Raw genomic sequence first — 57,039 nt, 5'->3', positions numbered from 1 at the left:
AGGCGCTGCGGGGCGCCGAGGTCTGCATGACCCAGATGGCGCCGGTGACCTCGAAGGTCATCGAGGCAAACCCCGGCCTGCGCCTGGTTTCGGTGTGCCGGGGCGGGCCCGTCAACGTCGACCTGGAAGCGGCCACCCGCGCCGGTGTCGCCGTGACCTACGCACCCGGCCGCAACGCGACCGCCGCCGCCGAGTACGCGATCGCCATGATCCTCGCTGCCCTGCGCCGGGTGCCGGGTGCCGACTCCGAACTGCACCAGGGGCGCTGGCGCGGCGACTTCTACGCCTACGACCAGGCAGGTGTCGAACTGCGCGGCACCACGGTGGGGCTGGTCGGCTACGGCGCCATCGGCCGGATCGTGGCCCGCATCCTGCGCGCCTTCGAAGCCGAGGTGCTGGTCAGCGACCCCTTCACCGATCCTGGGACCGCCGCCGAGGACGGGGTGCGCCTCGTCGAGCTGGATGAGCTGCTGACCTCCAGCTCGGTGGTCAGCCTGCACGCGCGGCTGACCCCGCAGACCCGCAACCTCATCGACGGCGACAAGCTCGCGCTGCTGCCGCGCGGCGCGGTACTGGTCAACACCGCCCGCGGCGGCCTGCTCGACCACGCCCCACTGCCCGAGGCGCTGCGCAGCGGGCAGCTGGGCGCGCTCGCGCTGGACGTCTACGACGTCGAGCCGCCGCCCGCCGACTGGCCGCTGCGCGGGCTGCCCAATGTGGTGGCCACCCCGCACCTGGCCGGGGCCACCCGGCAGACGGCCGAACGCGCAGCGCATATCGTCGCAGCAGAGGTAGGGCGCTACCTGCGCGGCGAAGAGCCGCGCCACCTGGCCAACCCAGAGGTGCGGGAGGTGCGCGCATGATCATCGGCGTCGACGTCGGCACGACCATGACCAAGGCCGCCGTGTTCGATCGCGACGGCCGGGCGGTGGCCGAGGCCGACGAGCCGACAACGCTGCACCGGCCGGGCGGCGCCCGGGTCGAGCAGGACCTGGACGAGGTGCTGGCCACCGTCTCCTCGGTGGTGCGCAAGGTCGCCGCGACCCAGGCGGAACCGGTCACCGCCGTCGCCCTGACCGGCCAGGGCGACGGCCTGTGGCTGCGCGACGCCGACGGCCGGCCTACCCGGCCCGCCATCTCCTGGCTCGACGGGCGCGCCGGGCCGCTGGTGCGGCAGTGGTACGAGGACGGCACCATGGACCGGGTGCACCAGCTGACCGGCCAGGGCATGTTCCCCGGCGCGCACGGCCCGCTGCTGGCGGCGCTGGACGCCGAGGAACCCGAGACACTGCAGCGTTCGGCGGTGGCCGGCTACTGCGTCGACGCGATGGTGCAGCACCTCACTGGCGAGATCACGGTCGACGCCTCCGACGCCTCCCTGCCCTTCCTGGACGTGCGCAGCCGCGACTACAGCTCCGCCGCGCTCGCCGAGTGCGGGGTTTCGCAGTGGCGGGACCTGCTGGCCGCGCCGGCCGCCCCCGACCGGCTGTACTCGCTGGACCGGCGCGGGGCCGAACTGCTGGACCTGCCCGCGGGGACCCCGGTCTCCGGCGGCCCGTTCGACCTGCCCGCCTGCCTGCTGGGCAGCGGCCTAAGCGAGGTCGGCGACGGGCTACTGACCGTGGGCACCACCCTGGCCTGCCAGGTCGTCGCCGACCATGTGAGTGTGCAGACGCCCAGCGAACCCGCGGGGATGTGGCTGTGCACCGACCGCGCCGACCGGTTCTCCCGCGCCATGCCGGCCATGGTCGGCACGGCCAGCCTGGACTGGCTGATGGACCTGCTGGGCATCGGGATAGGCGAGGTGGAGCCGCTGCTGGAGGCCAGCCCGCCCGGCGCCCGCGGCGTTTCGGCGCTGCCGTTTTTGGCCGAGTCGGGTGAGCGGGCGCCGTTCGTGGACCCGCGGGCCCGCGGCCAGCTCACCGGTGTCAATCTCGGCACCGAGCGCGCCGACATTGTCCGCGCGGTGTGCGAAAGCATCGCCTATGCGGCCCGCCACTGCCTGGAGGCGGCCGGGCTGACCGGCAGGCTCGCGGTCTGCGGCGGCGGCAGCCGGTCGCGCGCCTGGATGCAGGTGTTCGCCGACGTGCTGGGCCGGCCGGTGATCCTGCCGTCCGACGACGCCATCGGGGTGCGCGGCGCCACGGCTTCGGCGTGGCGGCGGCTGGGCGAGCCGGCCGACGGCAGCCGCTGGCTGGCCCAGGGTGCCCGGGTCGAACCGCGCGAGCACCTGCGCGCCCAGTACGAGGAGGGCTACGCCCGCTACCGCGCCCACCTCGACAGCGCCCGCGCACTGTGGCGGTCGGACGCACCCGCGTAGGGTGCTGTGAGGCCCCCGCGGGGTGGAGCAGGCGGAACAGAGCAGGACAGCGCGGAACAAGCGCAACGACAGGACGGAAACGGAAAAGCACGCGCCCCGGCGAGTCTCCCCTCTCGCCGGGGCGCCGCCATGTCCGCAAGGACCGGCCGGTGTGCTCCTGCCGCCATAGGGTGTGTGGCACAACGGGCGCAGCCGCTACCGCTGCGCCGCCCGGATACCGACTCGGCCCCGGACCCGGCCCCGACAGAACAGGGGCGCCATGACGCCGCCGCACCAGTCCGCCGACCGCTTCCCCGACTCCCCAGACCGCACCGTCCTGGTCTCCGGCGCGTCCTCGGGTATCGGCCGCGAGTGCGCCCGGTTGTTCGCCCGGCGCGGCTTCCGTGTCTTCGGCACCAGCCGCAGCCCGCGCCCGGACGCCGACGGCGTTGAGATGCTGCGGCTCGATGTGGCGAGCGAGGAGTCGGTCGCCGCGTGCGTGGCCGCAGCCGCCGAGCGCAGCGGCGGCATCGGCGTCCTGGTCAACAACGCCGCCGACGTCCACCACGGCATCGCCGAGGAAACCCCGCCCGCTGACGCCGCGGCGGTGTTCGAGACCAACCTCTTCGGTGCCGCACGGTTGGCCAACGCGGTCCTGCCGCAGATGCGCGCCCGCGGGCGCGGGCGCATCGTCAACGTCGGCTCGCTGGCCGCCTGGGTGGGCGAGCCCGGCGAAGGGTACTACGCCGCGTCCAAGGCGGCCCTTGCCCGCTACACCGAGGCGCTGCACCACGAGGTCAAGCACTGCGGTGTCGACGTCTGCCTGGTGGAGCCGGGCGCGTTCGCCACAGGCACGGTCGCGGCCGCCACCCGCTCGCCGGCGCGCATCTCCGACTACGACGGCGTGCGCGAACGCGCCCAGCAGACCATGGATGAGGCGATGCGCAAAGGCGGCGACCCGGGAGCCGCCGCCGCGCGCATCGTGGCGGCTGCCACCGACCGCTCGCCCCGCCTGCGCTACGGCGCCGGGGCCGAGGCCCGGTGGCTCCCGCTGCTGCAGGTGCTGCTGCCCCAGCGCCTGTCCGAACGCCTGCTGCGCCGCGGCTTCCGGCTTCCGGGCTGAGCGGTTCCGTGTGCCGGCCGGCACACGGAACCGCCCCTGTGCCAGGTCAGGCGGTGGAGGAGGCCCCCGCCTCCTCCACCCGCTTGTGCGGGCTCTGCCAGATCCGCAGCACCTTGGCCAGCACCCACAGCAGAGCGGCTGCGGCGCAGGCGCCGAGCCCCAGCGCCCAGGGGCCGTAGTTGACCGCGATCACCGGCAGCAGGGCCGTGATCAGGCCGCCGCCCAGCAGCGGGCTGAAGAACGGCGACCGCAGCGCGTAGGCGCGGGCGGCGCCGGTTTTCAGTTCGGGGTCGGCGGTGCGCAGCAGCATCAGGCCCACCGAGGAGACCGCCGTCAGCGTGCCGAAGTTGACGATGGCGTGCTCGAACCAGGACTCGCGGAACATCCGCGGGCCCGCCCAGTAGAAGAAGCCGACCGAAACCGCGGCGGCCACCAGCATGAGCAGGGTCAGCGGCACGATGTTGGCCAGCACCACCGGAACCGAAACCGAGGCCACGGCCGAAACCACCAGCAGGTCCAGTGCGGCGCCCTGGATCGCGCGCAGGCTGCCGGTGTCGACCGCCTCGGCCAGGCGCGTGCGCCCGATGACCGCCTGCACGACCGCGCCGCCGATCATCGCCAGCGGGAACAGCGGCATGCCGGGCACCACCAGCTCCAGCGCCGACTGCAGCAGCCAGCCGATGAACACCGCCACGGCGATCAGGGCGCCGTGGAACGCCAGCCCGTCGACCAGGTCCTTGTTCAGCGTGATCCGGCCCAGTCCGGGGCGGTCGCCGCTGTCGAGCAGGTCGGGAGTGTTGCGGGCGTCGGCGGCGTGGGGAACGTCGCCGCGGCGCGCGCCGATGTTGATCAGCACCATGCCCATGACGATCCCGAAGATGAGCCCGGCCGTGGCGGCGGCCAGCGCGAGTGCGCCGCCGTCGGCCCACCCCAGATCGGCGAAGACCGGCGCCATGCCTCCGGCGGTGCCGTGGCCGCCCGGCCAGCTGATCTCGACGAGGGTGCCGAACATGGCGTCCACGTTCCAGACGGGCATCAGCAGCGCCGCGCCCACCAGCACGGGCACGCCCATCATCAGCAGGTCGCCGATGTAGCCGAACAGCAGTTGCGGCGCGATGAGGTGGTAGCTCTGCCGCACGTTGGGCATGCGCACGCCGATGAGCATCGGCGCGAACACCACGGTGATGAGGATTCCGGGCAGGGCCGACCACGTTGCGGTCATGCCTTCGGGGAACAGGCCCGCGCCGTAGGGGCCCAGCGCTGCGCCGAGCACGCCGCCGATCAGCGCCGCGGGGATGAAGAGCTTGCGCAGCGGGTTGACCAGCAGCCGCAGCAGGACTCCCGCCAGGATCAGCAGACCCAGCACGGTGAGGGCGAACAGCAGCGTGGTGACCGTGTCGCCGGCGACTTCCTCTGTGGGGAACATGGTGCTCCTAGGGTGACCGTGGGGGGCGGCCGCCGGTTGCTAGAACCGCGCGGCCGAGAACGGGGCCAGGCTTTCCGGGCGCGCCCCCGTGCGCACCCAGAAGGCGAGGGCTTCGGCCACCGCGGGCGCGATGGCGAAGCCGTGGCCGGTCCAGCCGGTGCCCACCAGGGCGTTGGCCGTTCCGGGGATGCGGTCGATGACCGGGATTTCGTCGGCGCTGCACGATTCGGGCCGGGCCGCGTCGGCGAGGTCGAGTTGGGCGTCGGACAGGTCGGCGTAGACTTCGGCGGCGGTTTGCAGGTTGCCGCGCACGTTGGCCTCGACGGTTTCGCCGCGTCCGAGCCCGGCGTTCCACACCCCGCGCCAGCCGCCGCTGACCATGACGCCGCCGTCGGGCAGCGGTTTGAGCGACAGCGAGCGGTGGTCGTGGCCGATGAGGTGGCGCATGGGCGGTCGGGCCGGGGGCACAACGCGCAGCGCCTGCGGGAGGATGCGCCAGATGGGCAGGTTCACGCCGAAGTGGTCGCGCAGCAGGTCGGGGGCTCCGGCGTTGTTGAGGACGAGCAGCGCCTGGCCGACCTCGTAGCGGCGCTCGCCGGCGGTGGTGACGGCGGTGGCGCGCCCGTCGGAGAACTCGACGCCGGTGACAGGGCTGTGCTCCTCGATGGTGGCGCCGCGTGCGCGGGCCGCCGCGGCAAAGGCCGCGGTGGTGGCGCCGTGGTCGGCCGTGCCATCGAAGGGGCAGTACAGGGCCGCGCGCACCGAATCGCCGAGGTCGGGTTCCAGGTCGAGCAGGCGGTCGCGGTCGAGCACCTCGGTGGGTACGCCGTTGCGGTTCTGCACGTCGGCGTGTGCCCGGGCGGCGACCAGGCCGCCTTTGGTGCCCGTGGTCTCCTGCTCGATCAGGTTGAGTCCGCCGATTTGCTCGTAGCCGGTGTCGGCGCCGAGCCGGTCGGAAAGTGTGGGCCAGAGGCGGTAGGCGGACCGCATCAGTGGCAGTTCGCGCAGGTCGCGGCGGTTTCCCCGCACGCCGCGCCGACCGAAGCCGCCCGATGCCCCCGCGGCGATCCCGGCGGCTTCGAGGAGGAGCACGTCCTCCCCGGCGTCGGCGAGCATCCATGCGGCGGCGCACCCGTGGATGCCGCCCCCGATAATCACGAACTGGTGTTGCATCAGTACCGAGTCCTTGCCAAGAGATCTGCTTCACACGGATCGTAGTGTTCACTTCATGTTTGGATCAAGAGTGACATGAAAACTTCATCAACTGAAGACGGCGGGTTCCGCGCCCGCGTCACCGCCCGGCTGGACTCGCTGTCCCCGCGGGAGCGCGCGGTGACCGACTTCGTGCTCAACCGGCCGTCCGAGGCCGTTACCGCCTCCGCGCAGCAGCTCGCCGCGCTCACCGGAACCAGCGACGCGACGGTGGTGCGCACCGCGCGCTCGCTCGGTTTCAGCGGGTTGCGCGAGCTCAAACGTTCGGTGCTGGACATGCTCACGGCGCGGCGCGACCCCGCCATGGTGCTCGACCAGCGGTTGGAAGGGCTCGGCGGCGCCCCGGTACTGGACCGGGTGATCGCCGACAGCGCCGACCTGCTGCGCCGGCTGCCCGAGGTGCTCGACGCCCGGGCTTTCGCCGCGGCCGTCGACCTGCTCGGCGGCGCGGCGCGGACCGTCTGCTACGGCATCGGACCGGCGTCGGCGACGGCCCGCTACCTCGCCATCGAGGTCGGCCGACTGGGACGTCGCAGCCTGGCCGTGGACACCTCGGGGTTCCGCCTGGCCGACGACCTGCTGGGAATCGAACGGGGCGACGCGGTCGTCGTCGTGGCCCCGCTGCGCCTCTTCCGCGAGATCGAGGCGCTGCTGGACCACTGCGAGGAGGTGGAAGCGCCGGTGGTGGTGATCACCGAGGCACTCGGCGCCGAACTGGGCGGGCGCGTGCACGCCGTACTGGCCACTCCCCCGTCCACCGCCGGTGCCGCCGACGAGAACTTCGCCGGCTGGCTGGTGGCCCACGCCCTGGTCATGGACCTCGCCGCCCGCGACCGCTCCGGCTCGGTAGCGGCCCGCCAACGCCTGAACCGGCTGCGCGAGGCGATCGCGGGCACTCCGATAGACACCGACGTCGCCCCACCGGGGGCGGTGGGAGCGGCGGGGCCGCCGAACCCGGCGGGCACCGACGGCCCGCCGCCGGGTCCCGGTTCGGCGGATTCGGCCACCTGACGCCGCTGGGATCCGGTGGCCGGCTCCCCCACCCTCACTCCTCCGGTTCGATCACCACGGTTCCGGTGCTGCCGTCGATGGTGATCAGGTCGCCGGTGGCGATCCGGTCCGTGGCGCCGCGCAGGCAGATGACGGCGGGGATGCCGTACTCGCGGGCCACGGTGGGGCCGTGGGCCACCACCGACCCCGTCTCGGTGACCAACCCACCGGCCGTCATGAACAGCGGGGTCCAGCCCGGGTCGGTGGTGGGGGCGACCAGGATCTCGCCCGGCTCGATCCGGGCGCCGTCAGGGTGGATGACGACGCGCGCGCGGCCGGTCGCCCGGCCGGCCGCGGCGGGGGCGCCGGCGAGCTCGCCCTCGGCAGCGGGCAGCGGCGGGGCGAGGGACTCGGCGTCGGTGCCGTCGGACAGCAGCGCCACCGGCACGTGCCTGCGGCGCAGTTCCCGCGCGTAGCCCGCCTTGCGTTCGGCGACGAGTGCACGCTGGTCGCCGCCGTGGTCGGCGGCGGCGGATGCCTCGTCAAGGCTCAGGAACATGATGTCCTCGGCTGCGTCAAGTAGACCGCGTTCGGCCAACTCGCCGCCCGCGAGCAGGAGCTGCCGGCGCATTTCGGCATAAGGGATCAGCCAGGCGAACTTCGCCACCTCCCGCATACCGGTCAGCTCGCGCGCCCGGTGCATCAGGAAGGACGCGATGCGCCCGCGCACCGGCCGCGCGCGGCGGGCCCGGCGGCGCAGGTCGGCGGCAGTGGCCTCGGCCTTGCCCGCCGCCTTCGCGAAGCGGCGCGGCGGCGCCTGCTCGGGGTCGTCCATGCGCAGGTAGTTCGCGATCGTCGCGAACAGCGGGGCGGGGTCCTCGGACCAGCGGGGCAGGCCGATGTCGATCTCGGCGGTGGCGCGGTGCCCGTAATGGCGCAGGAATTCAGCCAGTCCGATATCGGGCAGTGTGCCCGCCTGGTACTTGGCGGCCAGCTCGTCGGGATCGGTGCCGGTCAGCAGGTCGCGGTGCTCGGCGGCGCCGGAGGCCAGCCGCCACAGGTGCAGATCCATCTCGGTGGTGACGTTGTGCGGCATCCCGCCCAGCAGCGCGGCCGTCTCCTCTTCGGTGGCGATGCCCTTGAGCAGCGCCGGAACCAGGTACGGCAGGGCGACACCCGCCATCGTCGGCATCAGCACCTTGGCCATCGGCGCGCCGAACACCGGGCCGAACCCTTCGGAGACGACGCGGCGCAGCCGCTCCGCAGCCGGCGCCGAGGGCCCGGGACCCTGGTAGCGGCGCAGCTCCGCGATCCCCTCCCACACCTTGGCACGCGCCTGTGCCGGGCGGGCCAGGACGTCTGCCATGCCGGCGAGGGCACCGGGGCCGTACCGCACCGCCCCCAGAGCCAGCCGCACCAGCGGAGCGGCCGAAGCGGGCGGCTGCGTGCCGGCCGCGAAGCGCGGATCGTCCAGGACGACCCGCACCGCCGCCTGCACGCGGGGACCGTACACCTCCAGCTTCTCGGCCAGGTTGCCGCGCATCCGCCGGCTGCGCAGCAGGCCGGTGACGTCGGTGTAGAGCCGCCCGCCGACGTTGACCATGTCGAAGTACTCCCGGGTCGGCTCCCCGAACCCCCACTCGGTCAGCATGCGGTCCCAGGCCGATTCCATGACGGAGATGCCCATGGGGGTGAACGGCCGCAGCATGCCCTGGATGTTGCCGATCTCCAGGTAGAAGCGGGGTTCGGTGCGGCCGGTAACCGGGGCCAGTGGGAACAGCGCGGTGATCGCGCGCGACTGCAGCAGCCACAGCACACCGTCGCCGTCGTAGGCCCACTCGATGTCCTGCGGCGCCCCGAAGAGCCGCTGCAGCCGCTCGCCGGCGGCCCGCAGCTCCGCTAACTGCGGGCGGGACAGGCAGCCGTCACCGGGCCCCTGCGCAGGGCCGCCGGGCTCCAGGACGTAGTGGTCGGGCTCGGTGCTGCCGTCGACAACGGCGGTGCCCAGGCCGGGGGCGGCGTCGACGACCATCCGGGAGCGGCTGCCGCTCATCGGGTCGGCGGTGAACAGTACCCCCGCCGCGCGGGCGTCGACCATGCGCTGCACGACCACGGCCATGCGCGCGTCGGCGCCGGCGGGCAGGTTCGCCTCGCGGTAGGCCACCGCGCGGTCGGTGTTCAGCGAATCCCAGCAGCGGCGCACCGCCTCGACCAGCTCGCGCTCGCCCTCGACGTTCAGGTAGGTCTCCTGCTGCCCGGCGAAGCTGGCCTCGGGCAGGTCCTCGGCGGTCGCACTGGAGCGCACCGCAACGCGCCCGCCGCCGAGGCGGCGGTAGGCGGCCAGGAGGTCGTCCTCGGGCACCTCGCCCGCCTCGTAGGCGCCGGTGGTCAGGCAGAACCCGGGCGGCACCCGCTCCCCGGCCGCCGCCAGAGCACCGAGCCCTGCGGCCTTGCCGCCGACAGCACCGAGCACGCCGTCCATGCCCGCCGCGATCCCGTCCAGGGTGACCACGTTCATCGCGCCTCCTCCTCCAGGCGCTGAAGAGCGCGTGAGGACACGGCTCAGACCGTCAGCGCCCCTGCGGCAATGGTCCCTCTACCCTGCCCGCTGTTCCAGAGCCGCACGGGCGCGCGCCCGTCAGAGTGCCGTTAATAGTGCCGTTAAAGCCGCCGCAAAGGTGTTCCGGCGGTGCCGCGCAGCCGGCGGCGCCGGTGGTGGCCTGGACGGCAGCGGCCCGGACGGCGGTGACGATCGGCGGCAACCCGATCCGCAGCCGAATGGCGGCCAGGTCTGATCCAAGGTCGTTGGGTGGGAGCGACGATCCAGGTCACGGCATCATGGCGATCGCGGCGATCGGCCGAAATACAACAACAGAACTCCTGTAGAAACGCGGGGACATCGCTCTCCGGCTCCACGGGAACTCCGTTGCTGCCACATCAGTCTGCCACGCCCCTCCGTCCGCGATCTCGCCCACCGGCTCGCCGCCGTGGACGATCCGCGCGACGAACGCGGAATGCGCCATGAGATCGGCACCGTTCCAGCCATCGGCGGCAAGACCCTGCGCGGCTCGGCCACCACCGATCAGGCGGCCGCCAACATCCTGGCGGACCTCCGTGGCCGACAAGACCAGCGAAACCGCCGCCGTTGAGGACCTTAGGAACTATCGCAATAAACGCGGCGTTCCAAGCTCTGGGTATAGGAGCAGGCACTGGGCGCGAGGTACTGCAAGAACTACGAAGACGGCTGCCCCTCCGGCGGCGAACTGTGAAGAGCCGACGCTTCTCGGCGAAGTCCTTCGTGAAGCCGTACCGGCGAGTGCCCGCTACGCGTCGCCTCATGTTCAGCCCTATCCATCATCGACCACACGTGCTGCTCACTCCACCCAGGCGGGAGTACGACGAACCAGCGGTATCCGGAGGGTTGGTGTGGGACCCCGGCTTCCGCCAGGAACCGGTCGATGTGCAGGTCGACCTCCGCTTGGTCCGTCCGCGTGCGTTCGGAATAGAACTCCTGGACCGAACCATCCGAACTCCTGATCCTCGTACGGACGGGCGGCACGTCCGAGCGGTCGCGCCAGCGCACCACGTAATCGGGCCCGACAGCCCAAGCGAGCAGCGCCATTCCGTCTGTCTCTGGGAGCTCAAACCAGTTCCAGCCGTCTGGAAAGGCTGGAGCCACGGACTCATCGTCGACGGGTGATCCCTCGACTGTCATGAAGTCGGACCAGTTCTGCTCGGTCAAATCGGGCCTCCTTGTGTTCCCCCGAGCCAGCGGGTCATGCCGGTCGTTGGCTCGGGGGACGCGATCCAGGGACGCGGTCACCCCATCCCCGACATCCTAGCTACGGGAAGAAGCACCGACGCCCGTCGGAAGGGCAGCTCCAGCGCTCTGTCTCGAGCGTTGGCATACCCAGCGGTGCGGCATTATTTTCCGGTATAACAAGGGCATTTGCCGCAGCATAGTAGAGGCCGTTGTCTTGTAGCGGTTCAACGTGAAGCAATGGACCTTGGAACCTGAAATTGTCCTTGCTTACCACGAAAGATCCGTCGTTGCCGTCAGCGGGCCACGTACCGCAGCTCGAGTCAGGGAGTAAGGTGATTTCTTTATAGCACTGAACAACAGCGACTTGGAAGTTGAGAGCAGGACCCAGATCCCATACATAAGATGCTTGCAGGCGCGGAGAGCGACCGTTGAGATTAGTTCTCACTACGACATAAAAAGCACCAATGGCGCCGGATTCGTCGCCGTATGCCGCATTTCCCTTTGTTTCATGGATGTAGAGATTCATAGCCCGGTGGCAGATGGATGCATTCTCGCACCACGTGTCGTAGTCGTCCGAAACTCGCAGGCTCGTGGACCCACTCGGAGGCGGCCCCGGCCACGCGGGCCTCGGGCAGCTCCGTCCGGGGCGAGCGTCCCTCCCGCCGGGGCAACAAACAACTCAAGCGCGCGCTGTTTCTAGCCGCGTTCGCCTCGCTGGCCCATCCGCCCTCGCAGGCCTACTACGACCGCAAGATCGCCCAAGGCAAGCACCACAACCAAGCCCTGCTCTGCCTGGCGCGGCGGCGCTGCGACGTGCTGTTCGCCATGCTGCGCGACGGCATGTCCTACCAACCGCCGCACGCTCAAGCGGCTTGACAAACCCATAGAAGCCCCCCGCATGCCCGCCGTCACCCACCCGTGTGCCGCTTGCCACAGCGGCGGGTGATGCCTACCATGCCCTCTACGGTGAATCGATTCGACGCACTCGTGCGCTGATCTATCGAATCGATTCGATTGCGGTGAGGAGACACGGATCCCATGGTCACGATCAAGGACGTCGCCCAGGCGGCGGGGGTGGCGCCGAGCACGGTTTCCTATGTCCTCAGCGGGTCCCGGAAGATATCCGACCGCACCCGCGAAGCCGTGCAGGCCGCCGTTGACGAGCTCGGGTACCAGCCCAACGCCGGGGCGCGGTCGCTGCGCAGTACCCGCACCAACGTGCTCGCGCTGGCGCTGCCGCTGCCGACCCGCGACTACCTGCCGGTGGGCGGGCGGTTCATGTACGGGCTCAGCGAGGCCGCGGGCAAGCTCGGTTACCTGGTGTTGCTGGTGACACCGCCCGGCGCCCAAGACGACGGCGCGAGCCTGGACCGTACCGCCCGCAGCCGGTTCGCCGACGCCGTCGTGCTCATGGGCGTCGAGCTGGAGGACCCCCGCATCGCCGCCATGCGGGCGCTGGACTTTCCCGCCGCCGTCATCGGGCACCCGGCCGACGAGTCGGCCGCGCCCTGGACCGACCTGGACTGGGAGGAGGCGGCGCTGGAGTCGGTGCGCGCCTTGCGTGAAGCCGGGCACGAACACATCTGCTACCTCACCACGGTCGAGGAGGATGTCCGCACCCGCCGCAGCTACTCGGTGCGCGGAATCCGCGGCGCCGAACGCGCAGCCGCCGAGCTGGGCGTCCCGGTCGACATCTGCCACTCCACCAGCGACCCCGCTGAGCTGTACCGCCGGCTGGACGCGCGCCTGGACTCCGAGCACCCGCCCACCGCTCTGGCCGTCCAGCATCCGGCGGCGATCCCCGGCATGCTGCGCCACCTGTCGGCGCGGGGCATCCAGGTGCCCCGCGACTTCTCGATGGTCGCCGTCGGCAACTTCCCCGAGGACCTCGGCGGCCTCGATGTCACCCGCATCGAGCTTCCCGTCGCCGAGATGTCGGCCGCCGTGACCCGGCTGGCCGTGGCGGCGATCGAGGCGGCCGGCGACCCCGGTCCGCCCGCGGACGGCCGCGCGCCGCACACGCTGATCGCTCCGCAGATGACCCGCGGCGCCACGTTGGCGCCCCCGCCGTGACCGGCAGGCGTGCCGCGGGCGCGCCGCCGATCCCCCATCCCCCGCCCCTCCTACCCGCACCACCCCCACCGCTGGACCGGGCGGGACACCCCATTGTCCCGCTCCTGATGCCGGAGGACTCCCCATGAAAGACCGCCCCTTGCGGCCGCCGCGCGGTGCGCCCGCCGCGGCTGCGGCCGCGGTGCTGGCGCTGCTGGGCGCCGGCTGCGCCGCCGAACCCGACCCAAACGTGTTCACGGTGATGAACTCCAGCACCGACGAGCCGTACCACACCTGGGACCAGGAGGCGATGAACCGCTGCGCCGAGCAGGTCGGTGTCACGGTTCGGCAGCGGAGCGTCCCCGCCGACCAGCTCGTACCCAAGGCCCTGCGGATGGCGTCGTCGCACTCACTGCCCGATGTGCTGGTGGTCGACGGCTCGGACATGCCGCAGTTCGCCGACGCCGGCGGGCTGGTCCCGCTGGGCGAGGTGGGTGTGCCCACCGAAGGGCTGTCCGAGGGCGCCCGCTCGTTCGGCAGCTACGACGGCACCTACTACGGTGCGGCCCGCTCGGTGAACTCGCTGGGGCTGTTCTACAACAAGGACGTCCTGGCAGACGAGGGCATAGAACCGCCCGCGACATGGGACGAACTGAGCGAGACGGCCGCCGCGCTGACCGAGGGCGAGCGCTACGGCCTGGCCATCAGCGCCCTGGCCACCGAGGACGGCGTTTACCAGTTCCTGCCGTGGCTGTGGTCCAACGGCGGCGACGAACGCGAACTGGACTCCCCCGAGTCCGTGGAGGCGCTGGAGTTCGTCGCCTCGCTGCTCGATGACGGTTCGGTGTCCCCCTCGGTCGTGAACTGGACGCAGGCCGACGTCAACGACCAGTTCATCGCCGGCAACGCGGCGATGATGATCAACGGCCCGTGGCAGAAGCCGGTGCTGGAGGAGCACCCCGAGGTCGACTGGGGCGTGGTCGAGGTGCCGGTGCCCGAGGCCGGCGACACCCCCGTCGCCCCCATCGGCGGGACGACGTTCACGGTGCCGGTCAACCAGGAGCACCCCGAGCGCGAGGACACCGCCGGCGAGATCGTCGCGTGCATGACCACCTCCGATGCGCAGCTGGACTGGTCGACCAAGGGCAGCAACGTCCCCGTCGCCCCCGAGGCCGCCGAACAGTTCCGCCAGGAGGTGCCCAAGCTCGCGCCCTTCGCCGACCAGGTGCAGACGGCGCGCAGCCGCACCGAGCACGTCGGCACCGACTACAACATCTACTCGCAGGCCATCGGAACCGCGCTGCAGGCAGCGCTGACCGGCGAGGCGGATCCCGAGCAGGCCCTTACCCGGGCGCAGTCCCAGGTGGAGCAAGAGCTGAGGAGCCGGTAATGACGACGACCACTCCCACCCCGCCCGCCTCCGGCCCGGGCTCCGGCTCCCGGGAGCGCTCCCCGCGCCCGGCGGACAAGGGCGCCGCGGCGCGCCGCCGCCGGATCTTCTCGCAGTGGATGTTCATCGCGCCCGCGATCGTCTACATGCTGGTCTTCTTCAGCTTCCCGCTGGTCCGCAACATCGTGATGAGCTTCCAGAGCTACACTCCGGCGACGTTCTTCACCGGCGAAGCCCCCTTCAACGGCCTGGAGAACTGGCGGGCGGTGTTCGCCGACCCGCTGTTCACCTCGTCGCTGTGGCACACGCTGCTGTTCACGCTCGGCTCGCTGGTGGGCCAGTTCGTCATCGGCATGGCGCTGGCGCTGTTCTTCTCGCGCCGGTTCCCGCTGTCGGGGGTGATGCGCTCCCTGCTCCTGCTGCCCTGGCTGATTCCCATGGTGGTGGCCGGCACGGTCTGGCGCCGGGTACTGGACCAGGAGACCGGCGTGCTCAACGAGGCGCTGAACGGACTCCAGGTCACCTCGGGGTCGATCCCGTGGCTGAGCAGCCCCGACTTGGCGCTGCTGTCGGTGGTCCTGGTCAACATCTGGATCGGGATCCCGTTCAACATGGTGATCCTCTACGGCGGGCTGCAAGAGATCCCCAAGGAAATCCGCGAGGCCGCCGTGCTGGACGGCGCGGGCTTCTTCCGCCGGTTCTTCGGTGTCACCCTGCCGATGCTGCGCCCGGTGGTCACCGTGGTGCTGGTGCTGGGCTTCATGTCCACGATCAAGATCCTCGACCTGATCCTGGCGCTGACCGGCGGCGGCCCGGCCCACTCGACCGAGACGCTGGGCACGCACACCTACCAGCTGTCGTTCCTGCAGCTCGACTTCGGCCAGGGCGCCGTGGTCGGCAACGTCCTGATCCTCATCAGCATGGTCTTCGCGGTCATCTATCTGCGGGCCAACCGCGAAGGGGTGGAGAAATGAGCGCCACGCGCACCGGCGCGCGCCTGACGCGCGCAAAGCGGCTGGACTACCTGAGCATGGCGTTCGGCGTCCTCGTCCTGGCCGTCCTGCTGTTCCCGCTGTACTGGATGGTCAACACCGCGCTGCAGCCCGGCGCCGCCCTGGCCGAGGTCAGGTGGGTGCCGCAGACCCTGGACCTGGGCAACTTCCGCCGCGCGTGGTCGTCGCAGGCCGACAACCTGCTCACCAGCATCCTGGTGGCCCTCGGCGCGGTCGCAGTGTGCCTGGCACTGGCGGCCCCGGCCGCCTACGCGCTGTCGCGGTTCCGGCTGCGCGGGGCGCGCACGGTGGTCTTCGGCACGCTGATCACCCAGATGGTGCCGGGCATCGTGGTGGCCAACGCGCTCTACAGCGCCTATGTCGAACTGAACCTGGTCAACTCCTACCTCGGGCTGATCCTGGCCGACGCGTCGCTGGGGCTGCCCTTCACCATCGTGCTGCTGCGCGCGTTCATGGTGTCCATCCCCGAGGAGGTGCTGGAGGCCGGCATGGTCGACGGCGCGGGCCGGCTGCGGACACTGGTGAGCATCGCGCTGCCGATGAGCCGCAACGCGCTGATCACCGGCGGGCTGTTCACCTTCCTCTTCGCCTGGAGCGACTTCCTGTTCGCGCTGACGCTCAACACCACCGACGCGGTCAAGCCGGTGACGCTGGGCATCTACGAGTACCTCGGCGCGCACGTCGGCGACTGGGGCGCGGTGATGGCGGTGGCGACGCTGTCGTCGGTGCCCGCGGCGGTGCTGCTGGTGCTCGCCCAGCGTTACGTGGCAGCGGGCATTTCGGGCGGTTCGATCAAGTGAACCCGCCGCACGACCCTGCCCCGCGCGGCCCGCCGCACCAGGCAGGGCATGGAGTCCAGCGGCCCTGCGGGGCCGCGCACCGGTAAGGGCCCGGTGCCGGGCGGGTCGGCGGCCGATCGCCGCCGCACCGCCCGGCACCGGCCGACCATCCGCACGAAACACGTGAAGGCGGCTGATGAAGTTCACCGACGGGTTCTGGCACACACGGGAAGGCGTCCGCGCCCAGTACGCGCGCGAGGCCCGCGACGCCCGGGTCCAGGACGACCGCATCACCCTCTACGCCCCGGTCCGCGGGATCGGCCACCGCGGCGACACCCTCAACACGCCGCTGGTGACCGTCGAGGCCTGGTCGCCGGCCCCCGATGTGATCGGGGTGCAGACCACCCACCTGGCCGGTTCGGTGCGCCCGGCACCCGACTTCGAGGTGCGCACCGACCCCGCTGCCTCGCCCGCCACCCGCCAGGACGGCTCGGTGGTGGAGCTGTCGAGCGGCGAGCTGTCGCTGCGCGTGGACACCGCGGGGCCCTGGCGGCTGGAGTTCCGGTCGCAGGGCCGCACCCTCACCTCCGCGGGCGAGCGCGGCACCGGTTTCATTGAGACGGGCGACGGCGCGCACCACATGCTCACGCAGCTGTCGCTGGGGGTGCGCGAGCAGATCTACGGCCTCGGCGAGCGCTTCACCGCGTTCACCCGCAACGGCCAAACGGTCGACATCTGGCAGGCCGACGGCGGCACCAGCAGCGAACAGGCCTACAAGAACGTCCCCTTCTACCTGACCAACCGCGGTTACGGCGTCTTCGTCGACCACGCCGGCCCGGTCTCCTTCGAGGTGGGCTCGGAGTCGGTGGGCAGCGTGCAGTTCACCGTCGAGGACCAGGCGCTGCGGTACTACATCATCCACGGCGACACCCCCAAGGACATCCTCGCCAAGTACACGGCACTGACCGGCCGCCCGGCGCTGGTGCCGCCGTGGTCGTTCGGCCTGTGGCTGTCGACGTCCTTCACGACCTCCTACGACGAGGACACCGTGGCCGGGTTCGTCGACGGCATGGCCGAGCGCGACATCCCGCTGAGCGTGTTCCACTTCGACTGCTTCTGGATGCGCGAGTTCCACTGGTGCGACATGCAGTGGGACCCGGAAACGTTCCCCGACCCCGAAGGCATGCTGGCCCGGCTCAAGGCGCGCGGCCTGCGGGTGTGCCTGTGGATCAACCCCTACATCGCCCAGCGCTCGGAGCTGTTCGAGGAGGGCGCGCGGCTGGGCCACCTGGTGCGCCGCGCCGACGGCACCGTGTGGCAGTGGGACATGTGGCAGGCCGGCATGGCGCTGGTCGACTTCACCAGCCCCGCGGCGTGCGAATGGTACGCCGCAAAGCTGCGCGGCCTGCTGGACATGGGCGTGGACTGCTTCAAGACCGACTTCGGCGAGCGCATCCCCACCGACGTGGTCTGGGCCGACGGCTCCGACCCGCAGGCCATGCACAACTACTACACCCACCTTTACAACCGCACGGTGTTCGACCTGCTGCGCGAGGAGCGCGGCGAAGGCGAAGCGGTGGTGTTCGCCCGGTCGGCTACCGCCGGCGGCCAGCAGTTCCCGGTGCACTGGGGCGGCGACTGCGCCTCCAGCTACGGGGCCATGGCCGAGAGCCTGCGCGGCGGGCTGTCGCTGGGGCTGTCGGGCTTCGGGTACTGGAGCCACGACATCGGCGGGTTCGAGGGCACGCCCGACCCCGGGCTGTTCAAGCGGTGGCTGGCGTTCGGCCTGCTGTCCTCGCACAGCCGCCTGCACGGCAGCCGCTCCTACCGGGTGCCGTGGGCCTTCGACGAGGAGTCCAGCGAGGTGGCCCGCAAGTTCACCAAGCTGAAGTGCACGCTGATGCCGTACCTGTACGGCGCGGCGGTGCAGGCCCACCGGCAAGGGGTGCCCATGATGCGGGCGATGCTGCTGGAGTTCCCGGACGACCCCACCTGCGACCACCTCGACACCCAGTACATGCTGGGCGACGACCTGCTGGTGGCGCCCGTCTTCAGCGATGACGGCGAGGTGGAGTACTACGTCCCCGAGGGCGAGTGGCGCCACCTGCTCACCGGCGAGACCGTGCGCGGCCCCGCCTGGCGGCGCGAGGTGCACGGCTTCGACTCGCTGCCGCTGCTGGTGCGCCCCGGCGCGGTGCTGCCCGTCGGCCCGGTGGAGGACCGGCCCGACTACGACTACACCGACGGGGTGACCCTGCGGGTGTACACCGGAGCCCAGTCCGCCGAACCGGTGCGCACGGTCATCCCGGCCGCGGACGGTTCGCCCGCAGCGGTCTTCACCACCCGGTTCGAGGGCGGTGCCGCCGACGGCGGGGCCGGCCGAGTCGTCGTGGAGACCGAGGACACCGGCCTGCCCGCCTGGAACGTGCTCGTGGTGGGCGCCGGCAGCGCCGAGGTGCTGGAAGGTGCGGCGCAGACCGCAACCACCGCGGAGGGCGTCCGCGCCGCGGCGGCGCCGGGAACCCAGCGGGTGCGGATCGCGCTCGGTTAGCGGCCCGTAGCCGCGCGGCGCATTCGCGCGCTGCCGGGTCGGCGCGCTGCCGGGTCGGCAGGGCGGTGCCGCAGCGGGCCCGCGCCATGGCCGGTCTGCGGGGCGGCGGGCCCGCGCGGCAGGTTCGCCGGACCCGCCGCCCCACCCGCCCCGCCCCTGATCGTCAACCGCGGGCGGCGGGGGTGTCCTGGTCGCGGTAGGCCTGTTCGGCCGTGTGCAGGCTCCGGGGCAGCCCGGCGAACAACTGCGGGGGGATGTCGGCGGCGCGGCGCGCATGCTCGGCGCGTTCCGCCGCCGCCTCGGCCGCCGCGGGGCCGTCCAGCCGGGCGGCGGCCTCGGCCGCGACCTGCAGTGCCCAGGCCTCACCCGGGCGCGCCCCGGTATCGCGGTGCAGGCCGGCGGCGTGCTCGGCCAACCGGGCGGCCTGCGCGCGGTCGCCGGCCACCAGCTCGACCGCCGCGCGCAGGGTCGCCGCCCGCCCCTCCAGGATGCGGTGCGCGCCCTGCGACAAGTGGGCGGCGCGTTCGGCATGGGCGCGGGCGGTGGCCGCATCGCCGGACTCCAGCTGCGACCAGCCCAGCCCGATCCTCGCTTCGGCCGCGCCGAACCGGTAACCCGACTGCTCGGAGATCGCCAGCGCCTCGTCGAACAGGACCGCCGCGCCGGCCGCATCGCCATCGGCCATGCAGGCGGCGGCCAGGCCGGTGCGCGCATCGGCCTCAATGCGCCGCGCCCCCGCCGCCACGCACCGCTCCACCGCTTGGGCGCCGATGCGCCGGGCGGTGGCGGGATCGCCGCGTTCGGCGTGCACACGGCCGACATCAACGAGGACCGGCAGCAGCTGCAGCTCGCGCGCAGGCTGCTCCAGCAGGCGGATCGCCTGGTGGGCGAGGTCCAGCGCTGCTGCGGGCTCGCCGCTGTTGCGTTTGACGCTGGCGAGGCTGCCCAGCATCAGGCCCTCGCGGCCCGGCAGGTCCAGCCGCTGCAACCGGTCCAGTGCCGCGCGCAGGCTGCGCTGCGCGCGGGGCAGGTCGACGCTTTCGCAGGCGGCGCCGAGGTTGCCCTCCAGCACCGCCCCCTGCGCCTCCAGCCCTTGCTCGTCGCAGAGCCGGACCCCGCGCTCGAACAACTCGATGGCGCGGTCGATCCGGCCGCCCCAGACGTGCCACGGCGCAAGGTTGTTCAACACGGCGATCTCGCCCTCGGTGTCGCCGAGCTCCCCGAACAGCTCCAGGGCCTCCTCCAGGTGGGCGGCCGCCTGCTGCAGGTCGCCGCCGTTCCACAGCGCGCTGCCGACGTTGTGCAGCATCGCCGCCCGGGCCGCGGGGTCGCCGGAGGCGCGGGCCGCGCGCAGCCCGGTACTCGCGGCCTGCTGCCATTCGCTGAGCATGGTGCGCGCGGAAAAGGGGGTGCGCAGCGCATCGGCCAGGTGCCATGCGCGGTTCGCCGGACCGCGGGCCGCGGCGTCCTCGATGGTGGCCAGCAGGTTGGTGTACTCGGCGTCGAGCCAGGTCATGGCCGCGCCGGTGTCGGCGAAGGCCGCCGCGGGCGCGGGCCGCGGCATGCGCCGCGCATCGGGGGCGAGCAACCGGGCGGCGGCCTCGGCGGTGTCCAGTTGGTCGAGATAGACCCGCTCCAGAGCCGCGGCGCACTCGGACTCGGCCATCGTCTCGCGCGCCTGCTCGGCGGCGTATTCGCCGAGCAGGTCGTGGAAGCGGTAGCGGCCGGGCGCGTGCGGGTCGATCAGGTGGTGCGCCGCCAGCCGGTCCAGCGTGCTGCGGGCGTGGGCGGGGGCGCAGTCGGCGAGCACGGCGGCGGTGGCGGGCGTGAAATCGGGACCGGGCAGCAGGCCCAGCGCCGCGAAGAGGGCGCGTTCGCCGGCGCCGACGGCGGCGTGGGAGATGTCGAACGCGGCCCGGACCGCGGCCTTGGGGTCGCCCTCGACGTACAGGGCACCCAACCGGCCGGACCCGCGCAGTTCGGCGGCGTACTCGGCTATCCCGCCGCAGGCCAGGATATTGGCCGAGGCGATGCGCAGCGCGAGCGGGATGCGCCCGCACAGTTCGGCCAGCTCGTCGGCTGCATCGGGTTCGGCGTGCAGCGCGGCTTCGCCCAACGTGGCGGCGAGCAGCTGCAGCGCCTCGCGGCGGCCGAAGGGGGCCAGCCGGATCAGGACCGCGCCGTTCAGGGTGAGTCCGCGCAGGTCGTTGCGGCTGGTGGCGATGACGGCGCAGCCGGGGCCGCTGGGCAGCAGCGGCCGGATCTGCTCGGCGTCGGCGGCGTTGTCGAGCAGGACCAGAACCCGCCGCTCGGCCAGCACCGAGCGGAACAGCGCAGTCTGCTCCTCGACGTCGGCGGGGATGCGCTCGGCGGCCACGCCCAGGTCCTTGAGGAACCGGGCCAGCACTCGCGACGGGCGCAGCGCCGCCTCTTGGGCATACCCGCGCAGGTCGGCGTGGAGCCGGCCGTCGGGGAACCGGTTGCCGAGGGTGTGGGCCACCTGCAGGGCCAGCGCGGTCTTGCCGACACCCGGCGGTCCGGTGATCACGGCGATGGGCAGGCCGACGCTGCCGCGGCCCGCGGCGATCACGCGCGCCGCCGTTTCGGCCTCGGCGGTGCGGCCGACAAAGTCGGGCAGGGCGGGCGGGGCCCCGGACGGTACCGGCTGGTGCGGCGCGGGTTCGGGCCGCTGGGCGGGCCGGGGCGGGCCGGGCGGGGCCGTCCGCTCCGACTGTTCGGGCCGCCCCGGCCTGCCCGACGCTGCGCCGCGCCGCGCGGTCGCGGAGGGGCGTGCGGCGGGGCGGCCCCGATCGGCCGGCGCGGGCTCGGCTCCCGAATGCGCCGGCGCTGAGACGGGACCGCCCGTTTCGGCGGGGTCCTGCCTCAGCAGCGCCTCGAACAGGCGCTGCAGCCGCGGTCCGGGGTCGGCACCGAGTTCGTCGGCCAGCAGCCCGCTGACCCGGTGGTAGTGCGAGAGCGCCTCGGCCTGTCGCCCGGTGCGGTACAGCGCCGTCATCAGCTGCTCGCTGAACCGCTCGCGCAGCGGATGGCGGCTGGTCAGCGCCTGCAGCCGCGGAATGATCGGCCCGTTGTCGCCGCGTTCCAGAGCGGCGGCGAAACTGCGCTCCAGCAGTTGCAGCCGCCGTTCCTCGAACGGCAGGGCCACGTCGCGGTGCAGCGACTCCGAGGACACGTCGGCCAGTGCCGAGCCGTGCGGCACCGCCAGCGCCTCGTCGACCAGCCTGTGCTCGGCGGCGGTGTCGCCGCGGTCGCGCGCCGCGTCGGCCCGCTCGACCAGGGTGTGGAACCGGTGCAGGTCGACCTGTTCGGGCCGGATGTCGATGAGGTAGCCCTCGGTGCGGGTCTGCAGGGTCTGTGCGGGAATCCCGGAGCCCGCCAGCTCCCTGCGCAGCCGCATCACATAGGAGCGCAGGGTGGTGCGCGCGCCATCGGCCGCTTCGGAACCCCACAGCCGCTCGATGATCTCGTCGGCGCCGACGACCCTGCCGGGGCGCAGCAGCAGCGAGACCAGGACGACGCGCTGGCGCGGGGCCGGAGTCGGTACCGGGGTGCCGGCGACCCGCACGTCCAGGAGCCCGAGGACGCGGAAGTCTGCGGCATCGGCGCTGGTCATCGGCCCCCCGAATACACCCCTGTCGAATCACCGGCAGCGGCGCCGCTCCGCCTGGGTTCGGCCGGTTTCGGCCAGGTCGGCGCCGCGCGCCCCTTGAGGCTACCTGCCCGGTGGGAGTGCTCACCGGCGGTGACCCGGCGCTGGTGGGCGCACGCGGGGCGGACGGCGCCGCATTCGCTGCAACGGAGTTGCCACGCGCCGGTGCCACCATCTGTGCGGGTTCGTGGGAGGAACCCCCTCCCGCCGGCGGCCGACCGGGGCCGGCCCCGGCGGGACCGGAGCGCGCGGCCCATCGGCGGCACCGCTGCGCCGCGGCCTTGGCGCAGGCGCGGCCCGCAGGCCAGGGCTTCTCAGGGAACCGCCGGCGGTGGTGTCGGCATGCCGGCCAGGACGGGGCCGGATGCCGGCACCACCGCCGGCGGCCGCGATGCACCGTCCCCGGCGCAGGCAGCGCCGGGGCGCATCGCCGCCGCGCCCGCGGCGGCCCGCAGCCCGCCGCGCCGCACCCCGGGTTCATTCGCAGCCGCCCCGGCGCGGTGCGGCGGGCGCCCCCACCAGCAGGACTCAAGGAGGAACATGTCTCGATTCGCGTTGAAGGCAGCGGCCCTGGCCAAGAAGGGTGCCGTTACCGCCATGGCGGTGGGCGCCCTCACGGCCGGCGGGACGGTCGCCGCCGCGCCGGCGTCGGCCGCGACCGGCTTCGACCGCTGCCCGCACGGGTACTTCTGCCTGTTCTCGCAGGAGTTCGGCCAGGGAACCATGGCCTACTTCTCGTGGGGCTCGCCCGACCTCGCCGCCCAGGGGTTGCCGAACGGCTACAGCTCCGCGTGGAACCGGTCAGGCAACATTGTGCACGGCTACGCGGGACTGAACTACTCCTCGTGGCACCTGACGACGATGGACCCCTACGAAGCGCCGCGCTCGGTCGTCTATGACAGCGAGCGGGTGCACTCGATCCGCGCGGTCTAGCCGCACGGCGGCGGTGCCGGCGAACCGGTCAGGACGGGACCGGGCCCGGCACCGCCGGGGGCAATCGGCTCACCGGCGCATGCAACGGCAGGGCGCCGGCCGGTACACCGCCGGGACCGCCCCCGTAAGGCGCCGCCGACCGCCGGTGGCAACCTTCAACTATTTTCTTTAGGCGTGTAGGCGGATACACCGCCACCGCCGGACCGCGCCCTCCGCGCCGGGGATCGGGACGCCCCGGCTGTGCCCGGTGCGCGTGCCTGCCGCCGCGCGGGGATGCGGAAGGTGCGCCGGAGAGTGCCTCCGGCGCCCGGAATCCCCGTTGCAGAGGGTGGTTGACAATGTTGCGAGCGTGCGGCAATCATAGAAGATGAATATTGTGGGAGCGCTCCCACAATGCCACGCCAACCGTTCTTTAACGGCCAAGGTGCCGCCCCCGCACCGTCGCCGGCCCGCCTCGCGGCCGCTCAAAACAGCACACCGGCAACCCGCTGAAAACGGGGAGGCCCGCATGTCCCGCCACATTCTGGTAACCGGCGCCAGCGGAATGCTGGGCAGCCGCGTGATGACGGCGTTCCGTACGGCAGGCCCCGGCGATACGGCGCAGCGGGAATCCGCCGGCGGCACCGGGCACAACACTGTCGCCGGTTGGTCGTACCGCCGCGAGGCACCCGGACTGCACCGCATCGATGCCGCATCCGCCGACCAGGTCGACCGGTACTTCGCCGAACACAGGCCGCAGGTGTGCGTGCACTGCATCGCCGCCCCCGATGTCCAGGCGTGCGAACGCGACCCGCGGATGGCCCACCTGCTGAACACCGTGACCACCGAGAACGTCGCCCTTGCCTGCGCCCGGCACGGCACCAAACTCGTCTACATCTCCACGGAGTACGTCTTCGGCGGCTCGGCCGGCGGAGGATCCGGCCGGGGATACCGCGAGGACGACTCCCCCGGCCCGCTGCAGGCCTACGGCGACACCAAGCTGCGCGGCGAGCGCTGCGCCGCCCGGGCCCCCGGCGCGCTCACCGTCCGCCTGCCCGTGCTGTACGGCGACCCGGTCCCCGACCGCGCCCCCACCTGGCTCGAAGCCATGCTGGACGCGCTGGAGCAGGGCCGCCCCGTCGACCTCGACGACCACTACGAGCGCCAGCCCACCTGGAGCCACGACGTCGCCGCGGTCCTGACCCGGGCCGTCGCCGACGACCTCTCCGGCGTCCTGCACGTTGCGGCGCAGGAGGGCGCCACCAAATACGCGTGGGGCCGGCTTGTCGCCGAGGCCGCCGGATACCGGCCGGACCTGCTGCGCCCGGCCGCACCCGCACCCGGCGGCGCCGCGCGTCCCGAACGCCCCTGGTTGAGCACCGAACGGCTGGAGTCCCTCGGGCTGCGGCCGCCACCGGGCATCAGCCGCCGCGCAGCCGACCACCTGCGCTCGGCGTTCGGCGCCCGGCGGCGCGCCTCGGCCTGAAGAGCCGGCGCGCCCAACCGCCCGTCTCCCGCTCGCAGAAGGTGATCCCGGTGGAAGCCATCGTGTGCGATACGACCTGCCAGCGGCACCCGGCAGCACCGGTCGGCGTGGTCGACCGGGTCCGCGGCGCCGTGTTGGACGGCACCCTCGGCCGTATCAGCGTCCTGGCCAACGGCACCACCGCGGAATGCGGCTCACCCGCCCGGTGGCCCGGTGTCGTGGAGTGGACGGTCCCGGCCCGCCAACACCAGCGCTACTGGCTGCTCGCAACCGCCCTGCGCCGCGGCACCGGCAGCATGCTCGTCTTCGACTGCGCCTGCGACATCCGGCCCGGCGTCGTCGAGGCATTCGCCAACCTGGATACCGCCACGGCGCTGGTGGCCGACCGGCCCGACCACCCCGACCACGCCGCGGCCGCAACCCGCCGCGAAGGCAGCGGCCTGCGGCTGGTGGGGCTGCACGGCCCGAACCAACACGCATCCGCAGGCACCCGCCCCGGCCCGGCCGCCTACCTCGGCGCACTGCTGGTCACCGGCACGGCGGACCGCCGGCAGCTCGCCGGCATGCTCGACCGCTGCGCCGGCCACCACCCTGCCCACCGTGCCGATGCCGCTGCCCTTGCCCCCTGGCACGACGCGCTCGGGTCCCTGGCACAACGCACCCGCATCCGCTGCGCGGTACTGGCCCGCGACGTCCACGGCGACGAGACGGTGATCGAGGGGCGGCTGGCCGGCGGTTCCCACGCCAGCACCTACATCCGCCTGCTCCACTGCGGAAACCGCACGGTCCGCAAAGAGGCGGTCGGCGCCGGCCTCGCCAAGCTCAACGACGAGGTCGCGTGGTTGCGCGGCCTGGAACCCACCGCCGGCCGGCACTTCCCCGACATTGTCGCGAGCCGCGCCGAGCCCCGCGGTGTCTCGATGGATCTCGCCTTCCACCACCTGCCCACCCTGCGCGAGCTGATCCTCAGCGGGCGGATCGACGCCGAGGAGGCCGCTCTGTGGACACGCCGGATCCTCGCCGTGCTCCGCCGCGACCTGTATCCGGCCGGGCGCCGCCCGGCCCCCGCCGACTACGTCCGCCGCACCCATCTGGACCGGGTCGAGGCCAGACTGGCCGAGACCGCCGCCGCGCTGCCGGACCGCCACCGGCTGTGGACCGCCGACAGCCTGTTGGTCAACGGTGTCCGGCTGCGCGGCGCCCGCGCACTTGCCGCCGAACTCGCCTGCGATGAGCAGGCACTGCGCATGCTCACCCCGGACCGGCTGGTGCGCACGCACGGCGACCCGCACTTCGACAACGTCCTCATCGACCGGCAGAACCACCGCTTCCTACTGATCGACCCCCGGGGCAACACCGGCTACGACCCGGCCTATGACCTGGGCAAGATCTGGCACTCCACCAACTCCCTGTACGACCTGGTCCACACGGGCCAGGTCGAGGTCGCGGCCGGCAACGACGGCATCGACTACGCGTTCACCTCCCCCCGCCTCGTCGCGTTCTACCACCGGGTCCGCGAGCGAGTGCACGCCTGGCTCATCGCCACGGGTTGGCATGGCGACGACCCCCATTGGCTGCTGAAGGTCCGCTTGGCCGAGGCCGCCCACATGTGCAGTGTCATGCCCTTCCACATCGCCCACGACCAGCGCGAAACCGTCGCGCTCGCCTGCTACGCCCGCGGGCTGGAGCTGTTGAACGAACTCCGCCGCGACCTGGTCGCCGCCGGCCCCCGCCCCTCCCGGGCCGGCGTGCCGGGCCCTTCGCGGCGGGCAGCGGTCATGGACCGGGCCTGCGGCTGAGGCCGCCCCGGGCCGGCTGTTCCGGCAGAAAGGAATCCGCAGGATGCATGTAATACGCCAAAGCCAAGCGGCGGCGGACCGGCGCCCCGATGGCCGCACGGTGCTGTCCCTGCTCGACCTTCCGGTGGACGTACCGGTCGACCGCGCCGCGGTCCTCTACGTCGAACACCCCGCCGGCTTCACCGAGCAGCGGCACTACCACCAGTATCTCTACGAGGTGTTCTACTTCCTGGACGCCGCCGACTACTGGGTCGCCGACGTCATGGTCCGGCTGGCGGCCGGCGATGTGCTCGTCCTCGAACCGAACGACGCGCACGGCGCGCTGCCGGTGCCCCACCCGGTCCGGCTCCTGGTCTTCCACCTGCCCAAGGTTCCCGGCGACAAGGTCGAGGTTCCCGCCGGCACCGCCCGCACCGGCGCCCGGCGGTAGGAAGCAGGAGGTACTGCAGTGGCCGCCAAAGGCTGCATGTTCGACTTCTCCGGCACGCTCATGCGGATCGAGCCTGCCGCCGACTGGCTGCGCGCGGCCCTGGCCGAAGCCGGCATCACCGCCACCGATTCCGAGACCGCGGAGTACGCCGCCCGGCTGGAACGCTGCGGAGCCCAGCCCGGGGGCGCCCCGCCGCCGGCCGTGCCGGCCCGCCTCGACCGGCTGTGGCACGAACGCGACCTGTCCGCGCGGGCCCACCGCGCCGCCTACACCGCCCTGGCCCGGCAGGCCGGTCTTCCGTGGGGCCAGGCCGTGTTCGGCGCCCTGTACGCCCGCCATACGGCACCGGCCGCGTGGCGCCCTTACCCGGACACTGCGGCGGTGCTGGGCGAACTGCACCGGCGCGGTGTCCCGGTGGCCGTGGTCAGCAACATCGGCTGGGACCTGCGCCCGGTCCTGCGCGCCCACGGCCTGGCGGAGTTGGTGCAGGCGTTCGTGCTCAGCTGCGAGCACGGCCTGCAGAAACCCGACCCGCGCCTGTTCCGCACCGCCTGCGACTCGCTCGGCCTGGCCCCCGAGCGAGTGCTGATGGTCGGTGACGACCGCAACGCCGACACCGGTGCGCTGGCCCTCGGCTGCCCGGTCCACCTGGTCGACCACCTGCCCGTCCATGCCCGCCCGGCCGGTCTTCGCCCCGTCCTCGACCTGGTGCCGAAACCGGCCGTGCCGCTGCGCTGACCCCGTTTGCGGCGCGTGCGGCACGCACCCGAACCGACACCTTTACAAGGTAGATTTCCTTATTGCCCGATATGCGTGCACTCTCCGCCGGACGGCCGGGCTTTGGGATCTCCGACGGGCTTCCAAAGCCCGCACTATAAAACACAGGATCAGGCTACCCGCTTCTCTATTAGCTCTTTTATTTCCCGAAAAGCCTCGTCCCTCCGAAAATTATCCGGCCACCCGAACGCCCGATAGAGTTGTCGAGTATATTGGAGGTCCAAATCGGTTCCCCAGATTGGAGCTGTTTGCATCAGAACCTCCTCCTCACTCAACACTTCGCCGGGTTTTCCCGCACCAACGCTATCGTCCACCAGCATACCCCAACCGGGACAGGGAATAAGCCCCAGATTCCGATATTTTTCCTTCACGCCCTCGAAGTATTCTTTAATATCATACCCGGAACCGTCGCATCGAATCCTTTCTTCGACGGCCCTACCTTCCCGCACGTCGATAAAAAGGGTTACGCCGCCACTCTCGAAGCCCTCCGCAAAGACGAAGACGTGGTCGGGCGCGGACTCTTCATCCCACGACTCTTCATCTTCCGACTCGTCCTCCCACGGCCAGAGGTGCTCATGGTCAGTCGATCGCACACTATCGACCGTGCGGTAGTCGAGCAGGTGCGATTTGTAGTTAATTTGCCCCAAGCAGTCCGACTGGTCCGAGGTGCGATCGACGAGGTACGGAAGGTTCCTCAAAACTTCGATGACGAGATCCGACTTGAAGCCGTCGCACTTTTCGGGCGAGTAACCGGGCCACCCTCCCGGTGGCGGAACAACAAGTTCGCCAGGGTCGCGGTACAGGGTCGTCAGAAACGTCAAAAAATCCAGCACAATTTCGGATATCTCAGAGGGCGGGTAAACCGGAACTTTTTCTTCGGAGCCCATTTCGCGTCCTTTATTGCGACAAATCATTGCATTGTGGGATGTGGACCTTAGCAGAGTCGCCCGGGCCCACACAGCGCCGCGCGGCCCCGCAACGAGCACGCCGCCCGCTCCCCCGGCTACCAGCCGTTGAGCAGCAGGTGGTTGGCCAGCAGCGCCAGCGCCGCCTGGACACCGAGCCATACGCGGTGGTCGCGGACGGGCAGCAGCGCAGCGGCGGGGACCACCCAGACCACGAACGGCAGCCAGATCCGCTCCGTCTCGGCCTTGCTCATGCCCGATAGGTCCGCCGCGGCGATCGCCAGCAGCGCGGCCGCGGCCAGCACCGCCAGGGCATCGGTGCCGCGCGGCGGTCCGCCGCGCAGCCCGCCGAGGGCCGCCGGGGCGGCCTGCACCGCCCGGCGCCGCCCGGCGATCGCGGCCGGTCCGGCCGTGATCACGACGATGGCCAGGTTGGCCCAGACCCAGTAGTACTGGGGCCGTTCGCCGCCCACCCCCTGGAAGTAGCGCTCGACCAGCAGCTCGTAGCCCTCCAGCCACCAGAATCCGGCTGCGGTGAACGCGGCCGCCACGGCAGCTGCACCGACGGCGGCGACCGGCAGCGGGCGCAGCGTGCGGGTGCAGGCGACCACCGCCAGCGCAAGAATCCCCGCCAGGGCCAGGCCGTAGGACAGGTACAGCACCCACCCCAGCAGCAGCCCGGCTCCCAGCGCCGCCGCCCAGCGGGCGCGGCCGGGCGAGGTTCCCGCCAGTGCGAGCAGCGCCAGTCCCCAGGCGGTGACCGCGGCGAAGTAGCCGTCCGCCGATGTACCGATCCACACGGCCGCGGGCGCCAGGACCGCGAATGGGGCGGCCAGGCGCGCGGCCCGCTCGGCGCCCAGCGCGCGCAGGGTGACCAGGATCGCCGCGGCGGCCGAACTTCCCGCCACGATGCAGAACACGCCCGCCCAGGCGCCGCCGCCCAGCCCGATGCGGTCCAGGCCGACGAAGGTCAGCATCGCGCCCGGCGGGTGCCCGGCGACGTGCGCGGGCCAGTTCTGCGGCACGTCGATCAGGATGTGGTCGGTGAAGGTCCGCAGCGCGGCGCCGGCGTCGTCCCAGCGGCCCATCGCCAGCAGGTACTCGTGCTTGTCGGTGAGCTGGCCGGCGATCCCCCGCTGCCAGCCGTCGACCAGCGCAAGGGAGAACGTCCAGGCCATTGCCGCGGCCCAGGCCCCGGCCACCAGCGCCGGCCACCGCAGCCGCGCCGCGACCGCGGGCCCCCACCCCGCCACCGCCACCGCGACGGCCAGCGCGGGCACGGTGCCCGGACCGGCGTGCGGGGCCCACTCCGAGTACAGCGGCTCGAAGTCGACGTAGAGCTTCTGGCCCGCGCGCTCGATCAGCACGCCCACGACTGCGGCGGCCACGACCAGCACCGCAGCGGCAGCGGCCGTCGCCAGGTCCCGGCGGCGGCCCGAACCGCGGGAGGCGCCGGTGCCCGCGGGCGGGGACGGCGGACCGTCCGCGTCCGCTGCCCGGTGCTCCGGGCGGCCGCCGCCTGCGGGCTGCGGTGCCCGCGCCGGCTTGGCCGCCCTGCCGAAGCGGCTCATCGCCCGTCCCTCCCTTCCCGGCGCAGCGCCGCGAACGACCGGTGTCGGCAGGTCCACACCTCGCTCACGGTCCAGGCCGTGCCGACTGCCGCCCGGGCGAGCGCGGTCGGGCCCACGCGCGCCCAGGCGAACGGGACACCGCAACTTCCTTCGGCGTCGCAGAACTGCACCGACAGCCGCTCGTCGGCGTCCTCGCCGGCCACCTCGGCCAGCAGCAGGCCGCCACCGGCCACGACATCGGCCAGGCGGGCGAGCAGCGCCTCCGGTGACCCGCCGATCCCGATGTTGCCGTCGACCAGCAGCGCCGTGCCCCAGCCGCCCTCGCAGGGCAGCGGCGCGTACACGTTGCGGCACAGCGCGCTGCCGCCGGAGGCGAGGGTGCGTTCGACCGCGGCCGGGTGCATGTCGACGCCCAGGGCCCGATGGCCCCGGCCGGCCAGTCCGGCCACCATCCGGCCGGGTCCGCACCCCACGTCGAGCACGGCCCCTTCGCAGCGCTGCAGCACAGTGGTGTCGGCGGGGTCGCACGGCGCGCACCAGCGCTCCACCTCCAGCGGCAGCAGGCGGCCGCCGTCGGTGTCGCGCAGGAACAGCGGCCCGCGGCCTGCGGCGAGCGCAACGGCGTAGGGGTCGCCGGTGTCCGCGCCGACCGGGGGAATGCCGGGCAGGCTGTGCGCGGCGCCTGTCGTGGTCATGAAGCCTCCTCGCCGCGGCGGCGGCGCCATGCCGCGGCAAAGCGGCGGTCGGGTGCGGTGCCTGCGACGCGGGCGGCGGCTGCGGGGGTGTCGACGTCGACCAGTTCCGGCAGGTCGCGCACCCGCAGCCCGGCCCGCACCAGGCGGCGGCGCTGGATCGCGCCGGTGCGCGGGGTGGACATGGGCACGCCGCGCAGCAGGTCCGGATCGGGTTCGGCCAGGCCCAGTGCCCAGAACCCGCCGTCCTCGGCGGGCCCGAACCAGGCGTCGGTCCGTTCCCAGGCGTCGGGTGCGAGTGCGGGCGCCAGCAGGCCGGGGGCGAGTTGGGGCGTGTCCATGCCGACGACCAGGGCCGGGCCGGAGCATCCGGCGAAGGCCGCGGCCAAGCGCTCGTCCAGCCCGCCGCCCGCCTGGGCCACGACCTCGAAGCCGCGGTCGGGCAGCCAGGTGCCGGGGCGGCCGCTGAGGACCAGCACCCTGCGGCGCGCCGGGGCGGCCAGTACCGCATCCAGGGTGTCGGCCAGGGACGCCGCGGCGAGTTCGGCGGCTTGGGCGGGGGTGAACTCGGGGGTCAGCCGGGTTTTGACCCGGCCGGGGACCGGTTCCTTGGCCATGATCAGCACCGTGGTGGGGCCGTCCGGCCGCGGGCCGCCGGTGTCCGAAGCGGGGCCGGCGGATACCGGCCGGTCGGCGGGTGCTGCGGCGGTGCGGCGCAGCCCGTTGCCGCTCACCGCGTCCCCACTGCTTCGCCGCCGCCGGCCGGGGGCGGCGGTTGGCGCAGCACCGCCCGCATGTCGCGCACGGCGGTCCAGGTGCCGCGCCAGGTACCGGTGACCTTGGAACGCCCGCTGCGAGGGCCGTAGGGGACATCGACCTCGGCGACCCGCCACCCCGCGTCGGCGGCGCGTACGACCATCTGCAGCGGGTAGCCCGAACGCCGGTCGGTCAGGCCCAGCCCGAGCAGTGCGGCGCGGCGCGCAGCCCGCATCGGGCCGATGTCGCCGACGCGGACACCGGCGCGCCGGCGCAGCATGCGCGAGACGGCGAAGTTGCCGGCGCGGGCGTGCAGCGGCCAGGTGCCCGGGCCGGTGCGGCGGCGCCGGCCCAGTACCAGGTCCGCCGCGCCGCTGCGCACCTGCTCGACCATGGGCGGCAGCAGGGAAGGATCCAGGGAGCCGTCGCAGTCGCAGAAACACACGAACTCGGCCGCGGCCGCGGACAGGCCCGCGTGGCAGGCCGCACCGAACCCGCGCCGGGGCTCGGTGACGACGCTGGCGCCCAGGCGTGCGGCGATGTCCGGCGAGCCGTCGGTGGAGCCGTTGTCGACGACGATCGCCCGCCATCCGGGCGGGATGCGGCCCAGCACCCAGGGCAGGGCGCGGGCCTCGTCCAGGCAGGGCAGCACCACCTCGACCGCAGGGGCGGGGCCGGTGGGATCCGCGGCGCCTGCGCCGGGGCGGGCGCCGGTCTCCGGTGTAGCGGATCCGGGTGGGTGGTGCGGGTGCGGGTCGGACACTGCCTCTCGGCCGCCGTGCGGCTCGCCTCGGGCCATGGAACCTCCTGGCATCGCCGCGACTCCGCGGTGGCGGTGCGCAGGTGCGGGTACGCCGTGTACCCGGTTCCCGCGGCCCCGCCGCCTCTCGTCGCGCTGCGCCGCTGATCGTTGACTCGTCGTTTCCGGCTACCCCGGATGTCCGCGGACACCCGGGGTTCACCTGTTGTTCGGAGCCGGCGGCCGTATGGCGACCCGGTGCGGCGGCCGGATTCCGTTGCCGCACCCGGAGGAGTACCTGGCGGAGTGTGCGCCTACCGCGCGGCGGTTCCCCCGCCCAGCGGCGCCGCGGCGAACTCCGCCATGCCTTCGGCGAAGGTCACTTCGGGTTGCCAGCCGAGTTCGGCGACGAGCCGTGCGGAAGAGGCGGTGATGTGGCGGACGTCGCCGAGCCGGTAGTCGCCGGTGGTGCGCGGGCTCGGCCCGCCGTAGGCCCGCGCCAGTTCCGCGGCCATCTCGCCGACCGTGTGCGGGGTGCCGCTGCCCGCGTTGTAGGCGGCCAGGGTGCCTGCGTCACGCACTGCGGCCGATTCCAGGGCCGCGGTGTTGGCGCGGGCGATGTCGCGGACGTGCACGAAGTCGCGCCGCTGGCCGCCGTCCTCGAAGACGGTGGGCGCCTCGCCGCGGGCCAGCGCCGAGCGGAAGAAGGAAGCGACCCCGGCGTAGGGGGTGTCGCGGGGCATGCCGGGTCCGTACACGTTGTGGTAGCGCAGCGAGACCGCGCGTCCGCCGGTGGAGCGCGCCCAAGCCGCGGCGAGGTGCTCCTGGGTGAGTTTGGTGGCGGCGTAGACGCTGCGCGGGTCGGCGGGCGCGTCCTCGCCGACCAGGCCGGGTGCCAGTGCGGCGCCGCACACCGGGCAGGGCGGCTCGAACAGCCCGGCGGCCAGGTCGGCGGGGCGCCGCGGGCCGGGGCGGACGTCGCCGTGCTCGGCGCAGAGGTAGCGGCCTTCGCCGTAGACCGCCATCGAACCGGCAAGGACCAGCTCGGCGACACCGGTGCGCGCCATGGCGGCCAGCAGCACGGCGGTGCCCAGGTCGTTGTTCGCGACATAGGCGGGGGTGTCGGCGAAGTCGGGTGTCAGCCCGACCATGGCGGCCTGGTGGCAGACCGCGTCGACGCTGCGCAGCGCATCCTGCACCTGTGCCTCGTCGCGGACGTCGCACCGGATCCACTCACCGGGGGCCTCGCCGGCGGCGGTGCGCTCGGGCGGCGGTTGGATGTCGAGCACGACCGCGTCGTGTCCGGCCTTGGCAAGTGCGGAAACGATATGGGACCCGATGAACCCGGCGCCGCCGGTGACCAGTATTCGCATGGGCCGACGCTACGCGCCCGCCGGCCGCGGGCGGTACGGGGCGCTTCGGGCGGTCCCGCGCGGACCGGTACCGGATTGGGCCCGCCGGGGATACCGCTGGGGTTGCGACATGGCAACAGCGCGGGCCGCACCCTCGATCCCGCCCGCCGGTACGCGGCAGGATCGCCCCATGTCCCTGAGTGAACGCCGCGCACCGGTCGAGGCCCTCGACCTCGGAATCCCGCGCCTGTACCGGGAGGAACTCGTCCAAATCGCCAAGCTCATCGAGGACGAGTGCGACGAACTGGAGATCGCGTTCCACGACGACCGCGAGCGCACCGGCGACCGGCCGGCCGACTTCGCCGACTACCACGCCGCCCCGCAGGCCCCCGAGCGGCTCGACCGGCTGACACTCACCGGCCGGCGCGGGACCACTGAGCTCACCGCGGCCTTCGCGCCGAAGGAGGCCCGCGTCCTGGTTACGGCGCCGGACCAGTCGGCCCGCGGTACCGCCGGCCTGATCCGCGACATCTGCCACCGCAACCCGGCGACCAATCGGCGCAGGCGGACCTTCATCGTGACGTTGGCCCTGGTCACCTACGTCTTGGGCATGCTGTTCATCGCGGTCACCACCGGCAGTGCGGTCGTGGTGGCCGCCTACGCGCTCGCCGTGATCGCGGTGCCCGTCGTGTCGGTCGGCGCCCTGTACCTCGTCGACCTCTTCGGGATCTACCCGGTGGGCGACCGGGTGACGCTGATCAACGCCCCGCGCGCCCTGCGCCCCACGCACCTGCAGAAGTACGGCCGCACCTATCTCAGCCACGCGGTAAGCCTGACCCTGGGCGGCATCATCGGCTACGCGGTCAACCAACTCCCTTCCCTCTAGTCGCACCCACCGCCACCACCGCCTCCGTCGGGGACCTCCTCGGCGGGCGGGGCGCCCAGGCCGGCGGACACGCGGGCGCAGACCTCGGCGACCTGGGGCCCCAGTTCGCGCACGCGGGCCGGGGGCAGCTGGCTGACCAGCGCGGACACACTGATCGCGGCGACCGGGTCGCGGTTGTGGTCGAAGACCGGGGCCGCCACGCACCGCACCTCCGGCTCGTTCTCGCGGTCGTCGATGGCGTAGCCGCGCCGGCGCACCCGCCGCAGCTCCTCGTGGAAGGCGCCGGGGCCGGTGATGGTGTGCCCGGTCGCCGGCGCCAGGCCGTCGGCGAGGACGTCGGCGACCAGGTCGGCCGGTGAGAACGCGAGCATGGCCTTGCCGACCGCGGTGCGGTAGGCCGGCATCCGCGCGCCGATGCGCGAGGCCATCCGCACCGTGGTGGTGTTCTCGACCTTGTCGGCGTAGACCACGTCGCGGCCGTCGAGCAGCACGAGGTGGCAGGTGTGCCCGGTGCGGCGCACCAGTCCGCGCAGGTGGTTGGCAGCCACCGAGCGCAGGTCGAGCTGGTCCAGGTAGGCCTGCCACAGCGACAGGGCCGCCGCGCCCAGGCGGAACCGGCCGCTCGCGCCGTCGCGGTCGAGCAGGCCCGCCTCCATGAGCGGGGTCGCCAGCCGCAGTACCGAACTCTTGTTGATCCCGACGGCTTCGGCGAGCTCGGTGAGGGTCGCGCCGCCGCTTCCGGCCGGCAGCGAACGCACGAACTCGACGATGGCCAGCGCGCGGCGCAGCGACAGCGAGTCGTTGCGCCGCGGCTCGGCGGGGGCGCTCATCCCTTCACCGCACCTCCCAGCCCCGAGGCCAGTCTGCGCTGCACGAACAGGAAGAACACCAGGACCGGCAGCGTCATCAGCACCGACCCGGCCATGATGGCGCCCCAGTCGTTGCCGTCGGGGCGGAAGAACGACAGCAGGGCCACCGGCAGGGTCTGGTTCTCCTGGGCGGAGATGATGAACGTGGTCGCGAACAGGAAGTCGTTCCAGGTCATAATGAACGCGAAGATACTGGTGGCGACCACGCCCGGCGCCGTTAGCGGGAACAGCACCCGCCACACGAACGACAGGCTGTTGGCCCCGTCCAGCCAGGCAGCCTCCTCCAGCTCCCGCGGTACCGCGGCGACGAAGCCGCGCAGCATCCAGATCGCCAGCGGGATCGCGAAGGCGGTGTGCACGAGCACCAGGGAGCCCAGGTGGTTGAGGCCCAGTTGCGGGACGGACTGGCCGATTCCGCGCATCAGGAAGAACAGCGGGATGGTCAGCGCCTCCACCGGTACCATCTGCGCGATGAGCACCATGATCAGCAGCGTAGCGCGGGACCGGAAGCGGTAGCGGGTCAGGGCGACCGCCGCCAGGAACGCGCACAGGGTCGAGAACACGACCACCGCGGCGGCCACGCCGAGGCTGTTGAGCAGGTAGCGGCCGAAGTCCTCCACCAGCAGCACCCGGCGGAACGAGTCCAGCGTGGGCGCGAGCGTGTAGGGCGCGGCTTCGCCCGCCTCCAGTGCGGTGCGGGGCCGCAGCGCCGAGAGCAGCATCCAGTACAGCGGGAACGCCACCGCAGCGGCTATCAGCAGCCCTGCGGCGTCGGTGCGCAGTCGGCGGAGCATCACAGCACCTCCCCTTGGCGGCGCAGTGCGCGCAGGTAGAGCAGCGAGATCGCCAGCAGCAGCACGGTGGTGACCACGCCGATGGCCGAGCCCAGGCCGTACTGGCCCGAGGCGAAGGCCTGCTGGTAGGCGTAGACGTTGAGCACCAGGTTCTGCCCGGCGATCCCGCCTCCTTGGGTCATGATGTAGATCTGCGTGAAGATCTTGAAATCCCAGATGATGGACTGGATCGTCACGACCGCCATCGCCGGGCGCAGCATCGGCAGCATGACGCTGGTGGCGATCCTGCCGGTCGAGGCGCCGTCGAGCCGCGCCGCCTCGATCACCTCACCGGGGATCGCGCGGATCCCGGCGTACAGGGTGACCATGACGAACGGGAACGAGCACCACACCACCTGGCTGAACACCAGCCCGAAGGCCGACCACTTGGTGTAGGTCCAGGAGTGCCCCTCGAACCAGCCCATCCCCAGGGCGGAAAGGGCCTGGTTGACCGGGCCCAGAGTCGGGTCGAACAGCAGCAGCCACACCGCGCTGCCGGTGACCGCGGGGGTGGCCCAGGCGCCCAGAGCCGCCAGGAACAGCAGGGTGCGCACCCACGGCGACAGCCGGGTGGCCAGCACGGCCAGGCATCCGCCGAGCAGGAGGGTGCCCACCACGCAGGCGCCGGCGAAGACGACGGTGTTGCCCAGCACCTCCCAGAACCGGGGGTCGCCCAGCAGGGTGCGGTAGTTCTGCCAGCCGGTGAAGTGCAGCGGCTCGGCGCCGGTGACCTGCGGCTGGCGGTAGTCGTAGAGGGAGACGACCAGGAGCTGGTAGAGCGGGTAGACCAGCAGCGCGCCCAGCACGGCCAGCGCTGGCGCCAGGTACATCCACGGTTCCAGTCGGCCGCCCCGCCGCAGTTTGGCGAGACTGCGCCCGGCTGCGCGCAGCGGCGGTGCGGGGGTGCCCATACGTGCCGGTCACTCCCCGCCGAAGGCCTCGTCGAGGGAGGCCGCGGCGTCGTCGGCGGCCTTGTCGACCGACGCGTCGCCCGAGGCCGCCCGTTGGACCATGGTGGGCAGCACGCCTTCGGCGTCGATGGCCGCCCATGCGCCGGTGACGGGAACGAACCGGGTGCCGGCCTCCAAGGTCTCGATGAACGGTGCGGCGTCCTTGTCGGCGGCGGCGACATCGCTCTGCACCCCGCTGAGGGTGGGCAGGTTGCCCATGGCCTCGTACATCCGCTGCTGGTACTTCTTGCCGGCGAGCAGCTTGGTGAACTCCACCGACAGGGTGCGGTGGTCGGTTCCGGCGAGCACGCCGAGGTTGTTGCCGCCGGCGAAGGCCGGGGCGACGGATCCGGGGTCGGTGCCGGGCAGCGGCACGACGGCGGTGTCCTCGGCAACCTCGCTGTCCTGGACCGCGTTGAGGTTGAAGTTGCCGCCGATGGTCATGGCGGCCTTGCCCGCGACGAAGTTCTGCACGCTCTCGTTGCCGGTCATCTGCGCGCAGGTCTGCGGCGGGCACACGTCCTTGGACAGCACGTCGGTGTAGAGGTCCAGTCCGGCCTTGGCCTCGGGCGAGTCGATGGCGGCGGTGTAGGAGCCGCCGTCCTGCTCGGCGATCGCGCCGCCGTGGGCCCACACGAACGGCAGGAACCCGTAGGTGTAGGCGCCGCCGCTGGAGAGCCCGAGCATATCGGGCTTTTCGGCGCGCACCTCGCGTGCGGCCGCGACGACCTCCTTGAGGGTCTGCGGGGTGTCGATGCCCAGTTCGTCGAAGACGTCGGCGCGGTAGAACAGGGCGCGTACGCCCAGGAACCACGGCACGCCGTAGGTGCCGCCGTCGACCCGCGCGGTGGCTGCGACGTCGTCGGCGAGCTGTTCGCCGGCGTCCCAGTCGGCGAGTTCGTCGCTGATGTCGGCAAACCCTCCGGCCTCGACGTAGCCGGCCAGGTCGGTGTTGCCGTACTCGGCGACGTCGGGCGCGGAGGAGGGGTCGTTGAAGGCGCCCTGGAAACGTTCGGCGCGGGTGTCCACGGGGATGTACTGGACCTCGACGGTGACTCCTTCGTGTGCGGACTCGAACTCCGCGACGGCGTCGTCGACCACCTTCTCCTTGGGTTCCTGGTCGACTTCGGAGAACAGCCACACGCGCAGGGTGCCCTCCATGCTGTCCGCACCAGAGCCGGCGTTGTCGGTCTGGGCAGGGGCGCAGGCGGCCAGCAGCACGGCCAGCCCGAGCAGGGCACCGGCGCGCATCGGGCGGGGGTATCGCATCAGAACTCCTTCGCCTGGGGGTATGGGGCGAGGTCCGGACCGCCGGTGCGGGCGGTCCGGTTGGTGCATACCGGTCTATACCGGAATCCCCAGAACTTAGGCAGGTGGAGGGGTACGGCTGAAGGGCCCGGCGCCAAGATTGTGCGCTGCACAACAGGTGGACGCCTATGCGGTACGGCCTGCCGGGCGGGCCCGGTTTCCGTACTACCTGACCGTCAATCCGCCATCGACCTGCAGCACTGTGCCGGTCACCCAGCGGGAGTCGTCCGATGCGAGGTAGACGGCGGCTTCGGCCACGTCCCCGGGTTCGCCGATCCGCTGGGCCGGGTAGGCGTCGCGGACATAGCGCTCGTGATCCGTGCGCCGAGCCTCGGTCATCTGCGCCAGATACGCGCGTTCGAATGTGGGCGTACGGATCGAGCCGGGTGCGATGGCGTTGGCCCGCACCTGGGGGCCCAGCTCGTTGGCCAGCGCCTTGGTGAGCGAGTTGAGCGCGCCGCGGGTGGCCGAATAGACCGAGGACGGGCGTCCGGCGACCATTTTGTCCGACCAGTAGCTTGAGATGTTCACGATCGCGCGCAGCCGTTCGTGCAGCAATTGGGTCAGCAGGACCGGCACGCGCAGGTTGAGGTGCACCATCTCGTCGAACTGGGATTTGGTGAGTTCGGCCAGCGGCGGCATGTGTGCGAGACCGACGTTGTTCACGAGCACGTCGACGTCCAGGGACTCAACGGCGGCGACGAGTGCGTCCTCGTCGTTGAGGTCGACGGCAACGGTGCGCGTGTTCGCCAATGCCACGGCGTCGAGCTTGCGCCTGTCGCGTGCGAGGAGCACGAGATCCGCCCCTTCTCGCGCGAATGCCGTGGCGACGGCAAGACCGATCCCTTCGCTTCCGCCGGTGATCAGCGCGGTCTTTCCGGTCAGACGGTCCATCGGGTCTCCAAGGAGGCTGGTTGGCGGTTGCGGGCGGTACGGATACCGGCGGCGGCATCGCTGCCGGCAGCGAACCGGAACTCTAGACGGAGAAGCCTTCTCCGTCTAGAGTAGGACGCATGGCAGAACTGCGGGCAGACGCCCGGCGAAGCGAGGCGGCGCTGGTCGCGGCGGCGCGAGAGTCCGTCGCGAACGTCGGGCTCGGCGTGTCGACCAACGAGATCGTCAAGCGGGCCGGTGTCGGACCGGCCACCTTCTACCGGCGCTTCCCGTCACGGCAGGCGTTGCTGGAGACGGTCTTGCTGGAGGTGATCGGCGAGCTCGAAGACAAGGCGCGGGACGCGCTCGGAGATCCCGATCCAGGAGAGGGGTTCGCCCGGCTGCTGCGGGCACTCACCCTGGCCCAGGTGGAAAACAAGGGGCTGTCCGACGCGTTGGCCGCGCAGGGCGGCAGTCCGGCGACCGACGGGGCGCGCGACCGGTTGCGCGATCTCATCCGCCGGACGACCGAACGGGCGCAGCGGGCCGGCGCCGCGCGCCAGGACCTGTCCTGGGCCGACGTACCGTTCCTCGCCGCCGCCGCGGCGGGGATGGCGCAGAACTGCCTGGACCTGCCCGGCGGCACCGCGCAGCGGGACCGGGTACTCGCCGTCCTGCTCGCCGGGACCGCGGATTCGGGCGGCCGCGAACTCCCCGGGAAGCCCGTTACCGGCCCAGCGTGAATCGCCCCGCGTGCGACCCGCGGGGGTGCGTCTGCACATCGACGCCGATGGCACCTAGCGGCTCACGCTGACCGGCGCCGCAGCGGCCGAGCACTTCCGCGCCGGGCTCGAAGAGGTACTGTCGCCGCTGGTGGGCACGCCCCGCTACATCATCGCCCGCTACCGGCTCGGCCGGCCCCGCGACCCGGCGGGCGGGCGCGCGGCGGCCGTCGCGTTACTGCGCGGCGCCCCGGCCGCCAACCCGGCCGCCTACCACGCCGTGCCCGCGCTACTGGCCCGCAACAAGGCCGGCGCCCGCGCGTTCGCCCGGGCATGGAACCGGTGGGTCTCGGGTGGCGAACCGCTCTACACCGCCGCTTCCCCGAGCGCCGACCTGCTGCGCCTGCACTACGGCACCGAAACCAGCGGCCTGACGGCCGCGAGCCGGCTGACCTGGTTCCAGCTCCGGATCAAGACCGGTGCCGGCCGCGGTACGGCTCCTCGGTGCCCGCAGTCGCCGACCGTTACCATTCAGCACCATTCTGCTGCATGCACGACAATACAGAGCAGGGACCCCGGTCCCCGGTTTGCGATCCCCCGCCTGCCCCTGGCCGCCGGACCGCTTTCGGGCCGGAGCGCGCGTCCCCGGCGCGCCGAGTGAACGGAGCGCCATCATTCTCATTCTGACCAACACCGAGGCCGGCAGCGCCGACGCCGAGCTGCTGCGCCGGATCGCCGCGGAACCGGGCACCGACGCCGAGCCGGTGTTCATCGCCGAACCCGGTGACCTGGACCGGACTCTCGACAGCGCCTCCCCCGACCGCGCGCTGGTCGTCGCCGGCGGCGACGGCAGCCTGCACGCGCTGGCCAATGCCCTGTACCGGCGCGGCGAGCTGGCCGAGCGCACCGTGGGTCTGCTGCCCATGGGTACCGGCAACGACTTTGCGCGCACGCTCGGCATGCCTTTGGAACCCTTCACCGCCGCGGCGGCCCTGCGCGCGGCACACCCGCGCCCGCTCGACCTGCTCGCCGACGACACCGGCGAGGTCACCGTCAATGCGGTGCACCTGGGTGTCGGCGCCGAGAGCACGCGGGCTGCCTCGCGCTGGAAGCGGCTGCTGGGTCCGGCCAGCTTCCCGGTGGGCGGGATCGTCGCCGGGTTTGCGGCGCGCGGTTACCGGCTGCGCGTCGAGGCCGACAGCGAGGTGCTCATCGACACCGACCACAAGGTGCTCATGGCGGGCCTGGCGAACGGGCGCTATATCGGCGGCGGAACCGGACTGCTTGCGCCCGGCGCGGAGCTGGACAGCGGGCTGATCAGCCTGGTGGTGTCGCGCTCGCGGGGGTTCACCAAACGCGCCGTCCACGCGGTGCGGCTGCACCGCGGCACCCACCCGCTGGAGGTCGACGTCCACCACCGCCGGGTACGCCGGGTCACCGTCACCGGCGAGCCGTGCCCGGCCAGTGCGGACGGCGAGATGCGGGAGAACGCCACCGGCCGGAGCTGGCGCGTGCTGCCGGGCGCGTGGCGGTTCCTCGTACCGCCCGGGGGCGGTGCCGGGCCGGAGTAACGCGGCCGGGACCGGGCGGGTTCCCCGCTCGCCCGCCGCCCCGCACGCTTGTCGGTGATCATGCGGGAACGCCCGTCCGAGCTTTGGAATCCGGGCGGTTCCGCATGATCACCGCGGTGCGCCGGGTGGGATGGACCAGGCCGCTACCGCCGCAGGACCAGGTGCACGGGAACGTCGCCGACGACGGTGCTCATGGCCCGGTGGACCTCCTGCAGCAGGGACTCGGGCACGATGCCGGCCGCCCGCCCCTGCTGCGCCTCTTGCTCGGCCGCGTTGAGTTCGCGCATCGCGCCCTGGTTGTCGCCCATGCCGGACAGGATCCAGCCCAGCAGCACCTGGGCGCGCACGCGGCCGGAGAGGTTGCTCAGCCCCCGGTAGCCCTCGATGGCCAGCATGGCCTTTGTCCTGGCCTCGCTGTAGTACCTGCCCTGGTAGAGGGCTTCGGCGGCGTGGCGCCAGGCGCGCGCCTGCCACCATCCGTGCCCCAGATCACCGAAGCCTTTGGCTGCCGCCTCCATGTCGAGCAGCCCCGCCTGCATGTCGGTTTTCACCCGCAGTTCGCCCAGGATGAGCAGGGTGCGGTAGCTGCCCCAGTCGTCTCCGGCCTCGGTCAGCAGCCGGTGCGCTTCGTGCACCAGCTCGACACTGGCTTCGGCGGTCCACCGGGTCTGGTCCTGCGCCAACCGCTGGGCGGCCCCTTCAGCCGACCACCGCCGGATTCCGTTCTCTTCGACGGTGCAGGCGGGCCAGTGCTCCTTGCCGAGCAGGGTGCATGCGGTCCGGATACGCTCGCTTTGCCATTCTTCGGCGAGCCGGGCGTATTCCGCTGCGGTCCAGGAGCCCAGTGTCCGGCGGAAGACGTGCTCGTCGATCCGCTCCCGGCGTTCCTTGCCGCGTTCCGGGGAGAACACCAGGTCGCACTCCTCGTACTGCACCCCCAGCCGCGAATGGTCCAGGCGGCCCAGGGCGCGCAGGCAGCGCGCGCGGTACCAGGAGCCGCCGCCGGAACCTTTCAGCGCGTCGTGCACGGCCGAGAGGGTCAGCCACGCCTCCAGGTCGCGCTGCATGTGGCCGAGCACCTCGCCCAGCAGCAGCCCGGCCTTGGCCGCCTGCTCGGTGTCGCCGAGCGAGCCGAACTCGCGGCGGGCACCGGTGAGCAGTTGGTGTGCCCGGACGAAGTCGCCGCGGAAGCGGTTGAGCTCACCGAGGTTGCACAGGGTGCGGGCGCGCCACCACCGCTCGCCGCGCTGGTCGAACACCGCCGCGGCGCTGCGCAGTTCCCCTTCGCCGGTGTCGCGGTCGCCCAGCCGGTAGAGGTTGACGCCGACCGCCCGGGCGGCGCGCGCCGCCCAGCGCTCGTCGCTGTCGGCCAGCGATGTACGGGCCTCGCGTGCCAGTTCGACCGCTCGGCCGTGGTAACCCTCGTTGCCCGCCAGCTCGGCCCGTTCCAGCAGGCTGATGCCGTAGGCGGTGCCGCCCTCCATCTGCAGCGCCAGTTCGGAGGTGCGTTCCAGTGCCGCGCGCCAGTCGGCCCAGTAAACGCGCCCGGCGCGGCAGTGCGCGGCCAGCGCCCGCTGCAGCCGCCATTCGACGGCGAGCGGCTCGCTGCTGTGGGCCGACTTCACACACGACTGGATCTGCTGGCGCTCATCGGCGAACCATTCGTCGGGCCGCTCGGTCGCCTCCAGCCCCAGCCGGGGGTCGGGCACAAGGGCGGGCAGGTCGGGTTCGGTGAAACCCCATTCGCGGGGGGCGCGGCGGATCGCGGCGTGCTCGGCGAGCCAGGCGCAGCTCACCAGCAGCCGGTCGATCGCCCGGGCGGTTGCGGCCGCCGCCCAGTGGCGCCGCTCCGACTGCGCGACGCCCAGCCTGCGCGGACTGCTGCGCTGCAGGATGGAGTTGAGCTCCTTGACCGGCCGGTAGCGCATGGAGGCGTCGGCGCTGGGGGCCCGGCGCAGCAGGTGGCGGTTGCACAGCTCTTCCAGCAACTGGCCGGCCTCGGGCACCGGCCTCCCCAGCAGCGCGGCGGCGGCCCAGGGGGCCACCGCGGTCAGTCCGCTGCGGGCCAGGCGGGCCAGCAGCAGCTGCTCGGCGGCGGGCCGCTGCCGGAACAGCATCCGGAACGCGGTGTCGACGCTTTGGTCGGTGAACAGGTTTTCGCCGCCGTCCTTGCGCAGCTCCTCCAGCAGTTGGCGGGTGCTGACCCCGTTCTGCAGGATTCCCCGGCACAGGGCCAAGGAGAGCGGGCGGCCGCCGCACTCCCGGGCGATTTCGGCGAGGTCGCCGGCAGGCGGCTGTCCGCCGCCGCTGTGGCCGTCGCGGTCCTGCAGCATCAGGGCGCCGTCCTCGGTGGACAGCGGGCCGAGCGGGTGGAGGTGCACGTACATGCGGGCGTTGGTGAGCGCGCGGGTGCTGGTGATCAGCACCGCGCACTGTTCGCCGCTGGGCAGCAGCGGCTCGACCTGGTCGAAGTCCTCGGCATCGTCGAGGATGAGCAGCAGCCGCCGGTCGCGGGTGAGCGTGCGCCAGGTGCGGCGCAGTGCCGGCAGTGGGATGTCGTCGCGCTGCGGCGCCGCACCGATGCTGCGCAGCAGCTCGGCCAGCACCTTTTCGGGTTTGCGGGGAGCGCGTGCGGCGTCGGTGCCGAAGAGTTCGCAGCGCAGTCTGCCGTGCGGGAAGTGCTGCCGGACGCGGATGGCGACCTGCGCGGCCAGCTCGGATTTGCCGATCCCCGGTTCGCCGGTGACGGCGATCACCAGCGGGCCGGTCCGCTGCTGGGCGGGAACGGCACCGCTGCCGCCGCGGCGCCGCCAGAACCGGCCGCCCTGCCGGTCCGCACCGGTCAGGGCCGCGAACCGGCGCAGGATGGCGGCGGCGTCGCCGTCGCGGCCGACGAACACGGGGCTGCCGATCTCGACGTCGTCCTCGGGGCGCTGGGGCACCGGGGATGCGGGCGGTTCCGGCTCGCCGCCGGTACCGTCGGCGCTGCGCCACATGCGGATCAGTTCGCCGACGGCGCCGAGAACCCCGGCGGCGGCGCCGCCGGAGAGGATGGTCGTCCAGGGTGCCTGGGGGAAGACGTCGCCGAGGACCGCCAGCGCGCCGGCGCATCCGCCGATGACGACCAGTACGAAGGTCCGTCGCCAGCGCAGGCGGAACCTGTTCCGGCCGGTTTCGTCCGCCCTGCTGTTCGCCGGCATCGGGACCCTTTATGCTCCTGTTCGTTCTGGCGCGGGCGCCGGTCCGGTGTGCCGCGGCCGGTCGCCCCGCTGGCGGGGAAACCGAGTTTCGGCCCCGCAGCGGCGGGTGTCCAGCCGCCGGAACCGTCCCGGTGGTGAATTCACCGATGCTTCACCTGCGGCCGGCGCGCGGCATTGCCGGGCACTGCGGGAATCCGCCGGCCCGCGGGTCCGCCAGAATCCTAGCCTTCCCGCGTTTCGGGACGATCTACTCGAACAGCCGGAAATCGGGAAGCGGAGGCGGAAAACCTGCGGCAACGTCGACCGCAGTGCCACCCCGTTGCGGCGATGACCTGCGGTTTTCCCACCGATCGCGGTAGTGCTGGCCGGAAGCGGCCATGCCGGCCCGCCCTGCCGCGGAAGGAACCGGAAGAACGTGCAGAAGCGCGCGAAGCGCCGAGCGGAACCGGGGCGGAGGTACCGGCAGAATCCGGAGAAGGGACTGGCGTTCGGGAAGTCGGGCGCCGCGCGGGTGATTCGCGCCGGCCGGGTCAAGGGATCCGCGAGTGGTCTACACCGCACTGCGCCGTAGAGGGGAAGAGGGAGGGCACCGGCCGGGCGGGCGGCCGGAGAGGCGGAATCGGTCCGGAGAAAGCCGCGAACAATACGGAGGCGGGCCGGCGGCCCGCCTCCGAAGACTTCGTGTCACCATCGCGGCTCGCTCAGTGAGCAGCCTCGTATTCAGCGACGATCTCAGCAGGAATACGCCCGCGGTCGTTTACCGACTTGCCGGCCTGCTTCGCCCACGACCGGATCTCAGCGGCCCGCCGACTGCTTCCGGCGCCTTTCCTGCGCCCCTGGCCCCTCCGGCTGGTCTGCGAGGTCTTGCGCGCACCACTCAAATACGGAGACAGCGCCTCGCGGAGCTTTTTGGCGTTGGCGGAACTGAGATCGATCTGATAGCTCTTTCCGTCGATGCCGAACTCGACCGACTCGTCGGCAGTGCCGCCGTCCAGGTCGTCCACGAGCAGGACTTCAACCTTCCGAGACATGTCGTTACCTCGATCTCCTCAATCAGCACTGGCGGATTCGCACCGTCGGTATCCACTATAGGAAATAACCCAAGAGAATCCAAACAGAGGGGGGCTTTACCTTTGTTTCCCCCTCGCTTTTCAGCTATTCCCGCCTTGATGGAGTGCACGGAAGGCGCGGTGTACACCGGTGTCGGCCGGTTTCACCGCTGTCCGCTGGTGTCCAGTCTTGTCCGACCGCGCCCGGATGCGGCCGACTGTCCCGCCGCACCCGCCCCTGGCATGCGCCGCCCGGTTTTTCGCGGTATCCCCGTCTTGCCGGATGGGCCGGATCCGGCCGTGCCCCGCGCTTGTCCGGCCGCCCGTGCCTTCGCCGGCGGTCTGCCGGGCGGCGCCGGCCACTGACCTGCCGGGCGCGCGGCGCGCTGCTGCGGAATCGCCGCCGCAAAGCGTCCCCGCGGGCAGCCGCGGCTTATTATCCTCTGATTACATGCCGACCATTGACCGCTCGTCGCCCATGCCGTTCTACCACCAGCTGAAGCAACTCCTGCTCGCAGAGATCGAACGGGAAGGGCTGGGGCCGGGCGACCGCATACCCGGCGACCACGAGCTGTGCCTGGCCTACGACGTCTCCCGCACCGTGGTGCGCCAGGCGCTGGCCGAACTGGAATACGCCGGCGTCGTCGAGCGCGTAAAGGGCCGGGGCACCTTCGTCGCCCCGCCCAAGGTCACCGAGGGCCTGGCGCAGTCGCTCACCGGGCTGTTCGAGGACGTGGCCGCACGCGGCTCCCACCTGCGCAGCCAGGTGCGCACGCTGGAGGAACGCCCCGCCGACTCCCAGGTCGCCGCCGACCTGGGCATCGAGGCCGGCGCACCGGTGATCCACCTGGAGCGGCTGCGCTTCGTCGACGGCCTGCCCTGGGTGCTGACCCTGACCCGGCTGCCGGCCGGCATCGCGCCGGGGCTGCTGGAGGAGGACTTCACCGAGCAGTCGCTCTATGCGCTACTGGAGGACAAGTACGGGGTGCGGTTGGAACGCGCACGCCGCACCATCGAGGCGGCGGTTGCGCACAACGCCCTGGCGAGCAGCCTCCAGGTCCCGGTCGGCGACCCGGTGCTCGTGCTGCGCAGTGTCAGCTCCGACCCGGCCGGAACCCCGGTCGAGAGCTTCGCGGCCTTCCACCGCGGCGACCGCAGCCGGATGGAGGTCGAACTGGCCCGCGGCCCGGCACCGGCGCGCAGCCCGATGATGGTCGTCACCGACTGAGCGCACCCGCCCCGCACCCCGCCGCATGCCGCCACGGGGTGATCCGTCCCACTCCAAGTATTGCTCTGCCTGTCATTACAGGACTAGCACTCATCCGAAATCTCGGCGCAGCAGGCCGGTAACCGCCCGTGTGCGGAACCGGCCGCCGCGGACCGGGCGCGGCCCCGTGATCCGGCCCATCGCCGCGAGGATCTCGGCCCGGTTGGCCGATCATCGGTCCGATCCGGGCCCGCGCCGGCGCGCCGCCCGCCTCTGCGGGAGGTGCCCGGTGATCGGGGGCACCGGAAGCGTGCTTGGGTTCGTCGGGGTCAGCACCGCGGGCTCGTCTATCCAGCGGGGCTTCTCCGGCCGGCGAGCGGCTGTTCGAGCGTTTCGTGGCCGATCTCACGGTCGGTGCCCGCACCGGCTCGCCGCGCGGGACCGGTGCGGTGCGGGCCGGGGTGCTGGAGGCGGGCATCGGCTACTGGTCGGTGACACCGTTCGAACGCCGGGCCCTCGCCGCCGTCGCCGCTGCACACAGCGCCACGGGCGCGCCGGCCACGGTCCACCTGGAACATGGCAGCGCCGCGTTCGAGGTGCTGGAGATCCTGGGCGCGCACAGGGCCGCGCCGGAGTCGGTGGCGCCGGCGCACATGGACCGCAACCCCGCCCCGGGGCTGCCCGCGGAACTGTGCGCGAGCGGGGCGTTCGTCGGCTACGACGGCATGGACCGGCACCGCGAGCGGCCCGACTCCGCCCTCATCGCGTGCCTGGTGGCCGTCGTCGACCAGGTCGGACCGGCACGTATCCTGCTGGGCGGCGACGTGGCCCCGGGGGATGCCGGGACTGGACCATCTGCCGCGCCGGTTCGTGCCACCGCTGGAGGCGGCTGCCGGGCCCGCGGCGGTGGCTGCGATGCTGGAGGGCAATCCGGCGGCGTGGCTGCGCTGGCGCCGCACCTAAAACCGCTGCACAGAAGCGGTGGGATGATGGGAGAAGAATGGCGTTGACGTCCGAGCCGACCGCGGTCCCGCGGCCGCAAGCGGTGCTGTGGGACATGGACGGCACACTGGTCGACTCCGAGCCGCTGTGGGGCATCGCCCTCGGCGAGGCGGCCACCGAGCTGGGCCGCCCCCTCGACGCTGAGGTCCGCGAGGCCATCACCGGCACCGACGACCGGACGACCATGCGCCTGCTGGCCCGCCACACCGGCGCCTCGCTCACCGACACCGAGCTGGATGCGCTGCACCAGCGGATCGTGGCCCGGGTGGGCGGCCTGCTGGAGGCGGAGGTCCCCGTACTGGAGGGCGCGTTGGAGGCGGTGCAGGGCCTGCGCGCGGCGGGGGTGCCGCTGGCGCTGGTGACCTCTTCGCCGCGGCGGGTGGCCGAGATCTCACTGGCGCAACTGGGGCGCAGCCTGTTCGACGCGGTGGTGACCGCCGAGGACGTCGCCGAGCGCAAGCCCGACCCCGAGCCCTACCTGCTGGCCGCCCGGATGCTCGGGGTGCAGCCGGAGAAGTCGTGGGCGGTCGAGGACTCCCCCAGCGGGGCGCTTGCCGCCGAGCGGGCGGGCTGCAGGGTGCTGCTGGCCCCGGGCGCCATAGCGGCGGCCCGCGGGCCGGGGCGCGTGGAGCTGGCGAAGCTGTCGGAGGTGCTGGCGGTGGGCGCCTGAGAACGCCGGCCGCCCGGCCGGTTGCTCACCCGGGGTGCCCGCCGCTGTCGCCGGTTCCGCCCGCGCCGCCGGTGCCGCTCTGGTAGACGAGGTCGGTGTAGTCGGGGTGGCGCTCGATCCAGCCCTTGACGAAGGGGCATACGGGCAGCACCGCGAGTCCGCGGCGGCGCACGTCGTCGAGCGCACCGCGCACCAACTCGCCGCCGACACCCTGCCCCTCGTACCCGGGGTCGACCTCGGTATGGGTCAACACCGCGAGCTCGTCGGTCAGTTGGTATTCGGCGAACCCGGCGACGGTGCCGCCGGTGCGCGCCTCGTAGCGCTTGCGTGCGGGAACGTCGGTGACTTCCAGGTCCATGGATCCTCACCCGGTCCTGTCGTAGGCGGTGCCGCGGTACCGCGGCGCGTTGGCGGTGCGCAGGGCGCCTGCGTGCGGTGGTGTACCGCGCCCTGCGTCTGCGCTTCCCTGCTGCCGCTGCCCGCAAAAGCCGGTGCGCAACGCGGCCCGGCGGCACGGACACGCCCCGGGCAAAATGAAGGAGGCGCCGCCGCAGCGGCGCCTCCCGCGGCCCCTCCCCTCCTTCAGGGCCGGCATCCGCGGGCCCGCCCCGGCGAGGGCGGACCGCGCTGGACCCATGATCGTTACTGCCCAGAAAAATAATACATACGCATCAAACTGCGCGATGGAACAGCAATGCCGCCAATCCCCGCAGACGGCGCGCCGGCCCGCCGCCGGACCCGCTCCCACCGCACCAACACACCAACGGCATTACCTGCTATCACTCCAAAGCGTTAATATCCGACCACGATGGGAATTCATGTGGTCGTGCCCGGAAAAACCGGAGCGGCCGGAGCACGGGCAGTGCCCACCACATCCGGCGGACCACGGCACCACGGAGCAGGCGTGAGCGGATCCCATGCGGCGGGCGGCGGCAACGGCGGCAACGGCGGCAACGGCGGCAACGGCGGCAACGGCGCAGATGTGATCGTCGCCGAGCACCGCACCACGCGCCGCGCGGTGCTGGCCGCGGCGCTGGGCAACGCCACCGAGTGGTACGACTTCGGTGTCTACAGCTACCTCGCGGTCGTCATCGGCGCCGTGTTCTACCCCTCGCAGACCCCGGCCGTGCAGCTCATCGCGACCTTCACCACGTTCGCGGCGGCCTTCCTGATCCGCCCGGTCGGCGGCATGTTCTTCGGTCCGCTGGGCGACCGGATCGGGCGCAAGCGCGTGCTGGCGGTCACCATGCTCATGATGGCGGCGGGCACCTCGGCCATCGGCCTGATCCCGTCCTTCGACACCATCGGAATCGCCGCGCCCGTGCTGCTGCTGACCGCCCGGCTGGTCCAGGGGTTCTCCACCGGCGGCGAATACGGCGGTGCCGCGACCTTCGTGGCCGAATACGCCCCGGACCGGCGGCGCGGCTTCCTGGCCTCGTGGCTGGAGTTCGGCACCGTCAGCGGCTACGTCAGCGGCGCGCTGCTGGTGACCGTGCTGAGCACACTCCTCGGCGACGACGCCATGCTGGCCTGGGGCTGGCGCGTCCCCTTCCTGGTCGCGCTGCCGCTGGGCGCGGTCGGGCTCTATCTGCGGCTGCGGCTGCAGGACACCCCGATGTTCGGCACCGCGGCCGCTTACGGCCCGGCCGCGGACAGCGCGGCCGCCACCGGCCGCAGCACTGCGGGCACCGGCGACTCCGGCAAGCGGCCCGGCCAGTTCCGCGCCACCATCGTCGAGCAGTGGCGGTCGCTGCTGCTGTGCGTGGGCCTGGTGCTGGTGTTCAACGTCAACAACTACATGACCACGTCCTACATGCCCACCTACCTCAGCGCCGAGCTGGGCTACAGCGCCACCCACGGCCTGCTCATGGCGCTGGCCGCCATGGTGCTGATGCTGGTGGCGGTCACCGGGGTGGGGCGGCTGAGCGACCGGTTCGGCCGCCGCCCGGTACTGATGTCGGGCAGCATCTGCTCGATCGTGCTGGCCCTGCCGGCGTTCTGGTTACTCCAGCTGGGTTCGGCGGCCGGTGTGCTACTGGGGATGGCGGTGCTCGCGCTGGTGCTCGTGCACTTCTCCGGCACCGCGCCGGCGAGCCTGCCGGCGTTCTTTCCCACGCGGGTGCGCTACGGCGCGCTGGCCATCGCGTTCAACGTCTCCGTCGCCGTGTTCGGCGGCACCACCCCGCTGGTGGCCGAGGCGCTGGTCGATGCCACCGGCAACCCCTATGCTCCGGCGCTGCAGCTGATGGCGGCGGGCGCGGTGGGCGCGGTGACCGTCGCGCTGATGCGCGAGACGGCCAACCGCCCCCTGCCCGGCGCCCGCGCGTCGGTCACCCCGGGCGAGACACCGCGTCCGGACTCCGGCCCCGGCTGAACCGCTGAGCCGCTGCGCCACCGGCCGCCGCAGCCGCCGCCGGCCGCGGCGGCCGGTGGCGCTGCAGGTCGGCCCTGCCCCTGCTAGCGCCGCCAGTCGGGGCGGACGCTGCCGCGGGAGGCCCGGCGGCCGCTGCTCTTGCCCTGCTGCTTCTCGCGGATGCGCATCGTCAGCTTGATCGGGCTGCCCTCGAAGCCGAAGTCCTCGCGCAGGCGGCGTTCCAGGAACCGGCGGTAGTTGTCCTCCAGGAACCCGGTCGTGAACAGCACGAACTGCGGCGGCCGGGCGTCGGCCTGGGTCGCGAAGAGGATCTTGGGCTGCTTGCCGCCGCGGACCGGGGGCGGGGTGGCCGCGACGATCTCCTTGAGCCAGCTGTTCAGGCGGCCGGTGGAGATGCGGGTGTCCCAGCCGGCCAGGCTCGCCTCCAGCGCGGGCACCAGCCGCTCCACGTGCCGGCCCGACTTGGCGGAGATGTTGACGCGCGGCGCCCAGGAGACGCGCGAGAGCTGGCGGTCGATCTCCTTCTCCAGGTAGTAGCGCCGCTCCTCGTCGAGCGTGTCCCACTTGTTGAACGCCAGGACCAGTGCGCGGCCCGCCTCGACAGCCTGCTCCACGACGCGGATGTCCTGCTCGGCGAGCGGTTCGCTGACGTCCATCAGCACCACGGCGACCTCGGCCCGCTCCAGCGCCGAGGCGGTGCGCACCGTGGCGTAGTAGTCGGCGCCCTGCAGCGACCGGAAGCGGCGGCGGATGCCGGCGGTGTCGATGAACATCCACGGGCGCCCGCCCAGCTCCACAAGCTCGTCGACGGCGTCGCGGGTGGTGCCGGCCGCGGAGTCGACGACGACGCGGTCCTCGCCGGCCATCCGGTTGAGCAGGCTGGACTTGCCGACGTTGGGCCGGCCGACCAGCGCGATCCGGCGCGGCGCGTTCTCGGAGTCGTCCTCGCCCTGGGGTGGCGCATCGGGCAGCGCGGTGGTGACGGCGTCGAGCATGTCGCCCGTCCCGCGCCCGTGCAGGGCGCTGATGGGGAACGGCTCCCCCACGCCGAGGTTCCACAGCTCCAGGGCACCGGCTTCCTGGAGTTCGCCGTCGACCTTGTTGGCGGCGAGCACGACGGGTTTGCTGGTGCGGCGCAGCACCCGGACGACGGCTTCGTCGGCGTCGGTGATGCCCACGGTCGCGTCGACGACGAACACGATGGCGTCGGCGGTCCGGGCGGCGTACTCGGCCTGGCCGGCCACCATGCCCGCGAGCCCGGAGGCACCGGTCTCCCAACCGCCGGTGTCGACCAGGGTGAACTGCCGCCCTTGCCACACGGCGTCGTAGGCGACGCGGTCGCGGGTGACACCGGGCACGTCCTCGACGACCGCCACCCGGCGGCCCAGGATGCGGTTCACCAGGGAGGACTTGCCGACGTTGGGCCGGCCGACCACGGCGACGACGGGCTGGACCCCGACGTCCTCGGTCTCCTCGCCGGCGCCTTCCGGGAAGTCATCGCGGGCAGGGTTGTAGTCATTCATTGCTTCGCTCCCGGTTTCACCGCTCCGCGCGCCCAGGATGATGCGTGCCGCGGAGCGGAATGAAGGGCCGCGCCCGCGTATCGGGGCACGGCGGTCCGGCCGGTGCCGCCGCCGACGCGCTGCGTCCGGTCGGCCGGCTCCGGCCCAGGGTCTTTCATATATCTAGGGCCGCTGTCCGGCGGTTCCGGCAGGCGGGTGCCTCCGCCCGCCGATCGCCTGCTGCTTCTGGTTGTCCGGATCGGCGTGCCGCCGCTTGCCGCACGCCGCCACCCGGCCGTTCGGCCCCGCCCGCAGGCCCGCGGACCGGCCGGGTCGGCCGCTGGCCGCCCAGCCGCCTAAATCGCCGCGGAGCTCTCGGCCCGCTCGGCCGCCGCGACCGCCCGGTCGATGAGACCGGCCACGATCGCCACGACCTCGTCGAGCCCCAGGCCGGTGGTCTCCAGCTCCAGGGCGTCGTCGGTGCGGGTCAGCGGGGAGTCGGCGCGGCTGGAGTCGAGCAGGTCGCGCCGGGCGAGGTCGGCCTGGGTGGCGGTGACGTCGGTCCCGCGCACTTCGCCGCTGCGCCGGTGCGCCCTGGCCTCGGCGCTGGCGGTCAGGTAGATCTTGACCGGCGCATCGGGGGCGACAACGGTGGTGATGTCGCGCCCCTCGACAACGATGCCGGCGGTTCCACCGGTCCGGCGGCGGGCTTGGGCGATGATGGCGCGCTGCATCGCGACCAGCCGCTCGCGTACAGCCGGCACCGCGCTGACGGCGCTGACCTGCGCGGTGACCTGCTGTGTGCGGATCTCACGGGCAACGTCCGTGCCGTCCACGTGGACCGTGGGAGCGGCGGGATCGGTACCCATGCTGATGTCCGGGCGCCCGGCCGCTTCCGCGACGGCTGCCGCGTCGTCGACGTCGACCCGGTGTTGCTGCATCCACCAGGTCATGGCCCGATACATCGCCCCGGTGTCGAGGTACCACAGACCGCGTGCCGAGGCCGCGCCCTTGGCCGTGCTGGATTTGCCCGACCCGGAGGGACCGTCGATGGCGACGACGATGCCCTCAGCGCTGTCCTGCCCGCTCACGTGGTGCTCTCCTTGGGGTGTACTGCATCCATCTCGTCTCAACGGTTCAGCCTACAGGCGCCCGCGCACGGTCGGCACCGCCGAGCAGCGGACCCGCCCCACCGGGTGCTCACGCGTGCACCGAATAGCCGCGTTCGGTGAGCACCCGTGCGAGGTGATCGGCGGACTCGGGCAGCACCGACAGCTGGGCCACCCCCAGCGGCAGGCCGAACGAGTGGTCCAGGCGCAGGTCCTCGATGTTGACTCCGGCCTCGCCGGCGGCGAGGAACAGCCGCCCCAGCGAGTTCGGCTCGTCGGGGATGAGCACCGGCACCACCGCGTACTCGGGTGCGCGGCGGGCGCCGTGCTTGCCGGGGACGCGGTGGTGCCCCCGCACCCCGCGTTCCAGCAGACCGGTGACGGCCTCGGGCCGCGCCCCGCCGCCCGGGTCGGCTTCGCGCAGCGCCGCGGCCGAGGCGGCGAGGTCGGCGGCGACGGCCTCCAGGACCTCGGCGACCGGGCCGCCGTTGTGGCCGAGGATCTCCCACCACAGCCGAGGATCGCCCCCGGCGATGCGGGTGACATCGCGCACGCCCTGCCCGGCCAGCGACAGTGCGGTGTCGTCGCCCTCCAGCAGCCGCGCCGCAACGGCCGCCGCGGCGACGTGCGGGGCGTGCGAGACCAGGGCGACGGCGCGGTCGTGGGCGGCGGCGTCGATGGGCACCGCCTCAGCGCCGCACAGCCGGATCAGATCGCCCACGGCGGCCACCGCCTGGGGGTCGGCCTTGCCCGTGGGGCACAGCGCCCAGGAGCGCCCGAGGAACAGGTCCGAGCGGGCGGCGCTGGGGCCGCTGCGTTCGCCGCCGCCCATCGGGTGGCCGGGGACGAAGGTGGACATGTCGCAGCCGGCGGTCTCGGCGGCGCTGACCACGCTGTGCTTGACGCTGGCGGCGTCGGTGTAGACGTGGGCCAGGCCGCGGTCCTGGGCGCCGCGCAGCACGGCGGCGATGGCCGAAGGCGGTGCGGCGATGACGGCGATGTCGGCGGGGCGGTCGGGGGCGCCCGCGCCGAGCGGGGTGCCGGCGCCCAGTTCGCAGGCCATGCGCAGGGCCGCGGGATCGGGATCGCTGAGGGCGACCTCGGTGCCGTGCTCGCGCAGCGCGAGCGCGATCGAGGTGCCGATCAGCCCGGCGCCCACGATCACCGCTCGTTCGATCCTGCCCACGCCGCTCCCCTGTTCCCTGTCCGCTTCTACCGGTCGCTGTCCGAGGTCCGTTCGATGGTGCCGGTGCAACTGCGCTTGCCTGCCGCTGCCGGCGTGCCCGGTGCGCCGCGGCGCACCGGGCGTAGGGGTGCGCCTGCGCCGCCGGGCCGCCCGGAGGTCCGGGCCGGCGCCGGCGGTGCCGCGGTACATGCCGTCTCTCCAGCGTAGGCCACCCGCCGGATGCCCGGCGGCGGCTACTGGGCGATGTCCATCCGCAGCGCCTGGGCGCCGCGCAGGTAGACATGGTGCAGCTCGGAACGCGATTTCGCGGTTTCGACGTGGGCCATCAGCCGGACGACGCGCGGCAGGGCGTGCGGGACGGCGATCTCGGTGGCGCACATCAGCGGGACGTCGGTGAATCCGAGCTTGCGCGCCGCCAGCGCCGGGAATTCGGAGGTGAGGTCGGGGGTGACGGTGAACAGCACGCTGATCATGTCGTCGGCGGTCACCTCGTTGCGCTGGAGCACCTCCGACACCAGCTCCGCGGTGGCTTCCAGGATGAGATCGCGCTCATCGGCCTCAACCTGCACCGCGCCCCGGATCGCTCGTACTGCCACTGTCGCCCGCCCTTCGGTCCTGAAGATGGGCCCCCGCCCGCAGTGCGGGCCGCAGGCGGGGGTCCCGTCGCTGGTTACATTCCTGCGGCAGTGTAGAGCTCGCTGACCTCGCTGGAGGTCAGGGCCCGCATCGTGCCCGGCTTGAGGGTGTTGATCCCGACCGGACCGATCTGCGTGCGGGCGAGGTCGACCACCGGGCAGTCGACGGCGTCCAGCAGCCGGCGCACGATGTGCTTGCGGCCCTCGTGCAGCTTGACCTCAAGCAATGCCCGCGGTTCGCCGTTTTCGACGATCCGGAAGGAGTCGACCTTCACCGGGCCGTCGTCGAGCTCGATACCCGCGCGGATGTCGCGGGCCACCGTGCGCGGAACCGGCCCGGGCACCTTGGCGAGGTAGGTCTTGACCACCTGGTAGCGCGGGTGGGTCAACCGGTTGGCCAGCTCGCCGTCGTTGGTGAGCAGGATCAGGCCCTCGGTCTCGGTGTCGAGCCGGCCCACGTGGAACAGGCGCTCGTCGGTCTGCCCAGTGTAGTCGGCCAGCGTGGGCCGGCCCTCGGGGTCGGACATGGTGCTGACCACGCCGCGGGGCTTGTGCAGCGCGAAGTACAGCTTGTCGGGCGAGACGACCACACGCATGTCGTCGACCCGGATCTCGGACTTCTCGGTGTCGACGCGGGCGCCGAACCGGCGCACGATGTGGCCGTCGACACTGACCCGGCCGGCCACGATCAGTTCCTCGCTGGCGCGCCTGCTGGCCACACCCGCCTGGGCCAGGGCCTTCTGCAGCCGGATGCCGCCGGGAACGTCCTTGTAGGCGTCGCGGTCGTCGCCGGGCTTGTCCTCGTCGCGGGGGTCGTACTCCGAACGCAGCGTCTTCAGCCGCGAACGGGCCGCCGGGGAAAGCTCCTGCTCGGCGCGGCCCCCGCCGCGGGGCACGTTGCTGTCGCGGAACTCGCGGGCCGCGGGACGGCGGCCGGCGGCACGGAAACCGCCGCCGCGTTCTTCGCGCCGGGAGTACACGCGCGAGGACGGGCGCTCGGCACGCTCGCCGCCGCGCTCCGCGCGGTCGTCGGAGCGCCTGCCGCGGGCCGAGCCCGCCGCTGCGCCACTGCCGGAACCGCGCGCCGCACCGCGCCCGCCCTTGCGGTCGTCCGTGCCCTGCCTGCGGTCGGCACCGGGCCGGTTCTTCCGGTCGTCGCCGCTCTTGCGGCCCTGGCCGGCGCGTTCGCCGGAACCGGACCGCTGCGACGGACCGGCGGAGCGGGAGTTCTCGGCACGCTCACCCGAACCCGACCGCTGGGCCGGGCGCTCCGAGCGGGATTTCTCCGAGCGCCGCACAGGGTCGCGCTCGCTGGTGCCGCCGGACTGCGCGCGCCCGGGACGGGCGGTGCCCTGCCGGCGGCCGCGGCCGGGGTCGCGGTCATCGCGGTGCACGATGCGGGGCCG

General features: G+C 72.6%; 48 protein-coding genes and 1 pseudogene (1 of these 49 only partly in view). 24 read left to right on the top strand and 25 right to left on the bottom strand.

Annotation, left to right across the window (positions count from 1 at the left end):
- The 3 genes from ACYVD5_RS07240 to ACYVD5_RS07230 all read left to right on the top strand — a co-directional run.
- A protein-coding gene (locus ACYVD5_RS07240) for a 2-hydroxyacid dehydrogenase (RefSeq protein WP_461000142.1) crosses the window boundary here: on the top strand, positions 1-863 show its 3' portion. Its footprint begins 190 nt before the window's first position; 863 of the gene's 1,053 nt are visible here — the last part of the coding sequence; its start codon lies beyond the left edge, outside the window; the stop codon is at positions 861-863.
- Positions 860-2,320 (top strand): FGGY family carbohydrate kinase, encoded by a 1,461-nt coding sequence (locus ACYVD5_RS07235; protein ID WP_461000141.1) that lies wholly within the window; start codon positions 860-862, stop codon positions 2,318-2,320. Before ACYVD5_RS07240 ends, ACYVD5_RS07235 begins: the two co-directional genes overlap by 4 nt.
- Positions 2,321-2,579: 259 nt before the next feature.
- Positions 2,580-3,422 (top strand): SDR family oxidoreductase, encoded by an 843-nt coding sequence (locus ACYVD5_RS07230; RefSeq protein ID WP_461000140.1) that lies wholly within the window; start codon positions 2,580-2,582, stop codon positions 3,420-3,422.
- Positions 3,423-3,468: 46 nt separating this feature from the next.
- Here the strand turns inward: ACYVD5_RS07230 and ACYVD5_RS07225 are convergent, their stop codons facing one another.
- Complete coding sequence (locus ACYVD5_RS07225; protein ID WP_461000139.1) at positions 3,469-4,848, bottom strand: sodium/glutamate symporter; 1,380 nt, start codon at positions 4,846-4,848, stop codon at positions 3,469-3,471.
- A 39-nt stretch (positions 4,849-4,887) separates the two neighbouring features.
- Positions 4,888-6,021, bottom strand: coding sequence for an NAD(P)/FAD-dependent oxidoreductase (locus ACYVD5_RS07220; protein ID WP_461000138.1), 1,134 nt, complete (start codon positions 6,019-6,021; stop codon positions 4,888-4,890).
- A 75-nt stretch (positions 6,022-6,096) separates the two neighbouring features.
- Between ACYVD5_RS07220 and ACYVD5_RS07215 the strand changes: the two genes are divergently transcribed.
- Complete coding sequence (locus ACYVD5_RS07215) at positions 6,097-7,071, top strand: MurR/RpiR family transcriptional regulator (protein WP_461000137.1); 975 nt, start codon at positions 6,097-6,099, stop codon at positions 7,069-7,071.
- A 34-nt stretch (positions 7,072-7,105) separates the two neighbouring features.
- Here ACYVD5_RS07215 and ACYVD5_RS07210 read toward each other — a convergent pair whose 3' ends face one another.
- Entirely contained in the window at positions 7,106-9,568 is a 2,463-nt protein-coding gene (locus ACYVD5_RS07210) for a PEP/pyruvate-binding domain-containing protein (protein ID WP_461000136.1), read from the bottom strand.
- Between the two features lie 469 nt (positions 9,569-10,037).
- On the opposite strand from ACYVD5_RS07210, the gene ACYVD5_RS07205 reads away from it, so the two are divergent.
- Positions 10,038-10,199, top strand: coding sequence for a hypothetical protein (locus tag ACYVD5_RS07205; RefSeq protein WP_461000135.1), 162 nt, complete (start codon positions 10,038-10,040; stop codon positions 10,197-10,199).
- 83 nt (positions 10,200-10,282) lie between these two features.
- Here ACYVD5_RS07205 and ACYVD5_RS07200 read toward each other — a convergent pair whose 3' ends face one another.
- Together ACYVD5_RS07200 and ACYVD5_RS07195 are read right to left on the bottom strand one after the other, a co-directional pair.
- Complete coding sequence (locus ACYVD5_RS07200; protein WP_461000148.1) at positions 10,283-10,765, bottom strand: DUF5956 family protein; 483 nt, start codon at positions 10,763-10,765, stop codon at positions 10,283-10,285.
- Between the two features lie 127 nt (positions 10,766-10,892).
- On the bottom strand, positions 10,893-11,339 hold the full coding sequence (locus ACYVD5_RS07195; RefSeq protein WP_461000134.1) for a hypothetical protein: 447 nt from the start codon (positions 11,337-11,339) through the stop codon (positions 10,893-10,895).
- A gap of 83 nt (positions 11,340-11,422) precedes the next feature.
- Here ACYVD5_RS07195 and ACYVD5_RS07190 point away from each other — a divergent pair.
- The 6 genes and pseudogenes from ACYVD5_RS07190 to yicI all read left to right on the top strand — a co-directional run.
- Positions 11,423-11,689 (top strand): annotated as a pseudogene (locus ACYVD5_RS07190) (transposase); the annotation flags it as partial.
- A 162-nt stretch (positions 11,690-11,851) separates the two neighbouring features.
- Positions 11,852-12,886, top strand: a complete 1,035-nt coding sequence (locus tag ACYVD5_RS07185; protein ID WP_461000133.1) for a LacI family DNA-binding transcriptional regulator — start codon at positions 11,852-11,854, stop codon at positions 12,884-12,886.
- Positions 12,887-13,010: 124 nt separating this feature from the next.
- Entirely contained in the window at positions 13,011-14,255 is a 1,245-nt protein-coding gene (locus tag ACYVD5_RS07180) for a sugar ABC transporter substrate-binding protein (RefSeq protein WP_461000132.1), read from the top strand.
- A 119-nt stretch (positions 14,256-14,374) separates the two neighbouring features.
- On the top strand, positions 14,375-15,229 hold the full coding sequence (locus tag ACYVD5_RS07175; protein WP_461000147.1) for a carbohydrate ABC transporter permease: 855 nt from the start codon (positions 14,375-14,377) through the stop codon (positions 15,227-15,229).
- Positions 15,226-16,068 carry a carbohydrate ABC transporter permease gene (locus ACYVD5_RS07170; RefSeq protein WP_461000131.1) on the top strand — a complete coding sequence of 281 codons (843 nt, stop codon included), beginning with the start codon at positions 15,226-15,228 and terminating at the stop codon, positions 16,066-16,068. The genes ACYVD5_RS07175 and ACYVD5_RS07170 overlap by 4 nt, the downstream gene beginning before the upstream one ends.
- Before the next feature lie 175 nt (positions 16,069-16,243).
- Complete coding sequence (yicI, locus tag ACYVD5_RS07165; RefSeq protein ID WP_461000130.1) at positions 16,244-18,598, top strand: alpha-xylosidase; 2,355 nt, start codon at positions 16,244-16,246, stop codon at positions 18,596-18,598.
- A gap of 163 nt (positions 18,599-18,761) precedes the next feature.
- Here yicI and ACYVD5_RS07160 read toward each other — a convergent pair whose 3' ends face one another.
- Positions 18,762-22,232: an AfsR/SARP family transcriptional regulator gene (locus ACYVD5_RS07160; protein WP_461000129.1), complete on the bottom strand. Its 3,471-nt coding sequence runs from the start codon at positions 22,230-22,232 to the stop codon at positions 18,762-18,764.
- Between the two features lie 576 nt (positions 22,233-22,808).
- On the opposite strand from ACYVD5_RS07160, the gene ACYVD5_RS07155 reads away from it, so the two are divergent.
- The 5 genes from ACYVD5_RS07155 (at position 22,809) to ACYVD5_RS07135 (ending at position 27,633) form a co-directional block, all read left to right on the top strand.
- On the top strand, positions 22,809-23,201 hold the full coding sequence (locus ACYVD5_RS07155) for a peptidase inhibitor family I36 protein (RefSeq protein WP_461000128.1): 393 nt from the start codon (positions 22,809-22,811) through the stop codon (positions 23,199-23,201).
- Between the two features lie 508 nt (positions 23,202-23,709).
- Positions 23,710-24,666 (top strand): SDR family oxidoreductase, encoded by a 957-nt coding sequence (locus tag ACYVD5_RS07150; RefSeq protein WP_461000127.1) that lies wholly within the window; start codon positions 23,710-23,712, stop codon positions 24,664-24,666.
- 50 nt (positions 24,667-24,716) lie between these two features.
- Entirely contained in the window at positions 24,717-26,465 is a 1,749-nt protein-coding gene (locus ACYVD5_RS07145; RefSeq protein WP_461000126.1) for a phosphotransferase, read from the top strand.
- A gap of 43 nt (positions 26,466-26,508) precedes the next feature.
- Positions 26,509-26,895, top strand: coding sequence for a hypothetical protein (locus ACYVD5_RS07140; RefSeq protein ID WP_461000125.1), 387 nt, complete (start codon positions 26,509-26,511; stop codon positions 26,893-26,895).
- Between the two features lie 18 nt (positions 26,896-26,913).
- Entirely contained in the window at positions 26,914-27,633 is a 720-nt protein-coding gene (locus tag ACYVD5_RS07135; protein ID WP_461000124.1) for an HAD family hydrolase, read from the top strand.
- A 149-nt stretch (positions 27,634-27,782) separates the two neighbouring features.
- Here the strand turns inward: ACYVD5_RS07135 and ACYVD5_RS07130 are convergent, their stop codons facing one another.
- From ACYVD5_RS07130 to ACYVD5_RS07105, 6 genes are all read right to left on the bottom strand, one after another.
- Entirely contained in the window at positions 27,783-28,559 is a 777-nt protein-coding gene (locus ACYVD5_RS07130; RefSeq protein ID WP_461000123.1) for a hypothetical protein, read from the bottom strand.
- 116 nt (positions 28,560-28,675) lie between these two features.
- Entirely contained in the window at positions 28,676-30,148 is a 1,473-nt protein-coding gene (locus ACYVD5_RS07125) for a hypothetical protein (RefSeq protein WP_461000122.1), read from the bottom strand.
- On the bottom strand, positions 30,145-30,843 hold the full coding sequence (locus ACYVD5_RS07120; RefSeq protein ID WP_461000121.1) for a class I SAM-dependent methyltransferase: 699 nt from the start codon (positions 30,841-30,843) through the stop codon (positions 30,145-30,147). Before ACYVD5_RS07120 ends, ACYVD5_RS07125 begins: the two co-directional genes overlap by 4 nt.
- The gene (locus tag ACYVD5_RS07115) at positions 30,840-31,457 is read right to left on the bottom strand and encodes a TIGR04282 family arsenosugar biosynthesis glycosyltransferase (protein ID WP_461000146.1); all 618 of its coding nucleotides are present in this window, start codon (positions 31,455-31,457) and stop codon (positions 30,840-30,842) included. Before ACYVD5_RS07115 ends, ACYVD5_RS07120 begins: the two co-directional genes overlap by 4 nt.
- A 113-nt stretch (positions 31,458-31,570) precedes the next feature.
- The gene (locus ACYVD5_RS07110; RefSeq protein WP_461000120.1) at positions 31,571-32,395 is read right to left on the bottom strand and encodes a glycosyltransferase family 2 protein; all 825 of its coding nucleotides are present in this window, start codon (positions 32,393-32,395) and stop codon (positions 31,571-31,573) included.
- A 254-nt stretch (positions 32,396-32,649) separates the two neighbouring features.
- Complete coding sequence (locus tag ACYVD5_RS07105) at positions 32,650-33,708, bottom strand: NAD-dependent epimerase/dehydratase family protein (protein ID WP_461000119.1); 1,059 nt, start codon at positions 33,706-33,708, stop codon at positions 32,650-32,652.
- Between the two features lie 169 nt (positions 33,709-33,877).
- Between ACYVD5_RS07105 and ACYVD5_RS07100 the strand changes: the two genes are divergently transcribed.
- A complete protein-coding gene (locus tag ACYVD5_RS07100; protein WP_461000118.1) occupies positions 33,878-34,573 on the top strand; it encodes a hypothetical protein in 696 nt (231 codons plus the stop codon).
- Here the strand turns inward: ACYVD5_RS07100 and ACYVD5_RS07095 are convergent.
- The 5 genes from ACYVD5_RS07095 to ACYVD5_RS07075 all read right to left on the bottom strand — a co-directional run bounded on the left by ACYVD5_RS07095 (position 34,570) and on the right by ACYVD5_RS07075 (position 39,427).
- A complete protein-coding gene (locus ACYVD5_RS07095) occupies positions 34,570-35,403 on the bottom strand; it encodes an IclR family transcriptional regulator (protein WP_461000117.1) in 834 nt (277 codons plus the stop codon). The two genes, ACYVD5_RS07100 and ACYVD5_RS07095, sit on opposite strands and share 4 nt — an antisense overlap.
- Positions 35,400-36,236 (bottom strand): carbohydrate ABC transporter permease, encoded by an 837-nt coding sequence (locus tag ACYVD5_RS07090; RefSeq protein WP_461000116.1) that lies wholly within the window; start codon positions 36,234-36,236, stop codon positions 35,400-35,402. Before ACYVD5_RS07090 ends, ACYVD5_RS07095 begins: the two co-directional genes overlap by 4 nt.
- Complete coding sequence (locus ACYVD5_RS07085) at positions 36,236-37,186, bottom strand: carbohydrate ABC transporter permease (protein ID WP_461000115.1); 951 nt, start codon at positions 37,184-37,186, stop codon at positions 36,236-36,238. The genes ACYVD5_RS07090 and ACYVD5_RS07085 overlap by 1 nt, the downstream gene beginning before the upstream one ends.
- 9 nt (positions 37,187-37,195) lie before the next feature.
- Positions 37,196-38,494 carry an extracellular solute-binding protein gene (locus tag ACYVD5_RS07080; RefSeq protein WP_461000114.1) on the bottom strand — a complete coding sequence of 433 codons (1,299 nt, stop codon included), beginning with the start codon at positions 38,492-38,494 and terminating at the stop codon, positions 37,196-37,198.
- Positions 38,495-38,698: 204 nt separating this feature from the next.
- Positions 38,699-39,427: an SDR family NAD(P)-dependent oxidoreductase gene (locus tag ACYVD5_RS07075; protein WP_461000113.1), complete on the bottom strand. Its 729-nt coding sequence runs from the start codon at positions 39,425-39,427 to the stop codon at positions 38,699-38,701.
- Positions 39,428-39,546: 119 nt separating this feature from the next.
- Between ACYVD5_RS07075 and ACYVD5_RS07070 the strand changes: the two genes are divergently transcribed.
- From ACYVD5_RS07070 to ACYVD5_RS07060, 3 genes are all read left to right on the top strand, one after another.
- Positions 39,547-40,149 carry a TetR/AcrR family transcriptional regulator gene (locus ACYVD5_RS07070; RefSeq protein WP_461000112.1) on the top strand — a complete coding sequence of 201 codons (603 nt, stop codon included), beginning with the start codon at positions 39,547-39,549 and terminating at the stop codon, positions 40,147-40,149.
- Between the two features lie 130 nt (positions 40,150-40,279).
- On the top strand, positions 40,280-40,789 hold the full coding sequence (locus tag ACYVD5_RS07065; RefSeq protein ID WP_461000111.1) for a hypothetical protein: 510 nt from the start codon (positions 40,280-40,282) through the stop codon (positions 40,787-40,789).
- The gene (locus ACYVD5_RS07060) at positions 40,716-41,699 is read left to right on the top strand and encodes a diacylglycerol/lipid kinase family protein (protein ID WP_461000110.1); all 984 of its coding nucleotides are present in this window, start codon (positions 40,716-40,718) and stop codon (positions 41,697-41,699) included. Before ACYVD5_RS07065 ends, ACYVD5_RS07060 begins: the two co-directional genes overlap by 74 nt.
- A 143-nt stretch (positions 41,700-41,842) precedes the next feature.
- On the opposite strand, the gene ACYVD5_RS07055 is transcribed toward ACYVD5_RS07060, so the two are convergent.
- Positions 41,843-44,899, bottom strand: coding sequence for an NB-ARC domain-containing protein (locus tag ACYVD5_RS07055; RefSeq protein ID WP_461000109.1), 3,057 nt, complete (start codon positions 44,897-44,899; stop codon positions 41,843-41,845).
- 701 nt (positions 44,900-45,600) lie between these two features.
- Positions 45,601-45,930, bottom strand: coding sequence for a histone-like nucleoid-structuring protein Lsr2 (locus tag ACYVD5_RS07050; RefSeq protein ID WP_461000108.1), 330 nt, complete (start codon positions 45,928-45,930; stop codon positions 45,601-45,603).
- 469 nt (positions 45,931-46,399) lie between these two features.
- On the opposite strand from ACYVD5_RS07050, the gene ACYVD5_RS07045 reads away from it, so the two are divergent.
- The 3 genes from ACYVD5_RS07045 to ACYVD5_RS07035 all read left to right on the top strand — a co-directional run bounded on the left by ACYVD5_RS07045 (position 46,400) and on the right by ACYVD5_RS07035 (position 48,827).
- Positions 46,400-47,176, top strand: coding sequence for a GntR family transcriptional regulator (locus ACYVD5_RS07045; RefSeq protein ID WP_461000107.1), 777 nt, complete (start codon positions 46,400-46,402; stop codon positions 47,174-47,176).
- A 293-nt stretch (positions 47,177-47,469) separates the two neighbouring features.
- Positions 47,470-48,165 (top strand): phosphotriesterase family protein, encoded by a 696-nt coding sequence (locus tag ACYVD5_RS07040; protein ID WP_461000106.1) that lies wholly within the window; start codon positions 47,470-47,472, stop codon positions 48,163-48,165.
- The gene (locus tag ACYVD5_RS07035) at positions 48,156-48,827 is read left to right on the top strand and encodes an HAD family hydrolase (protein ID WP_461000105.1); all 672 of its coding nucleotides are present in this window, start codon (positions 48,156-48,158) and stop codon (positions 48,825-48,827) included. Before ACYVD5_RS07040 ends, ACYVD5_RS07035 begins: the two co-directional genes overlap by 10 nt.
- Positions 48,828-48,852: 25 nt before the next feature.
- On the opposite strand, the gene ACYVD5_RS07030 is transcribed toward ACYVD5_RS07035, so the two are convergent.
- On the bottom strand, positions 48,853-49,185 hold the full coding sequence (locus tag ACYVD5_RS07030; RefSeq protein ID WP_461000104.1) for a GNAT family N-acetyltransferase: 333 nt from the start codon (positions 49,183-49,185) through the stop codon (positions 48,853-48,855).
- A gap of 624 nt (positions 49,186-49,809) precedes the next feature.
- Between ACYVD5_RS07030 and ACYVD5_RS07025 the strand changes: the two genes are divergently transcribed.
- Complete coding sequence (locus tag ACYVD5_RS07025) at positions 49,810-51,201, top strand: MFS transporter (RefSeq protein ID WP_461000145.1); 1,392 nt, start codon at positions 49,810-49,812, stop codon at positions 51,199-51,201.
- An 83-nt stretch (positions 51,202-51,284) separates the two neighbouring features.
- Here ACYVD5_RS07025 and der read toward each other — a convergent pair whose 3' ends face one another.
- The 5 genes from der to ACYVD5_RS07000 all read right to left on the bottom strand — a co-directional run.
- Positions 51,285-52,724 (bottom strand): ribosome biogenesis GTPase Der, encoded by a 1,440-nt coding sequence (gene der, locus ACYVD5_RS07020; RefSeq protein WP_461000103.1) that lies wholly within the window; start codon positions 52,722-52,724, stop codon positions 51,285-51,287.
- Between the two features lie 335 nt (positions 52,725-53,059).
- Complete coding sequence (gene cmk, locus ACYVD5_RS07015; RefSeq protein ID WP_461000102.1) at positions 53,060-53,794, bottom strand: (d)CMP kinase; 735 nt, start codon at positions 53,792-53,794, stop codon at positions 53,060-53,062.
- Positions 53,795-53,903: 109 nt separating this feature from the next.
- A complete protein-coding gene (locus ACYVD5_RS07010; RefSeq protein WP_461000101.1) occupies positions 53,904-54,998 on the bottom strand; it encodes a prephenate dehydrogenase in 1,095 nt (364 codons plus the stop codon).
- Positions 54,999-55,231: 233 nt separating this feature from the next.
- The gene (gene aroH / locus ACYVD5_RS07005; RefSeq protein ID WP_461000100.1) at positions 55,232-55,594 is read right to left on the bottom strand and encodes a chorismate mutase; all 363 of its coding nucleotides are present in this window, start codon (positions 55,592-55,594) and stop codon (positions 55,232-55,234) included.
- Positions 55,595-55,668: 74 nt separating this feature from the next.
- Positions 55,669-57,039: pseudouridine synthase (locus ACYVD5_RS07000; protein ID WP_461000099.1), on the bottom strand; the 1,371-nt coding region annotated here is incomplete at its 5' end.

The organism is Streptomonospora sediminis, from assembly GCF_054778995.1.
The sequence above is the reverse complement of the archived record's forward strand: the minus strand, read 5'-3'. Positions and strand labels throughout refer to the sequence as shown.

Coding starts and splice junctions, on each gene's coding strand:
- ACYVD5_RS07235 (WP_461000141.1), top strand. CDS start 860: ATGATCATCGGCGTCGACGTCGGCACGACCATGACCAAGGCCGCCGTG.
- ACYVD5_RS07230 (WP_461000140.1), top strand. CDS start 2,580: ATGACGCCGCCGCACCAGTCCGCCGACCGCTTCCCCGACTCCCCAGAC.
- ACYVD5_RS07225 (WP_461000139.1), bottom strand. CDS start 4,848: ATGTTCCCCACAGAGGAAGTCGCCGGCGACACGGTCACCACGCTGCTG.
- ACYVD5_RS07220 (WP_461000138.1), bottom strand. CDS start 6,021: ATGCAACACCAGTTCGTGATTATCGGGGGCGGCATCCACGGGTGCGCC.
- ACYVD5_RS07215 (WP_461000137.1), top strand. CDS start 6,097: ATGAAAACTTCATCAACTGAAGACGGCGGGTTCCGCGCCCGCGTCACC.
- ACYVD5_RS07210 (WP_461000136.1), bottom strand. CDS start 9,568: ATGAACGTGGTCACCCTGGACGGGATCGCGGCGGGCATGGACGGCGTG.
- ACYVD5_RS07200 (WP_461000148.1), bottom strand. CDS start 10,765: ATGACAGTCGAGGGATCACCCGTCGACGATGAGTCCGTGGCTCCAGCC.
- ACYVD5_RS07195 (WP_461000134.1), bottom strand. CDS start 11,339: ATGAATCTCTACATCCATGAAACAAAGGGAAATGCGGCATACGGCGAC.
- ACYVD5_RS07185 (WP_461000133.1), top strand. CDS start 11,852: ATGGTCACGATCAAGGACGTCGCCCAGGCGGCGGGGGTGGCGCCGAGC.
- ACYVD5_RS07180 (WP_461000132.1), top strand. CDS start 13,011: ATGAAAGACCGCCCCTTGCGGCCGCCGCGCGGTGCGCCCGCCGCGGCT.
- ACYVD5_RS07175 (WP_461000147.1), top strand. CDS start 14,375: ATGTTCATCGCGCCCGCGATCGTCTACATGCTGGTCTTCTTCAGCTTC.
- ACYVD5_RS07170 (WP_461000131.1), top strand. CDS start 15,226: ATGAGCGCCACGCGCACCGGCGCGCGCCTGACGCGCGCAAAGCGGCTG.
- yicI (WP_461000130.1), top strand. CDS start 16,244: ATGAAGTTCACCGACGGGTTCTGGCACACACGGGAAGGCGTCCGCGCC.
- ACYVD5_RS07160 (WP_461000129.1), bottom strand. CDS start 22,232: ATGACCAGCGCCGATGCCGCAGACTTCCGCGTCCTCGGGCTCCTGGAC.
- ACYVD5_RS07155 (WP_461000128.1), top strand. CDS start 22,809: ATGTCTCGATTCGCGTTGAAGGCAGCGGCCCTGGCCAAGAAGGGTGCC.
- ACYVD5_RS07150 (WP_461000127.1), top strand. CDS start 23,710: ATGTCCCGCCACATTCTGGTAACCGGCGCCAGCGGAATGCTGGGCAGC.
- ACYVD5_RS07140 (WP_461000125.1), top strand. CDS start 26,509: ATGCATGTAATACGCCAAAGCCAAGCGGCGGCGGACCGGCGCCCCGAT.
- ACYVD5_RS07130 (WP_461000123.1), bottom strand. CDS start 28,559: ATGGGCTCCGAAGAAAAAGTTCCGGTTTACCCGCCCTCTGAGATATCC.
- ACYVD5_RS07125 (WP_461000122.1), bottom strand. CDS start 30,148: ATGAGCCGCTTCGGCAGGGCGGCCAAGCCGGCGCGGGCACCGCAGCCC.
- ACYVD5_RS07120 (WP_461000121.1), bottom strand. CDS start 30,843: ATGACCACGACAGGCGCCGCGCACAGCCTGCCCGGCATTCCCCCGGTC.
- ACYVD5_RS07115 (WP_461000146.1), bottom strand. CDS start 31,457: ATGGCCAAGGAACCGGTCCCCGGCCGGGTCAAAACCCGGCTGACCCCC.
- ACYVD5_RS07110 (WP_461000120.1), bottom strand. CDS start 32,395: ATGGCCCGAGGCGAGCCGCACGGCGGCCGAGAGGCAGTGTCCGACCCG.
- ACYVD5_RS07105 (WP_461000119.1), bottom strand. CDS start 33,708: ATGCGAATACTGGTCACCGGCGGCGCCGGGTTCATCGGGTCCCATATC.
- ACYVD5_RS07100 (WP_461000118.1), top strand. CDS start 33,878: ATGTCCCTGAGTGAACGCCGCGCACCGGTCGAGGCCCTCGACCTCGGA.
- ACYVD5_RS07095 (WP_461000117.1), bottom strand. CDS start 35,403: ATGAGCGCCCCCGCCGAGCCGCGGCGCAACGACTCGCTGTCGCTGCGC.
- ACYVD5_RS07090 (WP_461000116.1), bottom strand. CDS start 36,236: ATGCTCCGCCGACTGCGCACCGACGCCGCAGGGCTGCTGATAGCCGCT.
- ACYVD5_RS07085 (WP_461000115.1), bottom strand. CDS start 37,186: ATGGGCACCCCCGCACCGCCGCTGCGCGCAGCCGGGCGCAGTCTCGCC.
- ACYVD5_RS07080 (WP_461000114.1), bottom strand. CDS start 38,494: ATGCGATACCCCCGCCCGATGCGCGCCGGTGCCCTGCTCGGGCTGGCC.
- ACYVD5_RS07075 (WP_461000113.1), bottom strand. CDS start 39,427: ATGGACCGTCTGACCGGAAAGACCGCGCTGATCACCGGCGGAAGCGAA.
- ACYVD5_RS07070 (WP_461000112.1), top strand. CDS start 39,547: ATGGCAGAACTGCGGGCAGACGCCCGGCGAAGCGAGGCGGCGCTGGTC.
- ACYVD5_RS07055 (WP_461000109.1), bottom strand. CDS start 44,899: ATGCCGGCGAACAGCAGGGCGGACGAAACCGGCCGGAACAGGTTCCGC.
- ACYVD5_RS07050 (WP_461000108.1), bottom strand. CDS start 45,930: ATGTCTCGGAAGGTTGAAGTCCTGCTCGTGGACGACCTGGACGGCGGC.
- ACYVD5_RS07045 (WP_461000107.1), top strand. CDS start 46,400: ATGCCGACCATTGACCGCTCGTCGCCCATGCCGTTCTACCACCAGCTG.
- ACYVD5_RS07035 (WP_461000105.1), top strand. CDS start 48,156: ATGGCGTTGACGTCCGAGCCGACCGCGGTCCCGCGGCCGCAAGCGGTG.
- ACYVD5_RS07030 (WP_461000104.1), bottom strand. CDS start 49,185: ATGGACCTGGAAGTCACCGACGTTCCCGCACGCAAGCGCTACGAGGCG.
- der (WP_461000103.1), bottom strand. CDS start 52,724: ATGAATGACTACAACCCTGCCCGCGATGACTTCCCGGAAGGCGCCGGC.